The organism is Pseudoalteromonas porphyrae (assembly GCF_001298125.1).
In the GTDB taxonomy this organism is placed as follows: Bacteria; Pseudomonadota; Gammaproteobacteria; order Enterobacterales; family Alteromonadaceae; genus Pseudoalteromonas; species Pseudoalteromonas neustonica.
On the sequence record NZ_LHPH01000012.1, the window covers coordinates 1 to 57671 of the forward strand.

The 57671-nt window shown below is 39.9% G+C and carries 51 protein-coding genes and 1 tRNA gene (1 of these 52 running past the window's edge); 29 read left to right on the forward strand and 23 right to left on the reverse strand.

All coding sequences use genetic code 11. The features are described from left to right. Positions 1–448: 448 nt before the first annotated feature. Positions 449–533, reverse strand: a tRNA-Leu gene (locus tag ADS77_RS11395). A 272-nt stretch (positions 534–805) separates the two neighbouring features. On the opposite strand from ADS77_RS11395, the gene ADS77_RS11400 reads away from it, so the two are divergent. Continuing rightward, positions 806–1300 (forward strand): RDD family protein, encoded by a 495-nt coding sequence (locus ADS77_RS11400; protein WP_054203171.1) that lies wholly within the window; start codon positions 806–808, stop codon positions 1298–1300. 40 nt (positions 1301–1340) lie between these two features. On the opposite strand, the gene lptG is transcribed toward ADS77_RS11400, so the two are convergent. Further along, positions 1341–2408 carry an LPS export ABC transporter permease LptG gene (gene lptG / locus ADS77_RS11405; RefSeq protein WP_054203170.1) on the reverse strand — a complete coding sequence of 356 codons (1068 nt, stop codon included), beginning with the start codon at positions 2406–2408 and terminating at the stop codon, positions 1341–1343. Continuing rightward, a complete protein-coding gene (gene lptF / locus ADS77_RS11410) occupies positions 2405–3517 on the reverse strand; it encodes an LPS export ABC transporter permease LptF (RefSeq protein WP_054454506.1) in 1113 nt (370 codons plus the stop codon). The genes lptG and lptF overlap by 4 nt, the downstream gene beginning before the upstream one ends. A gap of 272 nt (positions 3518–3789) precedes the next feature. Between lptF and pepA the strand changes: the two genes are divergently transcribed. The 4 genes from pepA (at position 3790) to ADS77_RS11430 (ending at position 9392) form a co-directional block, all read left to right on the forward strand. Further along, complete coding sequence (pepA, locus tag ADS77_RS11415; protein ID WP_054203168.1) at positions 3790–5301, forward strand: leucyl aminopeptidase; 1512 nt, start codon at positions 3790–3792, stop codon at positions 5299–5301. A gap of 168 nt (positions 5302–5469) precedes the next feature. Continuing rightward, positions 5470–5916, forward strand: a complete 447-nt coding sequence (locus ADS77_RS11420) for a DNA polymerase III subunit chi (RefSeq protein WP_054203167.1) — start codon at positions 5470–5472, stop codon at positions 5914–5916. 59 nt (positions 5917–5975) lie between these two features. After that, positions 5976–8831 (forward strand): valine--tRNA ligase, encoded by a 2856-nt coding sequence (locus ADS77_RS11425; protein ID WP_054454509.1) that lies wholly within the window; start codon positions 5976–5978, stop codon positions 8829–8831. 117 nt (positions 8832–8948) lie between these two features. Further along, positions 8949–9392: a hypothetical protein gene (locus ADS77_RS11430; protein WP_054454511.1), complete on the forward strand. Its 444-nt coding sequence runs from the start codon at positions 8949–8951 to the stop codon at positions 9390–9392. A 120-nt stretch (positions 9393–9512) separates the two neighbouring features. On the opposite strand, the gene ADS77_RS11435 is transcribed toward ADS77_RS11430, so the two are convergent. Next, on the reverse strand, positions 9513–10775 hold the full coding sequence (locus ADS77_RS11435; protein ID WP_054203164.1) for an outer membrane protein transport protein: 1263 nt from the start codon (positions 10773–10775) through the stop codon (positions 9513–9515). A gap of 285 nt (positions 10776–11060) precedes the next feature. Between ADS77_RS11435 and ADS77_RS11440 the strand changes: the two genes are divergently transcribed. Beyond that, positions 11061–11402, forward strand: coding sequence for a hypothetical protein (locus ADS77_RS11440; RefSeq protein WP_054454513.1), 342 nt, complete (start codon positions 11061–11063; stop codon positions 11400–11402). On the opposite strand, the gene ADS77_RS11445 is transcribed toward ADS77_RS11440, so the two are convergent. The 11 genes from ADS77_RS11445 to ADS77_RS11495 form a co-directional block, all read right to left on the reverse strand. Next, positions 11362–12585, reverse strand: coding sequence for an HD-GYP domain-containing protein (locus ADS77_RS11445; protein ID WP_054454516.1), 1224 nt, complete (start codon positions 12583–12585; stop codon positions 11362–11364). The two genes, ADS77_RS11440 and ADS77_RS11445, sit on opposite strands and share 41 nt — an antisense overlap. Before the next feature lie 190 nt (positions 12586–12775). Continuing rightward, positions 12776–13111: a ribonuclease E inhibitor RraB gene (gene rraB, locus ADS77_RS11450; protein WP_054454519.1), complete on the reverse strand. Its 336-nt coding sequence runs from the start codon at positions 13109–13111 to the stop codon at positions 12776–12778. Next, entirely contained in the window at positions 13111–13824 is a 714-nt protein-coding gene (locus ADS77_RS11455) for a 1-acylglycerol-3-phosphate O-acyltransferase (RefSeq protein ID WP_054203161.1), read from the reverse strand. The genes rraB and ADS77_RS11455 overlap by 1 nt, the downstream gene beginning before the upstream one ends. A gap of 243 nt (positions 13825–14067) precedes the next feature. Continuing rightward, positions 14068–16359, reverse strand: a complete 2292-nt coding sequence (gene parC / locus ADS77_RS11460; RefSeq protein ID WP_054203160.1) for a DNA topoisomerase IV subunit A — start codon at positions 16357–16359, stop codon at positions 14068–14070. 10 nt (positions 16360–16369) lie between these two features. Then, entirely contained in the window at positions 16370–17464 is a 1095-nt protein-coding gene (locus ADS77_RS11465; RefSeq protein ID WP_054454521.1) for a PQQ-dependent sugar dehydrogenase, read from the reverse strand. Continuing rightward, positions 17457–19382, reverse strand: a complete 1926-nt coding sequence (locus ADS77_RS11470; RefSeq protein ID WP_054454524.1) for a tetratricopeptide repeat-containing diguanylate cyclase — start codon at positions 19380–19382, stop codon at positions 17457–17459. The genes ADS77_RS11465 and ADS77_RS11470 overlap by 8 nt, the downstream gene beginning before the upstream one ends. Positions 19383–19397: 15 nt before the next feature. Continuing rightward, on the reverse strand, positions 19398–21287 hold the full coding sequence (parE, locus tag ADS77_RS11475) for a DNA topoisomerase IV subunit B (protein ID WP_054203157.1): 1890 nt from the start codon (positions 21285–21287) through the stop codon (positions 19398–19400). A 5-nt stretch (positions 21288–21292) separates the two neighbouring features. Next, on the reverse strand, positions 21293–21877 hold the full coding sequence (locus tag ADS77_RS11480; RefSeq protein ID WP_054203156.1) for a YqiA/YcfP family alpha/beta fold hydrolase: 585 nt from the start codon (positions 21875–21877) through the stop codon (positions 21293–21295). Then, a complete protein-coding gene (locus tag ADS77_RS11485) occupies positions 21862–22653 on the reverse strand; it encodes a metallophosphoesterase family protein (protein WP_054454526.1) in 792 nt (263 codons plus the stop codon). Before ADS77_RS11485 ends, ADS77_RS11480 begins: the two co-directional genes overlap by 16 nt. After that, the gene (locus ADS77_RS11490; protein WP_054203154.1) at positions 22640–23098 is read right to left on the reverse strand and encodes a DUF1249 domain-containing protein; all 459 of its coding nucleotides are present in this window, start codon (positions 23096–23098) and stop codon (positions 22640–22642) included. Before ADS77_RS11490 ends, ADS77_RS11485 begins: the two co-directional genes overlap by 14 nt. A gap of 74 nt (positions 23099–23172) precedes the next feature. Then, on the reverse strand, positions 23173–23799 hold the full coding sequence (locus tag ADS77_RS11495) for an NUDIX domain-containing protein (RefSeq protein ID WP_054203153.1): 627 nt from the start codon (positions 23797–23799) through the stop codon (positions 23173–23175). A gap of 174 nt (positions 23800–23973) precedes the next feature. Here ADS77_RS11495 and tolC point away from each other — a divergent pair, with 174 nt between their 5' ends. From tolC to ADS77_RS11510, 3 genes are all read left to right on the forward strand, one after another. After that, positions 23974–25314 carry an outer membrane channel protein TolC gene (gene tolC / locus ADS77_RS11500; protein WP_054203152.1) on the forward strand — a complete coding sequence of 447 codons (1341 nt, stop codon included), beginning with the start codon at positions 23974–23976 and terminating at the stop codon, positions 25312–25314. Between the two features lie 115 nt (positions 25315–25429). After that, positions 25430–26356 (forward strand): LpxL/LpxP family Kdo(2)-lipid IV(A) lauroyl/palmitoleoyl acyltransferase, encoded by a 927-nt coding sequence (lpxL, locus tag ADS77_RS11505; protein ID WP_054454529.1) that lies wholly within the window; start codon positions 25430–25432, stop codon positions 26354–26356. A gap of 54 nt (positions 26357–26410) precedes the next feature. Beyond that, the gene (locus tag ADS77_RS11510) at positions 26411–26983 is read left to right on the forward strand and encodes a TcpQ domain-containing protein (RefSeq protein WP_054203150.1); all 573 of its coding nucleotides are present in this window, start codon (positions 26411–26413) and stop codon (positions 26981–26983) included. Here the strand turns inward: ADS77_RS11510 and glnE are convergent. Beyond that, positions 26972–29770, reverse strand: a complete 2799-nt coding sequence (gene glnE, locus ADS77_RS11515; protein WP_054454530.1) for a bifunctional [glutamate--ammonia ligase]-adenylyl-L-tyrosine phosphorylase/[glutamate--ammonia-ligase] adenylyltransferase — start codon at positions 29768–29770, stop codon at positions 26972–26974. The genes ADS77_RS11510 and glnE overlap by 12 nt on opposite strands. 73 nt (positions 29771–29843) lie before the next feature. Between glnE and ADS77_RS11520 the strand changes: the two genes are divergently transcribed. The 6 genes from ADS77_RS11520 to ruvX all read left to right on the forward strand — a co-directional run bounded on the left by ADS77_RS11520 (position 29844) and on the right by ruvX (position 34140). Next, positions 29844–30737: a hypothetical protein gene (locus ADS77_RS11520; RefSeq protein WP_054203148.1), complete on the forward strand. Its 894-nt coding sequence runs from the start codon at positions 29844–29846 to the stop codon at positions 30735–30737. A 31-nt stretch (positions 30738–30768) separates the two neighbouring features. Beyond that, the gene (locus ADS77_RS11525) at positions 30769–31242 is read left to right on the forward strand and encodes a hypothetical protein (protein ID WP_054203194.1); all 474 of its coding nucleotides are present in this window, start codon (positions 30769–30771) and stop codon (positions 31240–31242) included. 85 nt (positions 31243–31327) lie between these two features. Further along, positions 31328–32062 (forward strand): 16S rRNA (uracil(1498)-N(3))-methyltransferase, encoded by a 735-nt coding sequence (rsmE, locus tag ADS77_RS11530; protein ID WP_054203147.1) that lies wholly within the window; start codon positions 31328–31330, stop codon positions 32060–32062. Between the two features lie 55 nt (positions 32063–32117). After that, positions 32118–33071, forward strand: a complete 954-nt coding sequence (gene gshB, locus ADS77_RS11535; RefSeq protein ID WP_054203146.1) for a glutathione synthase — start codon at positions 32118–32120, stop codon at positions 33069–33071. A gap of 27 nt (positions 33072–33098) precedes the next feature. Then, positions 33099–33656, forward strand: coding sequence for a YqgE/AlgH family protein (locus tag ADS77_RS11540; RefSeq protein WP_054203145.1), 558 nt, complete (start codon positions 33099–33101; stop codon positions 33654–33656). Positions 33657–33693: 37 nt separating this feature from the next. Beyond that, positions 33694–34140: a Holliday junction resolvase RuvX gene (gene ruvX / locus ADS77_RS11545; protein ID WP_054203144.1), complete on the forward strand. Its 447-nt coding sequence runs from the start codon at positions 33694–33696 to the stop codon at positions 34138–34140. Here ruvX and ADS77_RS11550 read toward each other — a convergent pair. The 3 genes from ADS77_RS11550 to ADS77_RS11560 are packed head-to-tail and all read right to left on the reverse strand — an operon-like array spanning position 34103 to position 37256. Next, positions 34103–35062, reverse strand: coding sequence for a hypothetical protein (locus ADS77_RS11550; protein ID WP_235575768.1), 960 nt, complete (start codon positions 35060–35062; stop codon positions 34103–34105). The genes ruvX and ADS77_RS11550 overlap by 38 nt on opposite strands. A gap of 1 nt (position 35063) precedes the next feature. Beyond that, positions 35064–36194 carry a PilT/PilU family type 4a pilus ATPase gene (locus ADS77_RS11555; RefSeq protein WP_054203143.1) on the reverse strand — a complete coding sequence of 377 codons (1131 nt, stop codon included), beginning with the start codon at positions 36192–36194 and terminating at the stop codon, positions 35064–35066. A gap of 21 nt (positions 36195–36215) precedes the next feature. After that, a complete protein-coding gene (locus tag ADS77_RS11560; protein WP_054454532.1) occupies positions 36216–37256 on the reverse strand; it encodes a type IV pilus twitching motility protein PilT in 1041 nt (346 codons plus the stop codon). Positions 37257–37258: 2 nt separating this feature from the next. Between ADS77_RS11560 and ADS77_RS11565 the strand changes: the two genes are divergently transcribed. The 8 genes from ADS77_RS11565 to ADS77_RS11600 all read left to right on the forward strand — a co-directional run bounded on the left by ADS77_RS11565 (position 37259) and on the right by ADS77_RS11600 (position 44348). Continuing rightward, on the forward strand, positions 37259–37972 hold the full coding sequence (locus ADS77_RS11565) for a YggS family pyridoxal phosphate-dependent enzyme (RefSeq protein ID WP_054203141.1): 714 nt from the start codon (positions 37259–37261) through the stop codon (positions 37970–37972). Between the two features lie 15 nt (positions 37973–37987). Beyond that, a complete protein-coding gene (proC, locus tag ADS77_RS11570; RefSeq protein WP_054203140.1) occupies positions 37988–38809 on the forward strand; it encodes a pyrroline-5-carboxylate reductase in 822 nt (273 codons plus the stop codon). Between the two features lie 31 nt (positions 38810–38840). Further along, positions 38841–39374 carry a YggT family protein gene (locus ADS77_RS11575; RefSeq protein WP_054454534.1) on the forward strand — a complete coding sequence of 178 codons (534 nt, stop codon included), beginning with the start codon at positions 38841–38843 and terminating at the stop codon, positions 39372–39374. Between the two features lie 50 nt (positions 39375–39424). Then, positions 39425–39868, forward strand: coding sequence for a DUF4426 domain-containing protein (locus ADS77_RS11580; RefSeq protein ID WP_054203138.1), 444 nt, complete (start codon positions 39425–39427; stop codon positions 39866–39868). A gap of 3 nt (positions 39869–39871) precedes the next feature. Further along, positions 39872–40471 carry an RdgB/HAM1 family non-canonical purine NTP pyrophosphatase gene (rdgB, locus tag ADS77_RS11585; protein WP_054203137.1) on the forward strand — a complete coding sequence of 200 codons (600 nt, stop codon included), beginning with the start codon at positions 39872–39874 and terminating at the stop codon, positions 40469–40471. After that, complete coding sequence (gene hemW, locus ADS77_RS11590; RefSeq protein ID WP_054203136.1) at positions 40468–41604, forward strand: radical SAM family heme chaperone HemW; 1137 nt, start codon at positions 40468–40470, stop codon at positions 41602–41604. The genes rdgB and hemW overlap by 4 nt, the downstream gene beginning before the upstream one ends. Before the next feature lie 82 nt (positions 41605–41686). After that, positions 41687–43519 (forward strand): DUF885 domain-containing protein, encoded by a 1833-nt coding sequence (locus ADS77_RS11595; protein ID WP_054454535.1) that lies wholly within the window; start codon positions 41687–41689, stop codon positions 43517–43519. A 136-nt stretch (positions 43520–43655) separates the two neighbouring features. After that, on the forward strand, positions 43656–44348 hold the full coding sequence (locus ADS77_RS11600) for a hypothetical protein (RefSeq protein WP_054454536.1): 693 nt from the start codon (positions 43656–43658) through the stop codon (positions 44346–44348). Positions 44349–44629: 281 nt separating this feature from the next. Here ADS77_RS11600 and ADS77_RS11605 read toward each other — a convergent pair whose 3' ends face one another. After that, on the reverse strand, positions 44630–45346 hold the full coding sequence (locus ADS77_RS11605) for an SIMPL domain-containing protein (protein WP_054454538.1): 717 nt from the start codon (positions 45344–45346) through the stop codon (positions 44630–44632). A 143-nt stretch (positions 45347–45489) separates the two neighbouring features. On the opposite strand from ADS77_RS11605, the gene ADS77_RS11610 reads away from it, so the two are divergent. From ADS77_RS11610 to ADS77_RS11630, 5 genes are all read left to right on the forward strand, one after another. Continuing rightward, positions 45490–48156, forward strand: coding sequence for a bifunctional acetate--CoA ligase family protein/GNAT family N-acetyltransferase (locus tag ADS77_RS11610; RefSeq protein ID WP_054454540.1), 2667 nt, complete (start codon positions 45490–45492; stop codon positions 48154–48156). A gap of 10 nt (positions 48157–48166) precedes the next feature. Further along, complete coding sequence (locus ADS77_RS11615) at positions 48167–49099, forward strand: uroporphyrinogen decarboxylase family protein (RefSeq protein WP_054454543.1); 933 nt, start codon at positions 48167–48169, stop codon at positions 49097–49099. Between the two features lie 30 nt (positions 49100–49129). Then, positions 49130–50170 (forward strand): tetratricopeptide repeat protein, encoded by a 1041-nt coding sequence (locus ADS77_RS11620; protein ID WP_161803882.1) that lies wholly within the window; start codon positions 49130–49132, stop codon positions 50168–50170. Further along, positions 50167–50640 carry an adenylyltransferase/cytidyltransferase family protein gene (locus ADS77_RS11625; RefSeq protein WP_054454546.1) on the forward strand — a complete coding sequence of 158 codons (474 nt, stop codon included), beginning with the start codon at positions 50167–50169 and terminating at the stop codon, positions 50638–50640. Before ADS77_RS11620 ends, ADS77_RS11625 begins: the two co-directional genes overlap by 4 nt. A gap of 157 nt (positions 50641–50797) precedes the next feature. Further along, positions 50798–51745: an ion transporter gene (locus tag ADS77_RS11630; RefSeq protein WP_054203127.1), complete on the forward strand. Its 948-nt coding sequence runs from the start codon at positions 50798–50800 to the stop codon at positions 51743–51745. Positions 51746–51756: 11 nt separating this feature from the next. Here the strand turns inward: ADS77_RS11630 and ADS77_RS11635 are convergent, their stop codons facing one another. The 3 genes from ADS77_RS11635 to ADS77_RS11645 are packed head-to-tail and all read right to left on the reverse strand — an operon-like array spanning position 51757 to position 56903. Continuing rightward, positions 51757–56259, reverse strand: coding sequence for an EAL domain-containing protein (locus ADS77_RS11635; protein ID WP_054454548.1), 4503 nt, complete (start codon positions 56257–56259; stop codon positions 51757–51759). 15 nt (positions 56260–56274) lie between these two features. After that, positions 56275–56697, reverse strand: a complete 423-nt coding sequence (locus ADS77_RS11640; RefSeq protein ID WP_054454550.1) for a GNAT family N-acetyltransferase — start codon at positions 56695–56697, stop codon at positions 56275–56277. 2 nt (positions 56698–56699) lie between these two features. After that, on the reverse strand, positions 56700–56903 hold the full coding sequence (locus ADS77_RS11645) for a DUF3283 family protein (RefSeq protein ID WP_054203124.1): 204 nt from the start codon (positions 56901–56903) through the stop codon (positions 56700–56702). Positions 56904–57129: 226 nt separating this feature from the next. On the opposite strand from ADS77_RS11645, the gene ADS77_RS11650 reads away from it, so the two are divergent. Next, positions 57130–57671 carry the 5' portion of a transporter substrate-binding domain-containing protein gene (locus tag ADS77_RS11650; RefSeq protein WP_235575770.1) on the forward strand. It continues 76 nt past the right edge of the window, so the window shows 542 of its 618 coding nt (coding positions 1–542); its start codon is at positions 57130–57132; the stop codon falls past the right edge of the window.

Consider the following 57671-nt stretch of genomic DNA (forward strand, 5'->3'; position numbering starts at 1 on the left):
TGATTGATTTTGCAGCAGTATGTTTGGTATTTAGGCAAGGCAGAGCCTATGTCGTGTGGTTGTTCCCCATAAATAGGCGATAACGCAGTATAAATGCCAAACATGCGCTGCCCAAAGGGTTCTTCCTAGGGGCGATTGACTCTTTGTTGCTCGGTTTTTACTTAGCCCGCTAGGTTACAAACCTCGCGCCGCGATTAAATCGCCCCTAGATTGAACAAATTTCAATCCACAAAGGTCAACACGCCCTAGGCAAAAACTTTTATATCTAGTTGTTCTAAATAAAAAAATTTTAACGACATTATAGCGTGATTTAATTCGTTAAATTGTTCAAATATTTATGCAGATTGGTATAAGTCCCCACCAAAACCAAATACTCTAAACCTTATACCAATCGACTTTATTTCAGACATAAAAAAACCCCGACCAATTTGGTCAGGGCTATTAAAAGTGGTACCAGCGGCCGGACTTGAACCGGCACGCCTTTCGGCAGGGGATTTTGAATCCCCCATGTATACCAATTTCATCACGCTGGCATCATTTTTCTTTAACCTTCTAACATGAGAAGATAAAGAAAAACCACTTTAGAGCTAGGACTTATCGAGCTGTCTTCGTCTCTATGCCAAGCATTATACAAACAATAAACACTGCGGCAAGCGTTTTTTACAAAACAACGATCAACCGCTTAACAATTAAGCAACCATTAACATTCAATAAGGCTTGTAACTGTGTTGAGTGTTTGTGTGAGCCTAGTATTTATCAGCCTATTTGCTAAACTAGCGCGCATATTAACTTTGTGAGTGTATTTATGTCTGGTGAGTTTCCTCGTGCGGGGTTTTGGCGCCGCTTTGCTTCATTGATTTACGACTCTTTAGTCGTCATTTCATTATCAATGCTTACAGCGATACTCTATTTTGCGGCTATTCAGGCCTTAATTGCATTGGGTGTTATTGCAAAAACTGACGATCCTGCTGCGTTTATACAAGATTCACCGCTTTTGTATGGTATTAGAAGTGCGTTATTTATTGGCGTTAACGTGGTGTTCTTTGCTTATTTTTGGACTAAAAGTGGTCAAACAATTGGGATGCGTGCATGGCGTTTAAAAGTTCAAACACGTGATGGCGCGTTAATAAGTTGGCCACAAGCCGTTATTCGTAGTTTAAGTGCATTACTTGGGCTTGGCACGTTAGTGGTATTAATTGATTTTAAAAATAAACGTGCTCTGCAAGATTACATATCAAAAACAGACATGGTATCGCTAACTAAAGAAGAGAATAAGCGTATTTATCAATCTTTAGATTAAAACTAAGTTACTCAGGAGCTAGGATTCTAGCTCCTAGCTATCAGTTTCGCTTGTTAAGTAAATACGTCGCAAAGCCAATAAAAATAACGCTTGGTAAGGTGGCGCCAACCACCGCAGGAATTTGATACACCATTACCACGGGGCCAAATATTTCATTTGTTAAGTGAAATACAATACCCGTGACAACGCCCATAACAATTCGTGCGCCCATTGTTACTGTTCTAAGCGGACCAAATATAAATGACAGTGCAACTAATAACATCACCGCAATAGAAACCGGCTGCATGATTTTACGCCATAACGCTAATTCATATGTGCTGGTGTCTTGCTCATTTTGCTCTAAATAACTCAAATAAGACCACAAACCAGTAAACGATAACGACTCAGGTTTTACTGATACTACACCGAGTTTTTCAGCGGTTAATTGTGATTCGTAAAACTCTTCTTTTAGCTGTAGTGTCGTTATTTGCTGCTCGCCAAGCTGCACTTTATTTACATCACGCAGTAGCCAACCATCTTTGCGCCCTACGGCCTGATTAGCTTTTGTTATTTGGGTTAATTGCAATGATTTATCAAAGTGATACATGTTCACGCCATGTAATACGCCATTTTGATCAACATCTTCTATATTAATAAAATTATTGCCATCTTTGGCCCAGACGCCTTGCTGCGCATTAAATACATCTCCACCATAAATCGCTTGGTTACGCATTTCTTTAGCTTTAAGTTGTGCAGCCGGTGCGCCCCACTCACCCAATGCCATCATGCACAGTGCCATAAATATTGCCGTTTTCATCACCGAGACAATAATCTGCAAGCGTGACATACCAGCTGCTTGCATAACCACCAGCTCACTATTCGATGCCAGTGCACCTAAGCCAGTTAAACCACCTATTAATGCGGCCATAGGGAAAAATACCACTAAGTCACCAGGCATGCTGTATAAGGTATATAACAATGCATTGGAAATATCGTAACTACCGCGCCCTACAGACTTAAGCTGCTCAATGAATTTGATGAGCGTGCTAATACCAACCAGTACCATTAAAGCAAAGCCCGTGGTTTGCAAAATGCTACGGCCTAAGTACCAATCAAGCATTTTCATCATGCGCCTAACTCCCGCTTAGTAACAATTGCTTTGAGCCAAGCACCTAAAGGCCGCCCTTTTATAATCAAAAAGCCACCGATAAATAATGCGGTAAAGTGGATCCACCACAGGCCAATTGATGGCGGTATTTTGCCATCCTCTACTGCAAATTTAGCCGCATTAAGTAAAATAAAATACCCTAAATACAAACTGATTGCTGGCACTAACTTAGCAAACTTTCCTTGGCGAGGGTTTACTACACTTAAAGGAACTGCAAGTAAGGTTAATAACGGAATAGAAAGCGGGATAGCCATGCGCCATTGCCATTGTGCTATTGCTTCTGTGGTATTCATAGCCATCAAATCAATAGTTGGTATGGCTTCTAGTTTGCGGCGTTGGTGTTCGATCTCTTGCCCGCGTATTTGTACGCTATAGCCATCGAATTCAGTTAGGTTGAGAGCCGGCGTTTTTCCATCGGTTTCGTAACGTTTACCATCACTGAGCACCAATTGTTGCTCCCCATTTTCTTGTTCAACTACCACACCGCGCTCTGCATACACTAAACGCGCTAAATTATCTTTTTTACTGTCTGGTAGTTGCGCTACAAATACTTTATTTAATTCTTTGCCACCGTTATCAATGTTGTGAATGAATACAACCGCTTTTTCATTACCCGTTTGCTGAAAACGCCCAGCCCGCAGTGCCGATAAACCCGCATCTGCTTTAGCTTGCTCTTTCAGTTGATATTCTTGCTCACTCGCCCATGGCGCGACATACAATGTGAGTCCCCCCGCTAATAACGCTAAGACAAAGCTTGAAATTAGCGTAACGCGCACCACATACCATTCGCTTACACCGCACGCTTTAAGTACAGTCATTTCGCTGTCGGCATAAATACGGCTATACGCGAGAATAATCCCTAAAAAGATACTCAAAGGTAAGATTAAAGATGCAAGTTGCGGTAGTTTTAATGCAATCATCGACAACACTAACTTGGCAGGAATTCCACCTTCAGAGGCGTCACTTAAAATACCTACAAACTTTTGCGATAAAAAGATAGTCATTAAGGTTAGGAATACGGCGACCTGTGACTTTAAAACTTCAGTGGTCAAATAACGGAAAATTAGCAATGCTCGCCCCTGTTAAACATCGTGTTTCACTTCAATAGTAAGAAAATGTGAGTAAACTTAGCGTTTTACTTCGTTATTATATGTCATCAACATTAAATATCATACCTAGCAGCTCGATATATTGTTGCTTTAGTGGTATTGATAGCGACAAAAGTATAAAGTTCAAATACACATAATGAGTCAGGCTTTATAAGCTAGTATTAAACCAATAACTAGATTTTTATTTTATTGCCCTTATTAAAGGGAGCTATGACTCAAAATTAGGAGTGACAATGGAATTTAGCGTAAAAAGTGGTAGTCCTGAAAAGCAACGTAGCGCATGTATTGTAGTTGGCGTTTATGAGCCACGTCGCTTATCCCCCATTGGTGAGCAACTCGATAAAATCAGCGATGGTTATATCTCTAATTTATTACGTCGTGGTGACCTTGAAGGTAAACCGGGACAAGTATTGTTATTACATCATGTACCTAACGTACTAAGTGAGCGCATACTACTAGTAGGCTGTGGTAAAGAGCGTGAACTTGATGATAAACAATATAAACAAATTATTTCTAAAACCATTAATACCCTTAACGAAACAGGGTCGATGGAAGCCGTTTGCTTTTTAACAGAGCAACACGTTAAAAGTCGTGATACTTATTGGAAAGTCCGCCAAGCCGTAGAAACAACGCAAGATTGCCTGTATACGTTTAATCAATTAAAAAGTAAAAAAAGCGACCCTCGTCGCCCACTGCGTAAAATTGTATTTAATGTACCAACCCGTCGTGAGCTCACAATTGGCGAAAGCGCAATTGAACATGGTTTAGCGATTGCAGCAGGTAGTAAGCTTTGTAAAGATGTAGCAAACATGCCACCAAATATCTGTAACCCAGCTTATTTAGGTGAACAAGCACAAGAACTTGCGACTAACTTTGACAATATCACTGTTGATATTATCGGTGAAGAAAAAATGGCTGAGCTAGGTATGAACTCTTACTTAGCCGTTGGCCGTGGTAGCGATAACGAATCGGTCATGTCGATTATTAATTACCAAGGGGGCGCAAAAGAACAAGCCCCTATCGTACTGGTAGGTAAAGGCTTAACCTTTGACTCTGGTGGTATTTCGCTTAAACCAGGCGAAGGCATGGATGAAATGAAATACGACATGGGTGGCGCTGCTGGTGTTATTGGTGCAATGCGCGCATTAGCACAAATGCAGTTACCGATTAACGTTATTGGTGTTTTAGCTGGCTGTGAAAATATGCCAAGTTCAAATGCTTATCGCCCGGGTGATATTTTAACAACTATGTCAGGGCAAACGGTTGAAGTACTTAATACCGATGCTGAAGGGCGTTTAGTGTTATGTGACGCACTGACGTATGTTGAACGCTTTGAACCTGAAACGGTAATTGATGTTGCGACCTTAACCGGTGCCTGTATTGTTGCACTTGGGGCACATGCAACGGGTTTGCTATCAAACCATAACCCGCTTGCTCATGACTTACTTAAAGCATCTGAGCAAAGTGGCGACCGTGCTTGGCAACTACCGCTGTGGGATGACTATCAAGATCAACTTGAAAGCCCATTTGCTGACTTTACCAATTTGGGCGGACGCGCAGCCGGCACAATTACTGCGGCGTGTTTCTTATCTAAATTTACTAAAAAGTATAACTGGGCGCATTTAGATGTAGCCGGTACAGCATGGCGCAGCGGTAAAAATAAAGGGGCGACAGGCCGTCCGGTCCCTATGCTAACGCAATACTTATTAAATCGTGCTGGTGTAAGCGAAGCCGCACAAGATTAATGAGTTAGTTTAATACCAGCATTAAAAAAGGCGCTTTTTAGCGCCTTTTTTATTAAGACCTAACGCAGTGTATTAATTGAAGCAAACCCCGTTCTATGGCAAAATCCCTGCTCTGATTTATGTGTACTAACTCGTATAACATGCAATGCAATGGGAAGTCCCGATACTATGAACATGAACGCCCAGTTTTTCGTTCTAAAGCAACAAGATGAATCGCAAGCGAAGGCTGATGATCACTTTAGCTTAGCTGCTGATATTGCAGCTGAACAGTATCGTCTTGGCCAGCGTGTTTTTATTTTTGTAGATAACGCCGATACTGCCCACGCCATTGATGAAACGATTTGGTCATTTGACCCCGACAGTTTTGTGCCACATAACCTTCAAGGTGAAGGCCCAAAAGGTGGTGCGCCAGTTGAAATAGGCACAACCCCACCGGTTGGAAATCGTAAAGTTTTAATAAACTTGGCTGCACACCTTCCGGATTTTATTCGGCGGTTTAACCAAGTTTTTGATTTTGTACCCGTAGAATCTGTAGCTAAACAAGCCGCCCGTGAGCGCTTTAAAAAGCTACGCCAACTCGGTGCAAACATCACCACGCAAGATATAAATCGCTAAGATGCCCAAGGTAAAATAGCAAACCAACTCATTTAAGTACTTATTTAAGGTTCTGTGTAATGGATAAAACCTACAATCCGCAAGATATTGAACAGTCACTCTATCAAGACTGGGAAGAAAAAGGCTACTTTAAGCCATCAGGCAAAGGTGACGCATATTCAATTATGATCCCACCGCCAAATGTCACCGGTAGCTTACACATGGGCCACGCATTCCAAGACACTATAATGGACACCTTAACACGCTATAAGCGCATGCAAGGTAACAACACATTATGGCAAGTAGGTACTGACCACGCCGGTATTGCTACACAAATGCTGGTTGAGCGAAAGCTTGCTGCCGAAGAAGGTAAAACACGCCACGATTTAGGTCGCGAAGCCTTCATCGATAAAATTTGGCAATGGAAAGAGCAATCTGGCGGTACGATCACTAAACAGCTTCGTCGTCTTGGCGCATCGGTTGATTGGGATCGCGAGCGCTTTACAATGGACGATGGTTTATCAGACGCGGTTAAAGAAGTTTTCGTACGTCTTCACAAAGAAAATTTAATCTATCGTGGTAAGCGCCTAGTAAACTGGGATCCAAAGCTTCATACGGCAATTTCTGATCTTGAAGTTGAAAACAAAGACAAAAAAGGCCACATGTGGAACTTACGTTACCCATTGGCTGATGGCGTAAAAACACCAGACGGTAAAGACTACATTGTTGTAGCAACAACACGTCCAGAAACCATGCTAGGTGACTCAGGTGTTGCGGTAAACCCTGATGACGAACGCTACCAAGATTTGATCGGCAAAGATATTTTATTACCGATTGTAAATCGCCGTATTAAAATTGTGGCTGACGAACATGCCGATAAAGACAAAGGCACGGGTTGTGTAAAAATCACACCAGCTCATGACTTTAACGATAATGAAGTAGGTAAGCGTCATCAAATGCCGATGATTAATATCTTCGACAAAGATGCAGCAATTTTAAGCCAAGGTGAAACTTACACCTTTGACGGTAAAGAGCTTGAATTTGATGCACCAATTCCTGAGCGCTTACATGGGCTTGATCGTTTCGATGCGCGTAAAGCGATTGTGGCTGAATTTGAAGAACTTGGTCTTCTTGAAAAAATTGAAGATCACGCTTTAACTGTACCTTATGGCGACCGCTCTGGCGTGGTGATTGAGCCATTGCTTACCGATCAATGGTATGTACGTGTTGCACCACTGGCAGAACCTGCAAAAGACGCGGTTAAAAATGGCGACATTAAATTTGTACCACAGCAATATGAGAACATGTATTTCTCATGGATGAACGACGTACAAGATTGGTGTATTTCACGTCAACTTTGGTGGGGCCACCGTATTCCAGCTTGGTATGATAACGAAGGCAATGTATTTGTTGGCCGTGATGAAGCAGAAGTTCGCCGTGAAAATAACATCGCGGATGGCGTTGCACTTCGCCAAGACGACGACGTACTTGATACCTGGTTCTCATCTGCACTGTGGACATTCTCAACCCAAGGCTGGCCTGAAAATACCGATGACTTAAAAACCTTCCATCCGTCTGACGTGTTGGTTACTGGTTTTGACATCATCTTTTTCTGGGTTGCTCGCATGATCATGATGACGATGCACTTTGTTAAAGATGAAAATGGCAAACCACAAGTCCCCTTTAAGACGGTGTATGTAACTGGCCTTATTCGCGATGAAAATGGCGATAAAATGTCAAAATCAAAAGGTAACGTACTAGATCCAATCGATATGATTGACGGCATCGACCTTGAGAGTTTAGTGACTAAACGTACCAGTAACTTGATGCAAGAAAAGGTCGCTGCAAAAATAGAAAAAAACACCCGTAAAACGTTCGATAATGGCATTGAAGCACATGGTACTGATGCCCTGCGCTTTACATTAGCGGCAATGGCTTCAACTGGTCGTGATATCAACTGGGATATGAACCGCCTTGAAGGTTACCGCAACTTCTGTAATAAGTTATGGAACGCCAGCCGTTATGTACTTATGAATACAGAAGAGCAAGACTGTGGTTTTGCAAACGACGCAGCGAAAGAATACTCACTCGCTGATCGTTGGATCTTAGGTCAATTTGAGTCAACGATTAAAACGTATACTGAGCACTTAGATAACTACCGTTTTGACTTAGCGGCTAATACGCTTTATGAGTTCACTTGGAACCAATTCTGCGATTGGTATTTAGAACTGACTAAACCGGTATTGTTTAAAGGTAACGAGGCGCAACAACGTGGCACGCGCCATACGCTTATTACCGTGCTTGAAAGCTTGCTACGTTTGATGCACCCAATGATGCCATACATCACTGAAACTATCTGGCAACGTGTTGCACCATTAGCGGGTCTTGAAACAGCTAATACCAGCATAATGGTACAAGCCTTCCCATTATTTAATGACGCAAACGTTGACGCTAAAGCAATGGATGATTTGGAGTGGGTTAAACAATTCATTCTAGCCATTCGTAACATTCGTGGTGAAATGGATATCAGCCCAAGTAAGCCGTTATCAATATTACTAGCTAATGCATCGAATGATGATGTACGTCGTATTGAAGACAATAAATCATTTTTAGCATCACTTGCTAAAATTGAAGAGTTTACTTTGCTTGATAACAAAGACACAGCCCCTGCGTGTGCAACTTCATATGTTGGCAACCTTGAGATCATGATCCCAATGGCCGGCCTAATCGATGTTGAAGCCGAACTTGCACGTATTGCTAAGCAACTTGAAAAAGCTGAAAAAGGCCTAGCCCAAGTGCAAAATAAACTAGCTAACGAAAAGTTTGTTAACAACGCACCAGAAGCTGTTTTAGCTAAAGAAAACGAGAAGCTTGCTGAGTTCTCTGATGCAAAAGCAAAACTGTTGGAGCAAAAAGCTAAAATTGAAAGTTTATAAAACTTCAATTAGCTACTTGAAAACGCGAGCTTTTTAGCTCGCGTTTTTGTTTCTATTTTAAGTCCAGCCATCTATACTGCCTGATAAATAATTATAAATCACAGGAACCATCCCAAAATGAAAAAAATCTCTCTCGCTTTAGCCCTACTAGCTATAACCTCAATGTCACAATCAGCACTTGCACAAGGTAAGTTTTCCACTGGAGTCGGGCTCTATGAGTTTGGTGGTCATACCGGTGTTAAATATAGATACTCAATTGATGACACACATAAGTTATCTGCTTCAGCAGGTCTTATAGGTTACTCGTTAGGCTATGAATACACGCTCTCTGAGCATGTTACTGCCGGGCTTGCATTAGGCCAGCAAGTTGTTGTTGCTGAAGATGGTTATCTAGTTGCCAAGTTTAATTATTACTTTCAAGGTGTTGATAGTGCTAGCTGGGTAATAGGTTTAAGCGCAGGCGTAAAAGAAGATGACGGTGATTGCTTTGTTTTTTGTGAAAAAAAAGACACAGATAAAATAGAAGGAACAATGGGCATACACTTAGGTTATCAATTTTAAAAAGGCAGCTAAAACTGCCCTTTCATTTATTTTAACTAAATAGTTAACCGAGCTTCGGATAATACATCCACCTCCAGCTGGAGCTTGGTAAGTACCTTAACCTAAGTTCGGTTATTTAAGTTAAAACGTGTAGTTATACTGCGCACCAAATAAATATGCGTGGCCATTTGATTCAAATGACCATTGCTGAGCAATATTGTCATTCTCAGTAAATTTTTGTGTTTTGCCGCGTAAGATACTCATACCAATATCTAAGTTTGATTGCTCACTCATCGTGTAATTCACACCAAACGAGTACCAAAAACGATCCGTATCTGGGATTGAAATAGACATATGATTTTTATCGGCTGGTGATTCATCGTAGGCTATACCTGCGCGTAATAATACTGACTTGTTAAACTGGTAATCACCACCAATTGAGTAACGCATCGCATTTGAGAAGTTTTCATCTTTAGAAAAACCTGGCTGATCACGACCTTCAACATCTGCTTCTAATTTGTCAAAGCTACTCCAACCTGTCCACATAACGCTATAATGTAAACCTGTTTTATCATCTAATTGATGAGAACCTGAAAACTCTGCAATCGCAGGAAGCGTTATTGCTACGCTGCCTGGAAGACTAGCCCCACTCGTGCCACCCATTGTTGGCGGCAACTCACTTGAAAACTCACCATCAAAGGTGATATCGGTTTCACTGCGATAGTTAAAACCAAAACGGCTATTTTCATCTAACTGATACATAGCACCAACATTCCAACCAAAGCCAGCATCATCACCTTCTAAGTGAGTTGCCTCAGTCTCTGCAGGTAAACCAAATGGGTTAGCACCAAAGTTTCGGACAATTTTCGCATCAGCATAAATGTAGTTTAAGCCAAGACCAACACTAAATTGATCATTGATCTTATATGAACCACTTACATTCATGTTTACAGTCACGATCTCAGTTTCACCCGCAAGCTGACCCGCAGGGTAATTCTCATCAAACTCAGTCGCTAAACCAAAGTTTGAGAATGCGCCAAAACCAACCGCGAACTTATCATTAATTGGCATTAAAAAATAACCAGCAGGCACAAACGCACTAGGAGCAATACTACTATCATTCAGTGCATTTGGATTTACAGCAGCATTACTTGACCCTGTACCCTCTAGGCTTACATCTGGAACGACTGCAATACCAGCTATACTCAGCTGCTTTTCTTTAAATACTGACATTAAGGCAGGGTTACGTGCAATTACAGACGCATCTTCAGCTATAGCCGCTTCACCTGCATATGCCCGACCAAGGCCTGACGCACTATGTTCTGCAAGTTGAAAAGCTGCCGCAAAGCTATCAGCCGACATTACAGCAAGTGATGCCGCGATAAGTGTTTTTGTAAGTTTCATTATGTGTCCTTAACCAAGCACGACGCTTGGGTTCTCATGTATGTTGTTATTATGAGTAATTACTCTATTCAAAACTTTTATACACTACATCAATTTTTTACGAAAAACTGTAACAAAGCGTTAAAAACACACATTTAAGCGAATATTTAACAGCTAAGTAACAACTTTTTAAAACACATCGGATGAGAGCAAGGTAAAACCATTTGCAATTAATTATCATTTAGATTGACTTGATAATTAAGCGCATTTAGACTGGCAAACATATCAAGTGAGGGGATGATCGCTATGGAGATTGGATTAATTATTGCTGCATTAGCATTTTGTGGTGCTAGCGTTTACTGTTTTTGCAAAGCTAACTTCTGCGCCTGCACTAAAGCGGGTGAATGTGATAATCCAGTAAACCACTATTGGCTAGGAGCAATATTAACGGCGATGGTCGCATTACTTTGCTGCTGTGCTGCACTGCATTCAGAAAACGGTACATTATTATGGTTATTGCTGATGTGTAGTTGCTTTAGCGGTGCATTACTATCAGCCAAGCAATCAGCCAAAAGACGTTGTGATAAATCCATCACTAAAAAAGGTGTTAAACCACCAGATGCTCTTTTAACAAACGAGCCAAGTTAAGTTGATAATCTAGCGGTTTGATACTCGCGAGTATCTTTAGCTCTTGCTCTGACGTATTTAAATCAATGTCTTTTGATGTGACATGGTGATTATGCTTAGCGTTATAAAATACTTTTACTTTCGGTTGAATTGGATTCTTATGGTTTCCTTCTGTGACCAAAGCAAGGCGTTCATTGGTTAATTTAACGATAGTACCGACTGGATAGACACCTAAACACTTGATAAATCGCTGTACTAACTCATTATCAAACAACAATTTATTACTTAACAAATGACGTAATGCATTTATTGGCTCATCACCAATTTGGTGCGGCCGATCGGATGTCATTGCATCGTATACATCCACAATTGCCATGATCCTAGCAGGTCGACTAAGTTTCTCTCCTTCTATACCACGCGGATAGCCGCTACCATCCAAACGCTCATGATGATTTACTATCATATCTAGCATCAATGGAGTAATACCCTTCTCCCCCTTAACAAGCCCTAAGCTTTGCGCTACATGCTTTTTAATTGCCTGCATTTCAAGCTTATTAACATCTTCGGACTTTGAGAATATCCCTTGTGGTAGCTTTGCTTGACCTAAGTCATGCAGTAAAGCCCCCATAGCCAGCTCATGTACTACTGATTCTTTGTACCCTAGGTATTTTGCAAACACAGTGACAAAAATGGCGCAATTAATCATGTGCTGCCAGTTATACATATGCTTATCTTTAATGCGCGTTAAAATTGTCATCGCATTGTGATTACGAAATACTGACGCAACAATGTCTTTTGCTATGTCATCAAGCAGCGAAATATTCATTTTTAAACCCGACGTTATATCGCCGTATAACCCTTGTAGTTTACGATTATGCTGCTCATAACTCGTGCTAGCTTTTGCAAACTCTTGCTCTAGTGTAATTATCTTTTTTATTTTGTCTGTTTGAGTTTTGGAGGTGGGCTTTGTAACGGGTGTTGCTTTTGGCTTTTCTTGATATTTACTCGGAACCCCGACATTACTTTGCGTAAAATCAATGAGTAACTCCTGTACTCCTTCCGATACCAAACGTTTAATAATCGATTTATCGCGAACTAAACCCCGGGTTTTAATTTTAATGCTATCAATACCCTCAAATTGCTTGCTAACACTGTCAACAAACATACCAGGAACAAGCTCTGAGATAGGGAGGGTAATGAGCATAGAATAATTAATTTATTTCGATAAATGATGATTTTAATTATCAACTATTCAATACAAATGTCTATAACAAAGATAAAGAATACGAAATAGGTATGAATAAAATGATGGGCTGGTGAACTAAGAATCGTTATTAACTAAACAATGGCAAATTGTCCTAGGTCCTAGTGGCTAGGACCTAGTGATTTACACATTACTCTTGAAAGTAAGTGCCCCAACCATCGTACTCAACGTCGGTATCTAAAGCTAATTTAGCTAGTTTATCAACGTCTTCCATAATAACTTCAACGTCTAGCTCTGCTTCAACAACAATATCAAAGCTCCAAATTTTGCTGCCGTCTTCAAGCTCAAGTTCCGCAGGCTCTTCAACGTCATAGCCAAGTTTAAATGCGGCTAATGCTGCTTGCTCAAGCTTTACAAAATCTTCGCATACAAAGTGATGCTCAACTTCATAAAGGATCTCTGGATCTGATCCGTCTTCTAGTAACGAAGTTACAATGTCTTCACTAATTTCACGCCAATTTTCCATTACTTTTCTCTCACTTGAGCATCTAATTCAGTTATTCTAGCAGCCATTATAGAGTGAATACGTGTTGCGTGTTCACGTGCCCCAATAGTTTTATCGAGGTGCACCGGCGCTAGCATGTCTATATAGATTGTACCATTGTCCCAACGATTTAGCTTAATGGTTTTATCAGTTGTACTCATACAGACAGGCACAATCGGCACTTCGGCGTTTAATGCAGTATGAAATGCACCTGTTTTAAATGGTAATAAGCCACGCCCATAGCTACGCGTTCCTTCAGGAAACATCCATACAGATAGACGTTGCTGCTTTATTTTGTCAGCTGATTTAGAGATAGTACCGGCAGCCTTTGAGCGATTACTTCTATCGATTAAAATATTGCCAGAAAGCCAATAAAGCTGCCCAAAAAACGGGATCCACTTCAGGCTTTTTTTACCTAAACTTACACAGCTTTTTGGTACCGCCGCGGGTAACGTAAAGATATCATAGTTATTTTGGTGATTAGCCACATACACCGCCGGTCCGCTATTTAATAGGTCTGGGTGGCGAGTGATCACTAAATTCACCCCAAGCATTCTGGCCATCGAACCAAACCAACCAGAAATAATGTGTACATTATTACTATGAAATGGCTTTACAAGGCACAATAACAAACCTAAAACACAGCTAAAAACAATAAATAAAGCCATGATTATTATACGAAAAAAAGCTAACAAAGAGACTCTCCTCAAAAATTCAGAGCACATTATATCGTTATTTTAGTCGCTAAACGAGAGTTAAGCGCACACTTGTAAGCTTAAATTAATTTTCATATTTCATTTCAACGAACTAGCGAGCCAATCGGTTTCAATTTTAATGCCCTCACTTAATAAAACTTTAGCCTGTATCCTAAATTATTCCAATCACCTCAAGCAAAAACGGCCTGCAAATGCAGGCCGTTTTATTAAGTAGTTACGCGATTATTCATCGCTCGTATCTACATCTATCTCTTCAACAGGGTTAAGCTCAACAACGGCTTCATCAACACGCTGTAATCCACGAGGTAATTTATTACCCCTGCGTCCACGTTCGCCATGATAATGCTCTAAATCGCTCGGCTTAAGCGTCAATTTACGCTTACCAGCATGTAAAGTAACACTTGTGCCATTTGGCACCACCGCAAGCACTTTTACAAACTCTTCACGTGCTTGAACCTTGGCACTTGGGATGGAGATAATCTTGTTACCTTTACCTTTACCTAGTTTTGGTAAGTCACGTAATGGGAATAACAACATACGCCCTTCATTTGATATCGCCATGCAGTAATCGCTGGCTACATCATTAACGCGAATCGGCTCAAGCAACTGCCCGCCTTTTGGTACACTCACTAACGCTTTACCATTTTTGTTCTTACTGACTAAGTCAGCAAAATCGGTGATAAATCCATAGCCAGCATCAGAGGCCATAAGCAGTACTTGCTTATCCTCCCCCATAACCACATGTTCAAACGTTGCGCCGGCTGATAAATTAAAGCGCCCTGTCATAGGCTCACCTTGGCTTCGTGCTGATGGTAAGCTATGTGCGTCAGTTGCAAAGGCTCGTCCGGCAGAATCTAAAAAGACTGATGGTTGGTTACTCTTACCCCGTGCTGAGGCTTTGTATTCATCACCTGCACGATAACTGAGCCCTGCTACATCCAGATCATGACCTTTACCAACACGTGCCCAGCCTTTTTCAGACAATACAACGGTTACCGACTCTGATGGTATTAAATCTTTTTCACTTAATGCTTTCGCTTCTAAACGCTCGACTACTGGTGAACGACGATCATCACCATACAACTCAGCCGCTTCTTGAATTTCTTTTTTCAGCAATGTCGACATACGACGATCAGAACCAAGCGTTAGCTCTAGCTTATCACGTTCTTTAGCGAGCTCATCTTGCTCACCGCGAATTTTAAACTCTTCTAATTTAGCTAAATGGCGAAGTTTTAATTCTAATATTGCCTCAGCCTGTATATCTGAAATACCAAAGCGTTCCATTAATACTGGCTTTGGTTTATCTTCAGCACGTATGATTTCAATTACTTCATCAATATTTAAAAAGGCAGCTAATAAACCTTCTAAAATATGTAGTCGCGCTAACACTTTATCCAAACGATACTGTAAACGTCTACGCACTGTTTCGCGGCGAAACACTAACCACTCAGTCAAAATGGTACGCAAGTCTTTGACTTGCGGACGACCATCAAGGCCAAGCATATTTAAGTTTACGCGGTAGTTTTTTTCCAGATCGGTTGTGGCGAATAAGTGAGCCATTAATGGTTCTGCTTTAATGCGATTTGAGCGAGGAATAATCACAATACGCGTTGGATTTTCGTGATCAGATTCGTCACGTAAATCAGCTACCATAGGCAGTTTTTTAGCATTCATTTGCGCTGCGATTTGCTCTAAAACTTTACCGCCTGAGCATTGATGCGGAAGCGCGGTGATAACAATATCGCCATGCTCTTCGGTATACACCGCACGCATTTTAATCGAGCCGCGACCTGTTTGATAAATTTTTTGAATATCAGCTTTGGGGGTGATTATTTCCGCTTCAGTTGGGTAATCCGGTGCGTGAACTAACTCTAGTATTTCGTTAAGTTCTGCTTTTGGTTTATCTAGTAATAAACAACATGCACTGGCGACTTCACGCACATTGTGCGGCGGGATATCCGTCGCCATACCAACTGCAATACCTGTAATGCCATTGAGTAAAATATGCGGTAAACGCGCTGGCAATACTTGTGGCTCATCCATGGTGCCATCAAAGTTTGGCGTCCAATCGACGGTGCCTTGACCAAGCTCTTTAAGTAATACTTCTGCAAATTTAGATAATCGTGCTTCTGTGTAACGCATCGCGGCAAAAGACTTAGGGTCATCTGCTGCACCCCAGTTGCCTTGCCCATCCACTAGTGGATAACGATAAGAGAACGGCTGCGCCATTAACACCATGGCTTCGTAACAAGCACTATCACCATGTGGATGGTATTTACCTAGCACATCACCGACTGTACGCGCTGATTTTTTATACTTAGCCGCAGACGAAAGACCAAGTTCGCTCATCGCATAAATAATACGACGCTGTACTGGTTTTAAGCCATCACCAATATGTGGCAACGCTCTATCCATGATCACATACATGGAATAATTCAAATAGGCGTCTTCGGTAAAACGTCCCATTGTTTGTTGTTCAATTCCTTGCATTAGCAAGGTATCTGTATCACTCATCAAAGCCTACCTAATTTTTTTTATAGCTTACACGGTAGATCACATTGGCATAATCATCGGAGATCAATAAGCTGCCATCGGCAAGTTCTGCAAAAGCAACCGGACGACCCAATGTTTCTTCGTTTTTCATAAAGCCCGTAATAAACGGCGTGTATTTTACCACACGTCCTTGCTCAATGGTGGCAAGCGCCACTTTATATCCAGATTTTTTACTTCGGTTCCACGATCCATGCTCAGCCACGAAAAGCTGTTGCTTATAATCAGCAGGAAATTGCTTGCCTTTATAAAAGTGAATCCCTAAAGGAGCTACATGCGCCCCCAATGCCAATGCTGGCGGGCTATAGTCAGTAATACTCTTATCTCTGCCAAATTCAGGATCTAAGATGGCACCAGCATGTACGTAAGGAAAACCAAAATGCTCCCCTTCGTTTGTTAACCGATTTAGCTCATCAGGTGGTATGTCATCGCCCATCATATCTCGGCCATTATCACTAAACCACAATGCTTGTGTACTGGGATGAAAATCAAACCCTACAGAATTACGAACACCTTGCGCTAATGTTGTCATTTGTTTGGTGTTGATATCTAAAGAAAATATACGCCCATAACGTTCATCTTCAGCACACACATTACAAGGGACTCCCACAGGTATTATTAACTCACCCGATGGCGAAAACCGTAAAAACTTCCAGCCATGATGGCGCTCAGTTGGTAATGCGTCGTACACTACATCGTATTTAGGTGCTTTAAGTTGTGTGTCAACATTCTTAAAGCGAATAATACGGTGCACTTCTGCTACATATAAATCATTATCTTTAATTGCTAAACCTGATGGCATTGTTAAGCCACTGGCCACCAGTATTTGTTTATCAGCAACACCATCGCTATTGTGATCAATCAGCGCATACACATTGCCAGCTTTACGTGAGCCAACATACACGATGCCTTTTTTGGAGACTGCTAGCTGACGTGCATTTTCGACGTCGCGGGCAAAAATATTAATTTTAAAGCCGTCAGCAACACTTAGCTCTTTTAGCATATTTTTTGCTGCTAATGGTGTACTTAACATACTCAATGCGAGTAATGATGTTAGTAATTTATTCATTGATTTCTACCCTGTTTCGGCCATGCTCTTTTGCAGTATATAAGGCTTTGTCTGCTTTTTTCAGTAAATCTTTAAATGAAGTTAATTCAGAACTTTTTTGTGCAACGCCAAAACTTGCCGTTATTTTAATGATCTGACCATCACTAATTATATGCTCTTTCTCTATATCACTTTTAATGCGGAAAGCTATTTCAGTGGCTTCAACTGATGTTGTATTATTCAATACAACTAGAAATTCTTCACCGCCTATACGCCCTAAAAAATCACTTTCTCGAATAGCTCGCTGCGATATTTGAGTTACAGCCTTTAAAACTAGGTCGCCTGCCGGGTGACCATAGTTATCATTAATTTTCTTAAAGTGATCTAAATCAAAACAGATAAGTGTAAATTTTTGATTATCTAATTTAAGCTGTAACCACTGTAATTCAGCTAAATCCATAATCTTACGTCTATTAGCTACACCGGTTAAAAAATCAGTGTTTGCAAGCAAGCTAAATTTTCGTCGTAAACGATACTGTCGCCACGTAAATATTAATAACACCAAAAAGAGTAATAGCACACTTAACATAGCTGTTTTTTGAAGTGTTTGTTGTTGCTTTATTTCTTGTAAAGCAAACTCATTTAATTCTTTGTTTTTTTCAAGAAGTTGCTTTTCAAGCTCGACCTTTTTTATATCAAATTGCACTTTATGACGTGATCGAGATAATTCTCGTACTTGATTATAGTATTGTGCACTGAGCTCTATATGAGCTTGCTGATAAGAAACTGCTTGTTGGTAATTACCTTGCTGTATCGCTAATTGTGCTTGCAGTGCAACTAATTTCAACTCTAATGTCACACTATTTTCAACAGGGATATTTGCAAGTAGCTGTCGCGCCTTTTCAAGTGTACTACTTGCGTTAGTTAAGTTATTTTTTTTGAGTTCAATCTCGGCTTGAATATACAGATGCTTAATAATATTGTGCACATCTTCAAGTTCATGAAAATATACATTGCTCAAATTTAGGTAATCGATTGCTTTGTCTAAATTATCAAGTTGTAAGTTAGCTTCTGCAATAATGATGTAAGCGTAATAGTCAAAGCTAGGATTTGCCACTTCATAGTTTATTTTTAGCATTTTATTTGCATTATCAATGGCATCTTGACTACGTGATAACTTTAAATAAATTTTTGCTAAATGAAAATATGACACCATGATATCAAACGATAGGTCATTTTTTAAAAAGTAAGCGAGCGCTTTATTTTGCAGCTCAATGGCTTTTTCAAAATCAAACAAGAACTCATATGATTTTGCCATAGTTGACTCTATATAAGCTAACTTCAGTTGATTGCCACCACGACTGATTAGTTCATACGCTTTATAAAAATAGTCAATCGCGCGAATTTCGTCATGATTGTAAACATAATAACTTGCTAACGAGCTGTACACATTACCTTTCAAATCATCATCGCCAAATAGCTCAGCTTTATTCTTTGCCTCTAATAATGCGGTTAACGCATTTTTAGGATCGCCTATAGAATTATAAATATTCGCTTGTACAAGTAAGTAATCTATGTGGGTAAAATTATCTAATAAGTCTAAATGAACGGAAACTTGCTTTTCGAGCTCAATTGCGGGTGTCATTTCACCATTTAACAGATAGTTTTCTGCTAGATATATTTGTAATTTTGAACGTTGTAACGCCGTTACATTATTTTCATGTTTAGATAATAGTTGCGTAAGATAGGTAATTGCTTGAGTTGGGTCTTGAATACTTTTTTTCTCTGCAGTGGCTAATTGCGTGGTTAACCACTGTTCATCAAAGGTAGTTTTTGCACTTACGGTATTTAAAAACAAATACCCACATACAACAAAGCTCACTATTAAACTTTGCAAAACAGCTAATATAGCGTTTTTCCTTTGCTGTATGTGCATCATAAATCTTCCTGATTTTTATACTTGGGCACGATTACCGTGATCTTCTAACCATTGGCGACGATCTGATGAGCGCTTTTTAGCCAGTAGCATGTCCATCATTTCTAAGGTCGCTTGCTCATCTTCAAGCGTTAATTGCACTAATCGGCGGGTATTCGGATCCATGGTCGTTTCACGTAATTGCAAAGGGTTCATTTCACCCAATCCTTTGAAGCGTTGTACGTTAACTTTACCACGTTTTTTCTCGGCTTCTATGCGCGCTAAAATACCTGATTTTTCATCTTCATCAAGCGCGTAGTAAACGTCTTTGCCTATATCAATTCTAAACAAGGGTGGCATAGCAACGTACACATGGCCTTCTTTTACCAATGTCGTAAAATGACGTACGAATAGCGCACATAATAAAGTTGCGATGTGCAAACCATCCGAATCGGCATCCGCTAGAATACAAATTTTATTATAGCGTAAAGTTGATAAATCACTTGAGTCTGGATCAATGCCCAGTGCGACAGAAATATCATGCACTTCTTGTGATGCTAAAATTTGTCCTGACTCAACTTCCCACGTATTTAAAATCTTACCTCGTAGCGGCATAATAGCCTGAAACTCACGATCACGTGCTTGTTTAGCCGAGCCGCCAGCAGAGTCACCTTCCACTAAAAACAATTCAGTTCGGTCATTATCTGCAGCGCTACAATCAGTTAATTTCCCTGGTAATGCGGGGCCTGCGGTAACACGTTTACGTACTACTTTTTTAGCTGCTCGTAGGCGTTTTTGGGCATTAGAAATACACAGCTCTGACAACAGCTCTGCTGTATCCGTGTGTTCATTCAGCCATAAACTAAACGAGTCTTTAACTACGCCAGATACAAACGCTGAACATGAACGCGATGAGAGCTTCTCTTTAGTTTGACCTGCAAATTGTGGATCTTGCATCTTTACTGATAAAACGTAACTACAGCGTTCCCAAATGTCATCAGGTGTCAGCTTTACTCCGCGCGGTAGTAAGTTTCTGAATTCGCAGAACTCACGCATGGCTTCAAGTAAACCTTGGCGCAGACCATTAACATGCGTACCACCTTGAGCTGTTGGTATTAGGTTTACGTAACTTTCAGCAATTGATTCGCCACCATCCGGCAGCCAAACTACAGCCCAGTCTGCTCCTTCGGTTGAACTTGAAAATACACCTGTGAATGGGTCTTTAGGTAAAACGTCATAGCCTTTTACTGCTTCATTTAAGTAATCTTTTAAGCCAGTTTCGTAATACCACTCTTGGGTTTCTTTAGTTTGTTTATTAACAAATTTAATACGCAAACCTGGGCAAAGTACGGCTTTGGCTTTTAATAGGTGATGCAATTTAGTCAGTGAAAAGTTAGCCGAGTCAAAATAGCTAGCATCTGGCCAAAATCGGACTGTGGTTCCCGTATTACGTTTACCAACAGTACCAATAATATTTAAGTCTTCAACTTTATCGCCATGTTCAAATGCCATCATGTACTGCTGCGCATCACGTCGAACAACAACTTCTACGCGAGTAGAGAGTGCATTTACTACCGAAATACCTACACCATGTAAACCACCCGAAAACTGGTAATTTTTATTTGAAAACTTACCACCCGCATGCAGTTTAGTGAAAATCAACTCAACCCCAGGAATACCTTCTTCTGGGTGAATATCAATTGGCATACCACGACCATCATCACTGACTTCTAAAGAATTATCTTCATGCAGAATGACGTCAATTTTTGTGGCGTGTCCGGCCATTGCTTCATCGACACTGTTATCAATTACTTCCTGCCCTAAATGGTTAGGACGAGTAGTATCGGTATACATGCCCGGACGGCGTTTTACTGGTTCTAAGCCATTTAAAACTTCAATGGCTTCGGCGTTATAATTTTGCTGACTCATAGTTTTTATCTTTTATATGCTTGGCTATTTTTCGTGATTTTAAGAAAATCGACAATGCTCGCAAAGGTGCTCTCAAAGTTAACAAAACTGTGATCGCCTCCAAACTCTATATGCTGCTTGCATTGTGAATAATATTTAACTGCCTGTTGAAACGCCAATACTTCATCGCCTGTCTGCTGTAATAAGTACAGTAGCGATGGCTGTTGTAAATCTGAAATAGACAGTGACTTTAGCGCACTAATATGACTTTTATTTAGTTCGTAGTGGGTATCCTGATATGGATTATAATTTGACCCTAAGAATGAACTCAACAATAAAAAAGGCGTAACTGCAGGATTGATCACTACAGCTGGCAGCTGATATTTTTGCGATAAATAAGTGGCATAAAAACCACCTAAAGAGCTACCTAACAACACTGTATTTGGCGTTAGTAGTTGCTCGATTTGAATAATTGCGTGAAACGGTTCATGACTCAACCGCGGTACGCAGTATTCAACACCATAGTGTGCCATATACTCACCAAAGCGCACAGCTTTAAATGACTTTTCACTGCTATTAAAACCGTGAATATAAATTACTCGTTGAGCCATATCAACTCCGATTTCACACACAGTGGTTCAGCTGTATTTAGCCTTTCAAGTGTTATTAAACGGTAGCTAGCACCCATATTTTGCTGCTGCCAATCAATACTATGCTTAGTAAATTGCACCGAGCTGGCTGGTGTAGATAAAATATCAACACTTCTAAATTTAAACTGATAATCGTTATGTACATGACCATGAAACAAATGGTTAACTAGGCCACTGTTATGCAATACATTGAGTAATTGAGGGCCATTTTCTAGCATGTGTTTATCTAAATAACCATTTATAGGCAATGGATTATGATGACAAAAAACCACTGCAGGCTGTTGCGATGCTGCCAATACCTCTGAGAGTTCATTGATATGTTGCTCACTCACCCAACCTGCAGGCGTTGGCCCTTTAGAGTTAACCAACAAAATATCGAAGCCACTAGCAATAAGGCGTTTAGCACTTTTTATTTGGCCACCAGAAATACGCTGCATTAAACTTATTTCATCATGATTACCTGGCACCCAAAATACGGGGCATGTTAAAGGGGAATCAGCGATTAACTGGGCAAATAATAAATAGGATTCAAAGCTGTGGTCTTGCGTTAAGTCGCCACCAAAAATTACAGCATCTAGAGGCTGCTGCGCCATATGTGTCAGCGCGCTAGAAAAATGCTTTGCGGTATTCACGGCAAAATACTCACCGTCAATATCACAAAATAAATGGCAGTCGGTGATATGGGCTAAACGTAACTGGGGAGTATTAAACTTTGCAACCTCATCAAACCAAGCCATTATCTACATCCCAGTTGAGAACTGCGCGGCCACTTTCAACACACGCAACTAACCAATCATACAAAAATGCATTAAGTTGGTACTTTTCATCTTTTTGGTGCATTTGTGGATTAGGGTAACCATAAGATGGCTTTATTCTTTGATGGTAATCATGGTGAACTATTTCTGCGACCTTCGCATCATGATACAAGCGCACGGTTAAAAAGAGTGGATTAAACCCCTTTAGCATCCCTGTTAATTGCCTGATTGAAATATCCATTGTGTACTTTGCGCAACCATCCACTTTAATCGTAAATTGATTATTGCCCAACTGAACGTCCCGAGCACTCCCGACTTCCCTATCACTAGGTAATAGTTTTAAAGCGCGTAAGTAATTGTGCTCACATAACGTAAGGTATTTAGGTAGATTTTGAATATATCGTTGTTTCACTGCAAATGCTGTCAAGTTGCCGCCATTAAATTAGAAATTAAACGTAATCAATTTTAAATGTACTTTAGATTATTCAACACTATGAACTGTTATTTTACGCATTCAGCTATTATACGCTCGCGATTTAGTGCAAGCCATTGTAATGAAATAACCGTAGCAGCATTATCTATCTCACCGCTTTTTAAACGCGCCATCGCATCTGTAAAACTCACTATGTGGGTTTTAATGTCCTCACCTTCGGTCTCAAGTCCATAAATCCCACTGTTAAGCTGGCTCAAATCGGTTTTAGCTAAATATAGATACAAACGTTCAGTGGAACCTCCGGGACTTGAAAGGTAGGACAACATAAACTCTAATTCAGTAAGCTCTAACCCTGCCTCTTCAAACGCTTCACGCTTAGCGACATTCTCGTAATCAGTGCTGCCATCCGTCATTCCTGCTATACACTCTAACAACCAAGGCGATGGCTTACTTTTAATTGCACCGATTCGAATTTGTTCTATTAATAAAATACTATCTAAAGCAATATCATAAGGTAGCACAGCCACGGCGTCGCCACGCTCTAGTATTTCACGACGAATCGTGTCCGATTGACCACCGGCAAAGAGAGCATGTTCAAACTGATACAAGTTAATATTAAAAAAACCTTTATACAGTGACTCTATTGGTGCGACTTTAACATCGTGTTTGCTAAATTTTGCAAGTTGCTTGCCCATATTCTACTTTCCTTAAATTAGTAAGCACAACAAAATAAATCATTATACTGTGCATACAAATAATTATATTCTGTTACATTTGATCACGGTGTTTTATGCAATTTTTTTTTTGTTATTTGCTAAAACAGGTTACCATGCTTTTAGTATGCAAATTGTCTAAGGACTGAACGAATAATGAAAAAGAACATTCTTGCTGCGCTGATCGGTTTATCATGCGCATTAACTGCTACAGCATCAAATGCTGAAAATTTAATTCAAGTTTACGAGATTGCCACGGTTAACGATCCAACTGTATTAAAGGCAAAAGCCCAAGCGGACGCGCAATCTTATAACAGTGACCGTGCTATGAGCGCTTTATTACCTCAAATCGGCTTTAGCATGGGTTATAGCAAAAGCGATAGTACTTCTTATGATGGTTCTGACTTGACTGGCTATGAAAAATTAAAAGGTGATTCAGACTCATTCACCCGAGGCTTAAGCTTAAACCAAACGCTGTTCGATTTAGGTGCTTGGAACTCTTTAGGCATTGCAGATAAGCAAGCATTACAAGCAAATGCACAATACGATTTTGCTCAGCAAGACCTGATTGTCCGTGTTGCTGATGGCTACTTTAATGTATTAAGTGCTATTGATAACCTAGAGTTCGTAAAATCTGAAAAGCGTGCAATTGAACGTCAACTTGAGCAAACAAAACAACGCTACGCTGTTGGTTTAACAGCTATTACTGAAGTTCATGAAGCCCAAGCACAATTTGATAATTCAGTTGCTCGTGAAATTGTTGCTCAAAACGGTGTTGAAACAGCCCGAGAATTACTACGTGAAATCACAGGTAAATACCACGCTAAACTTGATACTTTGAACACTGAAACTTTTTCGACGGTTACCCCAAGCAAGAAATCGGTTGATTTTATTGAAGTCGCAAAAGAAAACAACTTGAACCTTCAAGTTGCAAAAGTAACCGTTGATATTGCAAAGGATCAAATTGATTTAGCGCAAGCTGGTCATTATCCAACGCTGACTTTAAAAGCCAGCTATGGTGATACGCTTAGTGATTCAAACCGTAACCATATGAAACCACGTGGCGATAGCACAACTGTTGGTTTGAACTTTAACGTTCCGATTTACTCAGGCGGTGCTACATTGGCGGCAACTGAGCAAGCCCGTGCTTTTTATGTATCAGCGAGCCAAGATTTAGAATCTAGCTTACGCGGCGTAACTCGTTCAGTAATCACATCCTATAACCAAGTGGTTTCTGATATTGCGACGTTTAAAGCCCTTGAACAAGCCGTTGTATCAGCAGAAAGTGCATTAAAAGCCACTGAAGCTGGTTTTGAAGTAGGCACGCGTACCATTGTTGATGTATTAAACAGTACGCAAAACCTGTTCAACGCTAAACGTAATCTTGCTGATGTACGCTATCGTTATGTCGTATCAACACTGCGCTTAAAACAAGCCGCTGGTACGTTAACAAGCAACGATTTACAAGCGATCAACAAAGGTTTAAAAGCAATCTAATCCCTTCGTTTAGGTAATGATTGATAAATACTTCAAAAGCCAGCAACTTGCTGGCTTTTTTGTATTTTTACATTCATACAGTTAAACTAGCTTCTTTTCGATTTGAGATACTTTCGTGGTCAACACATCTGCATTTAAATTATCTTTTTTAAGCCCGCGTTATTGGCTGACTTGGATTGGCGTGTTTTTTTTATACGCTATATCTTGGTTACCTTTTAAATTTCAGCTTTGGTTAGGGAAACAACTTGGCCGTTTAGTATATCGGACGATGAAAAGACGCCGCCATATTGCAGAGGTCAATATTAAGCTATGTTTTCCTGACATGCCCGATACAGAGCAACAAGCTCTGGTTAAAAAGAATATGGAAAACACTGGCATTGCAACACTTGAAACAGGCATGGCGTGGTGGTGGCCAAATTGGCGTATTAAGCGTGTTTATGGCTCAGTAAAAGGCCTTGAACATTTTGACCAAATTCAACAATCCGGGAAAGGTGTATTATTACTGGTACCACACATTTTGCATCTTGAAATGGCGAGTCGTGTAATGGGAATTCATCATCAAGGCGTTGGCTTTTATCGCCCTCACAATAATCCGTTGATGGAATTTTTTATGACCCGTGGCCGATTACGTTCAAACGAATATTTAATCGGCAAACGTGATGTGAAAGGTCTTTTAAAAGCACTCAAAAACAAAAAGGTTTGTTACTATTTACCCGATCAAGACTATGGTCGAAATCGCTGTGAGTTCGCTCCTTTTTTTGCAGTCTCAGAAGCCGCCACTACCACGGGTACACTCCTATTTGCTGCAAGCAAAAATTGTGAAACAGTCAGTTTAATCAGTCGTCGTGATAAACATGGTAAATATCACTTAGAAGTACTTCCTGCTTTAGATAATTTTCCCAGTAGTGATGATAAAACAGATGTAACGCGTGTTAACCAACGCATTGAACAAGCTGTAAATGCCGCTCCAGAACAATATATGTGGTTACACCGACGATTTAAAACACGCCCAGATATTAACGCGCCCTCTTATTACAAGTGACAATTTCTCGTTAATATGCTTTTATAAACAAATATCAATACAAGGGTATTAGCCATGTGGTTTTGGGTTAAGCATTTATCATTAGCTGTTATTTTAATAGCTGCAGCTATCTATTTTTTATTTGGTCATGGTCCAGTTGTCGATATAAAAGAGACACAAAATGCTGCAGCTCAAGGTTTATCACGCTTTTATGCATCTTTACGTAATCAGGTAAATAAAAGTAATGAACGTGACAAATACGTACTTACTTTGCCAACGCCTGAAATGGGGATTGATGAAGTATTAACTGATCGTGCAAAAGTGGTTGATCCCTCTTCACCTAGCTGGTCAGGAGCTGTAACTGCACGTCGCTTTGAAAACGGCTCAACATTAAGAAAAGTGCTTTCTGACTATGCTCGCAGCGAAGATATCGTGCTGTATTGGTATTTAAGCAAAGATTATGTTGTTAAAGATCATTTTCGTGTTGATAGTAATTTCAACTCGACGTTATATCAGGTTGGTCGCGCCATTAACGATGATTTTGAAAACGAAGTGTATACTTTTTTTTGTTATAGACAGCGAGCAGCGGTGATCACCGAACTGCCCTCTGAATATGTACGTCAAAACTGTAGGCGCCTAAAGAGCTAGTTGAAATATCTGCTGCCACGTACGAGTAACAAACGAAATATGTGTGGCAAACTCATCTCTTGTGACACATCGCCCTCGTTGATCTAAGCTTAATACGTGATAGCACGAACGATAGTCAATATAGGCTGCAATAAGCCCTTCTTTTGTGTCATTGCTAATACACCCAAGGCGTGCGGCATCCGTTAAAATTCTTACATTGTCCGAATAAGTAGTCAGTTGTTCAAATGTATGGGCATTACTGAGCACCAAATATTGAGTGATAAACTCAATATCAGCCATCCCCCCAGCATCTTGCTTTAAATCAAACAGCTCACTATCACCTTTAGCCAAATGCGTGCGCATCTTTTCTCGCATGTTGATTACATCATCTTTTAGCTTTTGTGGTTCTCTTTGATCGCATAAAATACCTAATCTAATCTGTGCAAAACGTTGTTGTAACTCACTTTGCCCTAAAATCATGCGAGAACGCACCAAGGCCTGATGCTCCCACGTCCACGCTTGAGTTTGCTGGTAATGATTAAAACTCTCTAGATTGATTGCCATTAACCCTGAAGCACCCTCAGGGCGCAATCGGGTATCTAGTTCATATAAAATCCCCGATGCTGTACGTGTATTAAATAAGTGTAATAAGCGCTGTGCTAGTTTTAAATAAAATTGACGAGAATCGATAGCTTTGGTTCCGCTTGTTTGATCTGTCCCGTCATGATTATGCACAAAGACTAAATCCAAGTCTGAATCATAGCCCACTTCAAAACCACCCGTTTTACCATACGCGATTACCGCAAAGCCTTTATTTTCGTCATCTGTATTTGGTGGTATACCAAAGCGTTGTGCCATTTGATGCCATGCAATATTTACTGCTTGCTCAACAATCGCTTCTGCAAGTGCTGTTAAATGATCGCTGACTTTCATCACATCTAAGACACCCGTTGCATCAGCTGCAGCAATTCGTAATTGGTGAGTTTGTTTGAATTGTCGCAATGCTTCCATCTGTAATTCTAAATCAGCACTGTCTATACGTAAAAAGTACTGTCGAATTTCATCCTTGTAAGCAGATAAAGGCGTTGGCTTATACAACACTGCTGGGTCAATTAACTCATCAAGCAAAATTGGATAACGTGAAATATGCTCGCCAATCCATTTACTATGACAGCATAGTAAAACGAGTTGTTTTAGTGCACCTGGATTTTCATACAACAGCTCTAAATAAGCGGTTCGAGAAATCACCTTATTTAATACTTGGCAAATCATACCAAATACAGCGCCACTGGCTTTTTCGTTAGTAAGCTGCTTAAGTAAAAGTGGCATTAATTTATCTAAAATATCACGCCCACGCGTACCTATCTTTGTTTTGGTTAATCGTGATTTAAAATCATCAAGCGCACTTTGCCAATCTTCATTAGGTTCGCTAAGCACACTAATATCTGTATGTTCCCACGCGCTAACAAACGCCCCTTCACAAGGATCAACAGGCTCACTCTCATAACCAATGACATATTCAAATTCACTGTGAATGCCCGCCATTATTTTTTCAATAAAGACTAAGCAATGGCTAAAATCAACTTGATTAAGTAGATAATTTAAACGCGATTGATTAAGCTCGTCATCGGGTAGTGTTTGCGTTTGTTGATCACTGAATATCTGCAAGTACTGCTCAATACGCCTAAGTATTAAATAGTTACGCTCTAATAATTTAGCCTCAGCTTCGCCGATAACTTTTATTTGATTCAGTTGCTTTAGTGCTTTTAACAATGATTGGGTTTGTAAATTTGCATCACGACCACCACGCACCATTTGTAGTGCCTGCACTACAAATTCAACCTCGCGTATACCACCCGCTCCTAATTTAATATTATTAGTTAATCGTTTGCGGCGTACCTCTTGCGCTATCATTTGCTTCATTTTTCTTAGTGATTCAATCACTGAAAAATCAATATAACGACGATACACGAACGGCTTGAGTAGTTGATAAAACTCATCGCTATAACGAGTTTGAGGGCCAATCAAGCGACCTTTTAGCATCGCATAGCGCTCCCATTCACGCCCTTGTTCTTGGTAGTAGTCTTCTATGGCATTAAAACTCATTACCAAAGGACCACTTTCACCAAACGGGCGTAAGCGCATATCCACTCTAAATACTTGCCCATCTAACGTTGTTTGATTAAGTGCTGCAATCAGTTTTTGTGCAACTTTATTATAAAAAACCTGCGCCTCTAAAGAACGTCGCCCACCTTGGGTTTTAACACTGCGTGGATAAGAGAATATTAAGTCAATATCTGATGAATAATTAAGCTCTTGTCCACCTAGTTTACCCATTCCCAAGACCATCATGGCCAGCGGTTGCTGCTGTTCATCTAAGGGTTTACCATTGACTTGAGATACTTGCGTAAACGCCCAATTATTAGCACTATTGATGAGTTCATCGGCTAACTTAGAAATATAACCTATACTATCGGCAATCTCATTTTTATAACATAAATCTAAGCAGGCTACTTTTAACCAATAGCGCTCACGGTAATGGCGTAATATTCGATGACACTGCGCCTCATCAACGTCGCTTAGTATTAAATCTTGAAATGGATTTGGTGCATCACGCAACGCCATTTCTGCGTCGTTAATTAACATATCACTTAACGCTGGTTGTGACTGTAGAGCACGCCAGGCAAAGTCACTCAATCCCAGTAAGTTAATAATTAACTCATTCGGTGCCTGTTCTGGATATAGCTCAAAAAAGCGCTCGCTACCGAGGGTGCAAAGTGGTGTTGGGAGTTGCTTGCCAAGTGTCATCAAATACTCTCTTTTATCTAAGCCATAACCGTACTAAAATGAATCACATAATAATAACCAACTAAGGTTTTACATGTCATATTTGTCTTTATCTAACACTAGTTTACTCGCGATTGCTATTAGTTTTATCGTTATTTGTTTAACCGTTATTTTCCTGCGCATCGTAAGTCAGCTCAAAGCGAAACAAGCGCTCAAAGAAGAGCTTGCCCAACATGACAACTTTGCAATGGGGATCAGCTTTGCATCTGAAATTACGGTCGTAATTACAACCATTGCTTTTTTATTCGATGAAATTAGCCTCAGTGCAGCACAATCCAACCCATTAAAAGTTGTCTTTTTAGTCGTATTATTATTTGCGTTTATTAAATTAGGGCACTTAATTCACCGAAAATGGATTCTCCATAGATTTAATGAAGAAGCAGCCATATTAAAACAAAACGTCTGCGCTGCTTTGGTTGATTCAGGTATGTTATTGGCTAATTGTATTATCACATTAGGCTTATACAGTTGGTCACATACTCAAGGGTATAGCAGTTTACTTATTGTGTTTGTTAGCTTCTTTTTATTACAGGGCATTTTTGCGTTAGATAGCAAAATACGTGAATATCGTTTTGCTCACGCAAATCAAGGCGCATCGCTGCAAAGTAACTTTAATTTAGAAAACACATCAATTGGGATTCGTTATGCGGGTAAATCTATTGGTCTTGCTTTAGCCGTCTATGCAGGTTTAGCAAGTGCAACGTTTCATAGCGGTAAAATGGTAGAGAATTTATTCACATTAGCTTTACATTGCGGCACTATGTGGTTATTACTGTATCTACTAACTAGTATCATTAAATTTATTTCATTGCCAAATATTGATACGGCACTTGAAATTGATCATCAAGATAACATTGGAATTGCTTGTATTGAATTTGCTGTTTTCAGCGCTATAGGCTATTTACTAATAAGTATGTTTTCAATTTAGCCATGAAAAGTTCCAAAATATGTGGGGCCCTATGCCGTTTGAAGTAAAGAATTATCTACTGATAGATAACGATAGTGAATTCAGTCGGCAATTTACTGAGTCTTATTTTGCCAAACCAAACGCAAAGGTCCCAAGCACATTAGTTATCGCAGGTGCTAATACTCGTCACTTAGTAAAGCTGATGTTTGATGAACTAATCAAAGACTATTGCTATTGCGATTTTAATAATGAAATTAGCGTATCAGAACTTGCCAGTTATCTGCATGAGCATCACGATATTGCAGGGGTGTTATTTAACCAAACTGACTATTTGCTCGCCGATGAAAAGCAACGCTTTATATTTAACTCGTTACACTCAATTCGTTTTTTAGTCTCAGAAAAAGAAGGAGGTTACCACTTTGAGCCCGTCACTGACGAAGCACAAAACAACCACCTTTCTTGCCAAACTGAAATAGCGGAAACCCCTCAAGATTTAGCCAAATTATACGAAAAGCTAAATAACTAATTACAGTCACGCCGCAATAAATATTTGCACCTAAGAGGTGACTTACATACCATAACGCCATTAACCCATTCTGTTAAAGGTCATCATGCGAGTTCCTCATATTTATCAAGCAAGCGACATAGTTATTTCAACTCCTCTTACTTTAGACGACGATGCCGCAGGCCACATTGGTCGAGTATTACGCATGAAAGTAGGTGAGCGTATATCGCTGTTTAATGGCTTAGGTGGTGAATACCTTTGTGAGCTTATTGAAGTGGGTAAAAAAACAGTGGTTGCAATGCCGCTAGAGTTTCATGACAAAGATGTAGAGTCACCATTGAGCATACATTTAGGCCAAGGAATTTCTCGAGGCGATAAAATGGACTTTACCATTCAAAAATCTGTAGAGTTAGGGATCACTGAAATCACCCCTATTTTTAGCCAGCGCTGTGGTGTTAAATTAAGCCCTGAACGACTAGCAAAAAAACACTTACAATGGCAAAAAATAGCCATTGCTGCTGCAGAGCAATCTGGCCGTAACCGTATTACCACTATCCACCCACCTATTGATATTAGCGATTGGCTTGTGCAAAGTAGCAACGAAATAAAACTTACTTTACACCCTCGCGCAGAGCACAGCATTAAAACAATTACAGTGCCTAGTAGCGGCGTACGCTTTTTAGTAGGCCCTGAAGGTGGCTTTACTGATGATGAAATAGCCCAAACCAAACAACAAGAATTTGTTGATATTCGGATTGGTCCTCGCGTATTACGAACAGAAACTGCCGCTTTAACGGTCTTAAGTGCATTACAGCTACAATTTGGCGATTTAGCTAATTGAAATTAGTAGAACTACCCTCATATCAATAGCAACATATTCAGTAAGGCAAGCGAACATGGCAATTAAGTTAGGTATAATTTCAGATCCGATCAGCGGATTTAACATCAAAAAAGACACCGGATTTGCAATGATGATGCAAGCCCAAAGCCGTGGTTATGACATTTATTACATGGAAATGAACGATCTTTCATTACGTAAAGGCAAAGCCTATGCAACCGCAGCTAAAGCAACCGTATTTGATGATGAAAACCATTGGTATGAGCTTGAAGAAAAGGCCACTATTGCCCTAGCTGATTTAGATGTTATTTTAATGCGTAAAGATCCACCATTTGATACTGAATACATTTACGCAACTTATATCTTAGAACGTGCTGAACTTGAAGGTACACTTATTATTAATAAGCCACAAAGCCTACGTGATGCAAACGAAAAGTTATTCACCGCCTGGTTTAGTGAGCATACCCCTGACACTTTAGTTACACGTTGCAAGCACCAAATTCGTGCATTTTTGACTGAGCATAAAGACATTATTCTAAAGCCTTTAGATGGTATGGGTGGCGCATCTATTTTCCGCGTGACTGAAAATGATGCCAACATTGGCGTAATTTGCGAAACACTTACAGAACACGGTAGCCGCTTTGCAATGGCGCAAAATTATATCCCTGAAATTAAGCAAGGTGATAAACGTGTACTTGTAGTCGATGGTGAAGTTATTCCATATTGCCTTGCTCGTATCCCACAAAATGGTGAAACACGTGGTAACTTAGCTGTTGGTGGCCGCGGCGAAGCTCGCCCAATTAGTGACTCAGATCGCAAAATTGCCGAAGCAGTTGCGCCAACATTAAAAGCGAAAGGACTTATTTTTGTTGGTTTAGATATTATTGGCGATAAGTTAACTGAAATAAACGTTACTGCTCCTACGTGCGTAAAAGAAATTGAAGCAGCCTATGATATTTCAATCACAGGGCGCTTATTTGATGCGATAGAGAGAAAACTGAGCCATACTTAATTTTCAACATATTAAAGGGGTATCGTTATGCAATCATTAGAAAATCATTTTTTAATCGCTATGCCATCAATGCAAGACCCTTTTTTTAAACGTGCTGTTGCGTACATTTGTGAGCACAATGAAGACGGGGCGATGGGGCTGGTGATCAACCAGCCTATTAATATAACGGTTGGGGACTTACTCGATAAAATTGAAATTGATAACGATAAGTCTACACACGCTGCAAGCGTTGCTGTTTTTGCTGGCGGACCTGTAAAAACCGATCGTGGTTTTGTATTGCACTCACCCACACCAGGGTATGCTGCAAGCCAAGAGCTCAGCAGCGATATAATGATCACAACATCAAAAGACGTGCTCGCAAGCCTGACAACTCCTGACGCACCAGAGCAGTTTATTATTACGTTAGGTTACTCCGGCTGGGAACAAGGACAACTTGAAAAAGAATTGCTTGAGAACTCATGGCTAATTATAAAAGCTGACCCTGATATTATTTTTAATACTCCCATAGAACAACGCTGGGAAAAAGCTGTTGCAACGCTCGGCTTTGATATTAGCCAACTAAGCTCTGAAGCAGGCCACGCATAACAAGCCCTTATTTGGGCTTTAATTTCATAGAGACAACATGAGTAAAAAACAACTCAAACCCAAAGGCGAACGTACCGTTATGGGTTTTGATTTTGGCACCACCAGCATTGGTGTTGCTATCGGCCAAGAACTAACCGGTACTGCAACGAGCCTGACAGCAATTAAAGCCAAAGATGGTATTCCAAATTGGGACTTTATTAAAAAGCATGTAGATGAGTGGCAACCTGATTTACTTGTCGTTGGTTTACCGTTAAATATGGACGGAACCAATCAAGAAGTCACTTTTAAAGCCAAAAAGTTCGCTAACCGTTTGCATAACCATTATGGACTACCTGTAGAGACTCAGGATGAGCGTTTAACGACCGCTGATGCAAAAGCACGCCTATTTGAACAAGGCGGCTACCGCAGCTTAGGTAAAGGTAACGTGGATAATATGTCTGCGGTTATTATTTTAGAGAGCTACTTTGAGCAGGCTTATGGCTAACGGGTAAATTTATAATAAGCTTATCAGTCAAATCTGGAATAAAACCAGCTTGACGATAAGCTTTTTCAATTAGCCCTTGTTTACGTAATAATTGCAAGCCTTGTTGAAGTGATTTATAAGCCCGCTTGCCATCAGGATGAAGTTTTGAAACTACATAATGGCGACTATCATCTAGTAACATCAGCACCTTGGGGACGGCTTTTAAATTAATATTTTCAAGTATGTAGTGATTATTTATTTCAGGCATTAGTGGCATTAGCATAAAATCAATCCATTGCATTGACACCATTCTAACTTGGCTTAACCATTCATCTTCACGCGTTAAACTTTTTAAAGGCAAAGCGGATAAAGTATCCCAATCAGTACGCCAACGCGGTGTTGATACACTTGTTAATTGACTAAAATCAGATAGGTGTTTTATTTCAAATACTTTACGATTACTTGGTGATGTAAACACCCCCGAAAAATACTCCCCTTTGCGTATCACTGGATCGCTAATAAACACTTTATCACTCAGAGCATTAGCGTCCTGACTCCAGTAACTATCAAAACTAAGTAATAATTCACCTTGCTCCAATAATTTAGTGTTTCTAAAGTTGACTTTGCCAATTTGATAACTAAATTGTTTATTAAATCCACCAAGTAACAGAGCTTGTTGAGCAAGAATCATATCAACAACGTCTCGACGAATAAATTGCCCACTAAAGTCATTGATATCTTGGACTTTTCGACCATTTAAAAAGCGCATGTAATCATGATAGACATCATCGCGAATATAAATTACAACGTTATTATCCGTAGTTTTAAAGTTCTTTATTGCCTCAGAAATCGCTACATCATCGCGCAATGCACTAACACTAAATGGCATACTCAATAAAAATATAAGTGCCGTAAAGAATAACCATTTAATGTTATTGATCATACTATGAACCTTTTTGATCTAACCCGTCGATTGTCACACCTTGTAGAAAACCAGCTCCTTGCTGTTCGTTATTTCTAAGTTTAATCATCAAGCGTAAATCATTTGGTGAATCGGCGTGATGCAAGGCATCAGCGTAATTGATACGCTGTTGCTTATAAAGTTCAAACAAGGCTTGGTCAAAGGTTTGCATGCCCATATCCTTGGCTTTTGCCATCGCCTCTTTAATACCGCCTATATCACCTTTTTTAATTAACTCGCCGATGATTGGCGTATTTAATAAGATTTCAATTGCAGCTACACGCGAGTTACCATCAGCTGTTGGCACTAGCTGCTGAGCAATAATGGCGCGTAAATTTAACGACAGATCATATTTTAACTTATCGTGTTTTTCTTTAGGCACTAAGTGCATAATACGGTCAATTGCTTGGTTAGCATTGTTTGCGTGCAATGTAGCAACACACAAATGACCTGTTTCAGCAAAGCTTAATGCGTATTCCATTGTTTCTTGCGAACGTATTTCACCAATTAAAATAACGTCAGGTGCTTGGCGTAAAGAGCTTTTTAAAGCTGATTCAAAGCTTTCTGTATCAAGACCCACTTCTCGCTGAGTGATAATGCTTTTACGATGCTCATGCACAAATTCAATCGGATCTTCTATTGTAAGAATGTGCCCACGTTGATTACGATTACGATAACCAAGTAATGCAGCGAGTGAGGTAGACTTACCCGTGCCTGTGCCACCTACAAACAACACTAAGCCACGTTTAGCCATTATCACATCAGTAAGTGTTGAAGGTAGCCCTAAATCAGCTACGTCAGGGATTTGAGTAACGATTCGGCGAATAACCATACCAGCGCGATCCCGCTGCCAAAAAGCAGATACCCTGAAGCGACCTTCTTCTGTCGCGATTGCAAAATTACATTCTTTCGAGCTATGAAATTCTGCTTTTTGCTTGTCACTCATCGCTGATTCAACGAACGCAAGCGATTCTTCGTCAGATATTTTTTCATCGCCTAACGCAATGAGTTCACCATTAATTTTAGCACTGACAGGAAGCTGGCTTGAAACAAATAAATCGGATCCTTGTTTATCGATCATCAGCTGCAAAAAGTAATTAAGAGAATGTGTCATTATAGTTCCTTATCGCTTTGCCTAACTGCCAAAGTTTGTTTTATCTTGTGCTTTAACACGCGCTTCAGTATTAGTAACAACACCATGATTAACTAAATTAATTAAACACTGATCCATGGTTTGCATTCCGTGCGATGCACCTGTTTGAATTGATGAATACATCTGCGCAATCTTGTCTTCTCTAATTAAATTACGAATGGCTGGAACACCTATCATAATCTCGTGCGCAGCAACACGCCCCCCTCCAACTTTTTTAAGCAGTGTTTGCGAGATTACCGCACGCAATGATTCCGAAAGCATCGAACGTACCATGTCTTTTTCATCACCAGGAAATACATCGATAATACGGTCAATGGTTTTTGGCGCTGATGTGGTATGCAACGTACCAAACACTAAATGGCCAGTTTCTGCTGCGGTCATTGCCAAGCGAATTGTTTCCAAGTCTCGAAGCTCACCAACCAAAATTACATCAGGGTCTTCACGCAGCGCACTACGTAGAGCTGCCGAAAAGCTATGCGTATCGCGGTGAACTTCACGCTGATTTATTAAGCATAACTTATTATCATGCACAAATTCGATCGGATCTTCGATCGTAAGAATATGGTGATGCTTATTACGATTAATATAATCAACCATCGCCGCTAATGTGGTTGATTTACCCGACCCCGTAGGACCAGTTACCAACACTAAGCCACGTGGGTTATCCGAAATAGTTTTAAAAATATCTGGCGCGCCTAAGTCATCAAGCGTTAATACTTCACTTGGAATAGTACGAAACACAGCAGCAGGGCCACGATTAGAATTAAATGCGTTAACACGAAAACGAGCAAGATTCGGGACTTCAAAAGAAAAATCCACTTCGAGGTTTTGCTCATAGTCCTTGCGTTGATTATCGTTCATAATGTCGTAAACTAGGCTGTTTACATCTTTGTCTTCCAGTGCTGGTATATTAATACGTCGCACATCACCATCGACACGGATCATTGGCGCAACCCCTGATGATAAGTGTAAATCCGATGCTTTATGCTGCACACTAAAGGCCAACAATTCGGTAATATCCATTTATGACTCCACAACTAACTGATAATTATATGGTTACAATAGCAGAACGACTTAAATCCGCCTATGCTAGAATTGCCATAGCGACAAAAAAATATCATCGTAATGAGCATGATGTCTGCTTACTAGCAGTATCCAAAACAAAACCTGCTGATTTCATTCTAGCGGCTTATCAACAAGGTCACCGAGAGTTTGGTGAGTCCTATGTTCAAGAAGCTGTCGATAAAATAACCCAATTAGCAAATTATAGCGATATTGTTTGGCACTTCATCGGTCCTATTCAATCAAATAAAACGGCCGCTGTTGCCGAAAACTTTGACTGGGTGCAAAGTGTTGATCGTGAAAAAATAGCCAAACGTTTAAATGATCAAAGGCCGATAAATAAGGCCCCTCTTAAAGTATTAATTCAAGTAAATATAAGCTTGGAAGACTCCAAATCAGGTTGCCACCCAGATGATCTAGCCGCATTAGCGCAGTTCGTTAACGACAGCCCCAATTTAGTTCTGCGTGGGCTAATGGCAATCCCAGCAAAAACTGACGACCCACAGCAACAAATACAATATTTTGAGCAATTACGTGCTTGCTTTGATAGACTTAAGGCCCAATATCCTCATATAGACACCTTGTCGATGGGGATGAGTGGCGATGTAGAAGCTGCAATAGCTGCAGGCTCAACCATGGTACGCATCGGCACGGATATTTTTGGCCAACGAAGCTAAGGTGATAACTAAGATATGTCAGATAAAACAATCGCATTCATAGGCACAGGTAACATGAGCTATGCCATCATTGGTGGCATGGTAAAAAAAGGATTTGCTGCCTCCAATATTATTGCAACAAATCGTAACCAAGAAAAACTCGCTAAGGTAGCAGCGGATTTCGGGGTGAACACTACCTCAGATAATAACGCAGCGCTTCGTGATGCCGACGTGATTGTCCTATCTGTTAAACCACAAATGATGGGGGATTTATGCAAATCATTCCAAGATTCAGGTGTAGACTTAAGCGATAAGCTATTTATTTCTGTTGCCGCAGGCTTAACAGTTAAACGCTTACGTGAAATGTTAGGTCAGGACGTTAAAATGATCCGCTGTATGCCTAATACACCGTCATTGCTTGGTCGTGGTGTGTCTGGCTTATTTGGCGACGGTGAAACGGCCGATGAGCATGCTTTTGTACAACAAGTATTTGAATGTACAGGTATTGCGGTTTGGGTTGAAAAAGAGTCTCAAATTAACGATATCATTGCGGTTACCGGTTCATCACCAGCGTACTTTTTCTTATTTATGGAAGCCATAGAAGAAAAAGCCAAAGCACTTGGCTTTAGCGATGAAGATGCACGCCGCTTAGTGCAGCAAACCGCGCTAGGGGCTGCTGAAATGGCAGTATCACAACCTGATATCAGTATTTCTCAGCTGCGCGCTAACGTCACATCTAAAGGTGGTACCACACATGCTGCTGTTGAACATTTAAAAGCACAAGGTTTAACAGGTACCGTCGCTGATGCCATGGATGCTTGTATTGCCCGCGCAGAGCAAATGGAACAAGAACTTTAAAATTTCTCAGTTTTATATTTAAGGTAATATTATGAATGCCATGCAATTTTTAATCGGAATTGTTTTTGATCTATTTTTAATGGTCGTGTTGCTGCGCTTTTGGCTGCAAACGGCTAAAGCTGATTTTTATAACCCTTTGAGCCAATTCGTTGTCAAAGCAACCTCTTTTGCTGTTAATCCTCTACGTAAGATTATTCCTGGTTTTGGAGGGTTAGATTTAGCCTCTCTATTATTGGCATTCATCGTTGCAGTCGCAAAGGTTTCAACATTGCTATTGATCATTTATGGCGGTTGGTCTGCACAGACGGTATTTATTACTGCATTAGTAACGGTTGTCAAAGAAGGCTTAAACTTAATGTTTTGGGTGTTAATTATTCGCGCTCTATTAAGCTGGGTAAGCCAAGGTTATAACCCTATTGAAGCGGTATTCCATCAACTAACAGAACCTATGCTTAAGCCAATCCGTAGGGTACTGCCGCCTTTAGGTGGTTTTGACCTATCAATTGTAGTGCTTATTATCAGCCTACAATTCATACAAATTCTATTTATGGATTTCATTGGCTAATAACCTCATTTCCCAGAGGCCATTGTGGCCTCTTTTTTTAAGAGTCATTTATGAAAAAACTAGCCAGTATTTTATTCTTCGCACTTGCGGGAATTACCTTTAGTGCTCACAGCGAACAAATACAAGGTGCTCAATATAAAGACCTTGGCCCTTGGCAAGTACACTACATTGCATTCCCATCCACGTTTATTCAACCACAAATTGCAAAAGCGTATGATCTCGAACGCAGTAACTACAAAGGCATTGTTAATATCTCAATTTTAAAAAACAATGCAGATAAAACAGCGCAAATTGCGACTCTTAGTGGCACAGCTAAAAATTTACTTGGCAATAAACAAACCCTCACATTTAAAGAAGTGATTGAAGGTGAGTCTGTTTACTACCTTGCACAAGTGAAATTTACCAACGAAGAAATTTTGCGTTTTGATATTGAAATTAAACAAAGCAATCAATTTCAAAAGCTGCAGTTTCAACAAAAATTCTATGTAGATTAAATCATGACAAAAACCTTAGTTTTAGCCACAGGTAACCCTGGAAAGGTTAAAGAATTAGCACAAATGCTAAGCCCACTAGAAATAAACGTTGTGCCGCAAAGTGACTTTCACGTCAGTGATGTTGCAGAGACTGGCACTACCTTCGTTGAAAACGCGATAATTAAAGCGCGTCATGCGGCTAAAGAAACTGGCCTGCCCGCTATTGCTGATGATTCAGGGCTGGAAGTTGATGGCCTAAACGGCGCTCCTGGCGTGTATTCCGCTCGCTTCGCGGGTGTCGGTGCCAGCGATCAAGATAATATCAACAAACTTTTAAAAGAGCTTGGCGATAACCCTATTCGTACTGCACGCTTTTGGTGTGTTTTAGTATTAATGCGCCACGCTGATGACCCAACGCCACTCATTTGCAGTGCAAGCTGGGAAGGTCAAATTACATTAACGCAAGATGGCCAAGGTGGCTTTGGCTACGACCCTGTGTTTTATGTACCAGCGCTTCATTGCACCAGCGCTCAATTGACTAAAGAGCAAAAAAACGCGGTAAGTCATCGTGGTCAAGCGCTCCAAAATTTACTTATCGAGCTTAAGCTCAAAGGCGGCCTGTGAATTTGCCACCACTAAGCTTATATGTGCACGTGCCTTGGTGCGTGCAAAAGTGCCCATACTGTGATTTTAATAGCCATGGTCAAAAAGGCGAAATCCCCGAAAAAGAGTATGTACAGCATTTAATTGATGATTTAAAAGCTGATTTACACTTGGTACAAGGGCGTAAAATTCACTCCATATTTATTGGCGGCGGCACACCTAGCTTATTAACAGGTGAGGCATACGTTAACTTATTGCAGGCCGTTGATTCTTTAATAGGCTTGAGTGATAACTGCGAAATAACCCTCGAAGCCAATCCGGGTACAGTTGAAACTGGCCGCTTTAAAGAATATGTAGCCGCTGGCATTAATCGTATTTCGATTGGCGTGCAAAGCATGCAAAATGATAAGTTAAAAGCACTCGGTCGTATTCACGGTGCTGACGAAGCTATCTATGCAGCAACACAAGCACACGAAGCGGGATTAAACAGTTTTAACCTTGATTTAATGCATGGCTTACCGGGGCAATCACTTGACGATGCACTCGATGATTTGAAAAAAATCATTGCGCTTAACCCGCCGCATATCTCTTGGTATCAGTTAACCATTGAAGCAAATACAGCATTTGCATCAAAGCCGCCAACTTTACCGCCTGATGACACTTTATGGGATATTCAAGAGCAAGGCCAAGCGCTACTCAGTGCGGCAGGTTATCAACAATATGAAATATCAGGCTATGCCAAAGCCGGCTTTCAATGCCAACATAACTTGAATTATTGGCGTTTTGGCGACTATTTAGGAATTGGCTGCGGCGCACATGGTAAAATTACTGATGCAACCTCCGGCCTTATTACACGAACCATGAAGGTAAAACATCCGCGTGGTTATATGGATTTATCTAAACCTTATTTATTTAAGCAATGGCCGGTTGAACAAGACGACTTACCATTTGAGTTTTTTATGAATCGTTTTAGGCTTTTTGAAGCCTGCCCAAAAAATGATTTACATGCGCTTACAAAGTTATCACTACAAAGCCAGTCTGATGCCTTGAATCAAGCAATAAATAAAGGCCTACTGGTGGATATGGACACACATTGGCAGGTAAGCCAAAAAGGTCATCGTTTTTTAAATGACCTGCTAGAATTGTTTGTGTAATTACTTGTTCAAATTTAATGAACAATTACACACTAATAATAACGAACAACCTTTAATGGTTTCTAACAACAAAAGGGAAAACATGCGTAAACTTACCTTTATCGCCGCTGCAGTGAGTATTGCACTGCTAGGTGGTTGCCAGCAAACACCTGAGCAACAAAGTACACCAAGCGTACAAGCACAGCCTGTACAAAGCGAAATAGAAAAAGCCAATGCGTTTTTCGAAGATACCTTTAACCGCGATGTAATGAGCAGCCCGGTTTACCAAACTTATATGGGTATCAAACAAGATTACGACAAATGGGATGATGGCAGCGAAGAACGTGCCCTAAAAGACCTACAACAAACCAAAGACGATCTTGTCGCGTTAAACGCAATTAATCGTGATTTGTTAGATGACAGCACCAAAGTTAGCTATGATCTTAAAAAACAAGATCTTGAAAATAACATTGCTGATTTTAAATGGCGCTACCATAACTACCCAGTAAACCAAATGTTTGGTGTTCACTCGATGATCCCAGCATTTATGATCAACCAACACCAAATTGGTGATGTGTCTGATGCAAAAGCGTATATATCTCGCTTAAATGGCGTAACAACGGTTATCGATCAGTTAATTAAAGATTTAGAAACACGTGCTAGCAAAGGCATTATTGCACCTAAGTTTGTGTTTCCACACGTGATTGATTCAAGCAAAAACATCATTCTCGGTGCGCCATTTGAAAAAGGCGAAGATTCAACATTACTTGCTGACTTTAAACGTAAAGTAACGGCATTGGAAATTGATCAAGCACAGAAAGACAGCCTAATCAATGACGCTGAAAAAGCGCTTAAGTCGGCTATAAAACCGTCTTACTCTAAGCTAATTAATTATTTAGCGCAGCTTGAAAAGCGTGCTGACGATCGCGATGGTGCGTGGAAATTTCCTGATGGTGAAGCGTTCTACAACAACGCATTAGCACGTACAACAACGACCGACTTAACAGCAAAAGAAATCCACACTATTGGTCTTGCTGAAGTGTCTCGCATTCATGATGAAATGCGCGAAATTAAAGATAAAGTGGGCTTCAAAGGTGATTTAAAAGCGTTTATGCAGTTTATGAAAACTGACAAGCAATTTTATTATCCAAATACAGCTGAAGGTAAGCAGCGTTATCTTGATGAAGCAACAGCAATGATCGATAACATGAAGACGCGTTTAGACGAGCTTTTCATTGTTAAGCCAAAAGCTGATTTAAAAGTAAAAGCAGTAGAAGCATTCCGTGAAAAAGCAGCTGGTAAAGCGTTTTACCAACAACCAGCACCAGATGGCTCACGCCCTGGTATTTACTACGCAAACCTTTATGACATGGAAGCGATGCCAACGTACCAAATGGAAGCATTAGCCTACCATGAGGGTATTCCAGGTCATCACATGCAAATAGCAATTTCGCAAGAACTTGAAGGTGTCCCTAAATTCCGTAAATTCGGTGGCTACACAGCGTACATTGAAGGCTGGGGTTTATACTCTGAATTAGTACCAAAAGAAATGGGCCTGTATGAAGACCCATATTCAGATTTCGGCCGTCTTGCTATGGAACTATGGCGTGCATGTCGATTAGTTGTAGATACCGGTATCCACGAAATGAAGTGGACTCGCCAACAAGGTATCGACTATTACGTGAATAACACACCAAACGCGACCTCAGATGGCGTAAAAATGGTTGAACGTCACGTTGTAATGCCTTCACAAGCAACAGCCTACAAAGTAGGTATGCTTAAGATTTTAGAGCTACGTGAAGCTGCGAAAGTGAAACTTGGTGACAAGTTTGATATTCGTGAATTCCATGACGTTGTACTAAAAAATGGTGCAGTACCATTAAACGTACTAGAAACATTTGTTGACCAATGGGTTGCAAGTAAATCAGCTGCTTAACAACACCTATATAAGTATATTAAAGGCCGCAATTGCGGCCTTTTTGTTGTTCATAAACCTAAATTTTAGCTCGTTAACAGCTTGACCAGTAAGTGATTTCAGCTAGGATAGAATAAACGATAATGAGGGACTACCAATGGACACATGCATAAAGCAGCTCACCCAACAGTTACAGCACCACCAACTCCAAGCCGTTGTCGATGACTTCCCAACACTATCGTCACAGCAACAAAGCATGCAACTGGTACATTTATACCAAAGTGCACAACGGATGGATGTTAAGTACAGCTATTTGCAAAATGTAGCGACCCGAATACTTACAGAGCATCCATTTCCTAAAGATTTAATTAGTGAATTTAAAAGCACTGATTTATTAAGTTTTTTCACCCCAGGGCTTAAATTTAACAGTGGATTTGCCTTGCAGAATGACCTTAACAATAATGTGATACACACCTTATTTAGCCACTGTGATGCCAATAAACTTCCCTTTAATTATGTTCGATCATTAATGCTATTTGAAAGTAACGAAAGCCTCTTACAAGCTCTTACCCAGGCAAATAGTGCCGGACTAACACCTGTTGCATGTTACATTACGTGTAATATTGAGCAAACTAGTTTGCCAAAACACGAATTCTCCGCACTGCTCGCGCTGATGGAAGCGCAGTTTAAGCAACATGAAAATATCAATACGGCTGCATTTTTAAATGCGCTGATCAACCTAAAAAACACTCTTTCGAGCCACACACTTAATGAATACACGGTATTGTTAGCAAGCGCTTACCTGCGTTGTAAGACAGAAAAAATTGAAAGCTACTTACAACAACATTAATAAAAATGAGCGAGCGTGAACACCTAATGTTAATTCAAATAACGCCTTCAAATGTTCACATTGCCATTTTATATTAGGCCGTGTTGATCTTTGCGGATTGAAATTTATTCAATCTAGGAGAACCCTTTGGACAGCGCATGTTTGGAATTTATACTGCGTTATCGCCTATTTATGGGGAATAACCACACATCACAGGCGCTGCTTTGCCTAAATAAAAAACATACGGCTGCAAAATCAATCACGAAAGATCAACGCGCCCTAACCGCCACACGCGCGGTAAATCAGTCAGATAAATAATATTCAACACTTGTTACAACGCGGATCTTTTTAAGTTGTGGTGTGTTTGAATCTCGATCCGAAATACTAAACTGACCTTGGCGTGCTGTTTTAATTTTACCTAACTTTGATTGCGAATCTTTGGCAAATTTAATCGCAACTTCACGCGCTTTTTCAGTCGCCTCTTGCACCATGGCAGGTTTAACATCGTTTAACCCCGTAAATAAATATTCAATACGTGTGTCATAACTATCTTGCACAATGGCAATCCCTTGCTTAGCCAATTGCCCTACTTTCGCTAAAGCATTTTTAACTTTATCTGGCTGTGATGAATAAACGGTTACACTCGCGCGTGCTATATATCTAAATTGCTGGTTTTCAGCGCCATATTCTCTTGCTTGTTTATCTACAATTGATTGCGCGCCTCGACTAATTTCGTCATCATCAAAGCCATGTAGCTTTAAAAAAGCAATAACGGCATCATTTTTTTGCTCAATGCGCGCTACTAACTTTTCAAGGTCGTTGTCAGCATCACTAAATTGCAATGGCCAAATTACCGTATCCGCTGCCACTTCTATTTCTGCAAGCCCTTTCACTGTGACAGTACGCTCCATATTTTTTACATCAATTGCAGCACTTTTTAAGATCAAGCCCAAACCTAATAACCCAACGGCTAATACTGCAGCAGCCACAGTCAAACTGTTGCTTTGTGATTTATTCATTTATAACTCCTTGATATAGATCTAGCTAAGACTCATTGCCACTCGAAACTTCGTGATAAACAGGTTACATTAATGAGTATAGATTGGGATATTAGAGTGTAAGTATCTAAACTTAACTCGTCCTGTACAGCAAAGGAAAAGCAATGAGTGTAAAGCGCATTAGTCAGTTTTTTAATCCAACCTCCGTAGCCGTTATTGGTGCTTCAAACAATCAAACCCGTGCTGGGTTTGTTGTAATGCGAAATTTATTACAAGGTGGCTTTAAAGGGCCGATAATGCCCGTTAGCCCGTCACACTCTGCAGTGCATGGTGTGCTTGCTTATCCATCCATAACTGACTTACCAAAAATACCTGACCTTGCGGTTATTTGTACCAACAAGAACACTTTAATAAATATTATTAATGAGTTAGGTGAGCTAGGATGTAAAAATGCCATTGTTATTGCTGCGGGCTTAAATAAAGAACAAAAAGAGTCTCTGCAACAAGCGGCACTTACCGCTGGCGTTTCTTTACTTGGCCCTAATTGCCTCGGTTTGCTTATTCCTCACTTGGGGCTTAACGCGAGTTTCTCACACACAGTAGCAAGCCCAGGTAAACTGGCGTTTATTTCTCAATCAGCCGCTGTATGCTCAACTATTTTAGATTGGGCTAAGCATAAAGAAATTGGATTTTCATATTTTGTATCCGTAGGTGACTGCCTTGATATTGATTTTGCAGAGCTGCTGGATTTTTTAGGACGGGACGCCAAAACCAAAGCTATTTTACTTTATATTGATAACATTGAGAATATCCGCAGCTTTATTTCCGCTGCGCGGGCTGCGGCATTTAGCAAACCCGTTATAGCGATTAAAACGGGAAAAACAGCCGCAGGTGCACTCGCGGCTGAAATACACACCGGCGGACAACAAAGTTCTGATGCCGTGTATGATGCACTATTTCAACGTGCCGGCATGTTAAGAGTTAATGATTTAACCGAGTTATTTGCAGCAACACAAACTCTCGCCATGCACCCTAAATTATTAAAAGTTGAACAGCTGACCATTTTAACTAATGGCGGCGGCCCTGGTGTAATGGCTGTTGATAGCCTATTACAAAGCTCAGGAAAGCTCACACAACTGAGCGAGGAGACACGCGCCGCGCTTAATAAAGTCATTCCACAATCAGATATGACTTCAAATCCAGTTGATATTTTTGGTGACTCAGCCCCCGCACGCTATCAACAAGCATTAGAAATATTACTACACGCTAAAGAAGTGAAAAACCTATTAATCATTCATACACCATCGGCACTGGCACCCAGTGAAGACTATGCGCATATTATTGCGCAGACTCTTAACAAACTCCCGCCAATGGCGCGCCCTTATGTGATCACCAACTTTATGGGTGAAGATGCTGCTTATGCTGCTAGGCGTTTATGTAGTAACAATAGCATTCCAACCTATCGTACCCCAGAGGGCGCTGTCAGAGCCTTTATGCATTTAGTGAGCTATCGTCGTAACCAAAAGCATTTAACGCAAACGCCTGAGTCAAATACGGACGATGCGAAAATAAATAAGCAAGCAGCTAAAGAAACCGTCAATGAGTTTTTAGAAGAGCAGCAAAGCTATTTATCAACTCATCAGGCAAGTCAAATATTGACTCATTATGGCGTTGAATGTATTCAAACTGAAGTGGCTTACACCCCCACAGAAGCCAAAGAGCAAGCAATTGAATTAGGTTTTCCTGTCGCCCTTAAATTAATTAGTCCAAGCATTCCCTCTAAATCAGAAGTCGGTGGTGTGGTGCTGAATTTAAATGATGCTCAAGAGGTAGAGCAAACCGCATTTGCGATGTTATTAAGAATACGAAACACCTACCCCGATGCAATTATTGAAGGTTTCTCGTTACAAAAAATGGCACCGAGAGCTGGCGCGAATGAACTGCGAATTGCCGTAAAAACTGAACCTAACTTTGGTCCTGTTATACTTCTTGGTGAAGCAGGCACAGGCTTAGAATTTGCTCAAGCAGCGGTCGCCCTGCCACCATTAAATATGAACTTAGCAAAATATTTAATTGCTGCGGCACATGATAAAGGTGTGCTTAAAGATCGCATTCTGCCAGAGAAGGTTGACAAATATCGCTTATGCGCACTTTTAACGCGTATTTCTCAGTTAGTTATTGATCAACCTGACATCACTTCTGTTGAGTTAAACCCTATTTTAGCCAGTAACGGGCAATTTTTAGTCCTTGATGCAACCATGACTTTGAATCGTTATAAAATACAGTCGCACCGTAAACGACTCTCTATCCGCCCTTACCCTATTGAACTAGTTGAACATGTCACATTAAAAAATAGTAGCACCGCCATATTACGACCTATCAAACCTGAAGATGAGCAAGCCCATCAGGCATTTGATCAATCATTAAGTAAAGAAGATCGTTATAAACGCTTTTTTGGAGAACTGCCACAATTTAATCATGACCAACTCGCTAAAATGACGCAGATTGATTATGACCGTGAAATGGCCTTTATCGTCACTCAAGAGCAATCGGGCGAACACCTTACTTTAGGTGTATCTCGTGTTTTAATGGATCCTGATAAAGTTCATGCTGAGTTTGCGATTGTAGTGCGATCTAATTGCCAAGGACTCGGATTAGGAGGAATGCTTATGCGTGCTGCGATTGGTTATTGCCAAAGCCAAGGGGTGCAATTTATTGAAGGGATCACGCTGCCTGAAAATACCGGCATGATCGAGCTTGCTCGTAAACTTGGTTTTAAGATAACCCGTGATTTTGAAGAAGGCAGTATAAACATGGTACTGACACTATAAGGCGCTTTAGTTGAAAGTAACGACTTGGAGGCACTGGCCAAATATCGACTTAGATGCTGACTTACTCGCTGAGTCAGTTATTGCCTATCAAGATATTCATGATCATTGCTTTATTAAACTAAGCTGTAATAGTAATAGTGTATGCAGTGCATTTGGCATTAAACGACACTTTCAACATAACCCTTTGGGGTCAGTTGAAAAAAACAGCTATGTTTATAATTTATCAGCTTTATTAAATGATGAAAAAAGCCCTAAAAAATTAAACGATTGCCCGCAGTTACTCATAAATATTGAAGCACACAAACGTGTTAGCGAACACCCTAGCAGTACCAATAAAGCATGTTTTGCAACGGTTTACTCTCCGCTTTATCACTTAAATTCAATGTTGGGGGGAACATTAACAGCAGCCCAATTAGAGCACGCATCTTATAAAAAAATGTTATCTTTATTAACAGATATTACAGCGCAATATATTGACGCTTTACTGTTAATCAAAAATGTTAGAATTTACTACTGCAGCTTTCATTCGAGCGCTGCATTTTGCAATTATGAGCAATTTAAAACTCTCGTAGCCCCATATGATGAACAATGTATAACGCAATTAACCCACCAGCACCACCTTATTCATTATCATTGCAGTGCACCTATTTATTTTGATTTCCTTGATAGTAAGAAGTTCTCATTACTATCAATTGATGATTGTGATGATGTTATAGCTATAAAGGCTTTACTGACTCGCTTTCCTGATATTACATTTGTAGGGCTATTGGATAAATTATTATTACCTCGCCCACTTAAAGCAAAAGAAATTGAACGAATTTTTTCATCTTGCAGCCGCCATTTGGATTTTAATAGAGTCATTATCGCCCCAAGCTGCACTCTACCTTTAAGCATTAAAAACAATACATTATTAAAAACATGTTCTATTGTAAAAGGACTGTGAATTAAGTTTATGCCTACGGAAGATAAACAATTGAGCACTATACATGCCGAGTTAATAAAGGCCGTTGAGTTATACCAACAAAACCAATATCAATTAGCGCGGGGGCAGTTTGAGTATGTACTGAGCCAAGATAACTCATGTTTGATTGCACATCGTTATTTGGCCGAAATCGCACTGATAGAAGGCACAGCAAAAAATCACATAGAATCATTGATAGCTTCCTTAGCGGCACACCCAACATCAAGCGAGACTAGCCATACGCTAGGCATGTGCTACCAACAAGCACGCGAGCTGCCCCAAGCAGTTGAGCAATATCGCCATGCACTAGAGGTGCTGTTAAACACGCCACCTAATCATAGTTATAAACCAAAACCAAACGTTGAATTCGATACCGAAATACATGAAAGCTTACTATGGCAAACCCTTGCTCTTTTTCGTCAAGCAAATATTAAATCCTTTGCCACCGCCGGTAGCCTACTAGGCATAATACGCGAAGGCGCAATCCTGCCTTTTGATAAAGACATTGATATTGGGGTTGATTGGGGACAAATGGAGCAAGCCATTACACTTTTAAAAAGCCAAGGTTGGCATGAGCATATGCGATCCTATGATTTAATTAACCCTCGCTGCTTTGCCCACCCCGATGGAGTGACCATGGATCTTTGTGGCTTTGGCGTTGATACCGTCAGTCAGCGTACTATTTGCGGGCTTTGGATGAGTGATATTCCCTTTGAGTGGAATAGAATTACAGAGTATCCAACTATAAATTTAGTCGAAAAAATAACTCCCCATGGCAATGTATGGCATCTAGCCCAACCTGAACTAACGTTAAATGCACTTTATGGAGATTGGCAAACACCCGACCCACTCTTTGATACAATTTTATGTGCAAAAAACATTCGATCATTTTCGTTATTAACCCAGTGCTTTGTGTATTCAAGACTTTATAAATTATGCCTAATGAGCGAATGGGGAAAATTAGAGCACACATTAAACCAACTTTCTTTTTTTGATAAACACGACATATTAATAAATAAACTCACCGATAAAGCCAAAAGTATGCAGACATGACCCTAAACTCAGAAAATAAAAGTAACCATAATACACGCTGCTTAGCCCTGGGTGTGTTTGACTTATTTCATATTGGTCATTTAAATTACTTAAAGTTTGCTAAAGCCCAAGGCAGTGAACTATTTGTTGCTGTTGCGCCAGATGACTTGTGCTTTGAAAATAAAAAAACATTTCCCATCATCAGCCAGCATGAAAGAATGACCATAGTAAGCGCATTGGCGATCGTGGATCATGTGGCCTTAGTACCAAGTCCAATTATAAAGACCCAGAGCGCTTGTAGGTGGATAAAAGCATGGGGAATTAATAAAGTAGTTGTTGGTGGGCAATGGCAAAACAGTGAGCGCTGGAATGAAGCTGCGAATGCATTACAAGCGCATAATATTGACGTTATGTTTGCACCACAAACCCCTGATATTTCGAGTACTGATATTAAGCAAAAAATAATCACATACTGCTCAGAGGTTTTATAATGTGTATACCCAAACCACCTCAAGATGCGAGGTTCTGTTGGAATTAAAAGGGGCTGCCATTATTACAACGTATCATTATTACAACGTATAGTCGTATATTTTTTGCATATAATAACTAAAACTGAAACAACAATATTTTTGAACACACGGATTTAATTTGAATAATTTACGTAAACGCACAGCTCTATTTTTCGAAGGCAACGGTGAATACCGTAAAGTGGGTCATTACATTGATGTATTTCTAATATCATTGATCATGATAAATGTGGTTGCGATTGTGCTTGAGTCTGTAATCAGTCTAGCGCAGCAATATAAACATGAGTTTTTATTACTAGAACTGATCTCTGTGAGTATTTTTAGCATTGAGTATTTATTAAGAGTGTGGTCGTGTGTTGAGCGTATCGAATACACGAGTATGAAATGCAGTAATTTAAAGCGCCGTATTAAATATGTATTTTCACCATTGGCATTAATTGATCTTATAGCGATTCTACCCACCTTATTAATGTTTTTTATTACTTTCGATTTACGCTTCTTGCGGGTATTTAGACTATTACGTGTTTTTAAGCTCACTCGTTACTCAAGAGCAATGCAGCTGCTTTTACAATCATTTCGTGATGAAAGCAGCTCACTTATGGCTGCATTTTTTATTATGGCGGTGGTGCTCATTTTAGCTTCATGTGGGATTTACTTAATTGAACATGATATTCAACCTGATAAATTTGGCTCTATTCCCGCTGCTATGTGGTGGGCAATGGCTACTCTGACAACCGTTGGCTATGGCGATGTGGTGCCCGTTACTCCACTAGGGCGTTTTTTTGGTGGTCTAATCACATTGCTAAGCATGGGCATGGTAGCAATACCTACTGGCTTATTAGCGTCAAGCTTTTCTGAACAACTACGAAAACGTAGGATCATGTTTAGCGATGCAGTACATGAGCGCCTACATGACGGTCAAATTGATGACGACCAAGCAGAGTACCTAGAAAATCTACGCTGTAAATTAGGTTTAAGTAAACAAGAAGCAAATAAAGCAATTAAAGTTCAACTTAGCTCTCGCTCAAAACACTTATACTGTCGCCATTGTGGTGAGCGCCAAGATTAAAGTACGTTATTTTAACCCAGTAGCGCTCGCCAATCATGCTCTAATAACATCGCAACTTCATCGCCAGGGACTGGCTTGCTAAATAAATAACCTTGGAATAAATTACATCCAAGCTTTCGTAAAAAAGCTAATTGCTCTGGTGTTTCAACCCCTTCAGCAACACATTCTTTTCCTAAACTTTTAGCCAGTGCAAGCGTTGACTCTATGATTGCTTCGTCATCACTATCCACCCCTATATCATTAACAAAGCTACGATCGATTTTTAGTACATCAATTGGAAAGCGCTTTAAATAAGTTAATGAGGCATAGCCAGTACCAAAGTCATCCATATATAACTTACAGCCTAACTGCTTAAGCTTAAGCATGCTTTCTTGTGCATACGATGAATCATGCATTAACACAGATTCAGTGATCTCAAATACAACGGATTGAGGTTGTACACCTGCGGTGATCAAGGCTTGACGAATTTCGCTCACCAAGTTTTTATACTCAAAATCCAACGCAGATAAATTAATAGATATATATAGCTGCGGTGAAATTCGTCGCCATTGCTTTAGTTCAATTAAAGCCCGCGCAAGAGTTTGTAACATAATTTTAGTGATTAACCCTATCCCTTCAGCGGCTAAAGCAAACTCTTGAGTCTTATATTCATCATTCTCAGGCCAACGAAGCAATACTTCAAATCCCTCAACCTGCTGGGTATGTGCATTTACAATAGCTTGGTAGTGATTACAAAATTCATGTTCTTGATATGCTTTGGTCAACTGAGACTCTAAATGTAAGGCTTTTTGAACATGAACATTCATTTCTTGCTTGTAGAATTGGTAACATCCTTCTACGCTTTTTTTAGCGTGGTAAAGAGCGATGTCAGCCGCTTTAATTAAGCTTTTATCACTGCTGGCATCATCTGGGTAAATAGCAACTCCAATACTAAGGCTAACATTAAGTGCTTGTTCGTTAGCGACAATATTTTCACTCACGCACTGCATCAGTTTAGCGCAAACTAACAATACCTCTTCTACTTGATTGATATCTTCAACTAGCAGCATAAATTCATCACCACTAAAGCGTGCAATACTGTCTTGAGGACGTATTGTGGCTTTTAATCGTAAGGCTACTGATTTTATAATTTCATCGGCTACGCCATGCCCTAATGAGTCATTAAAGTACTTAAAACGTTTAATATTTATATTTAGTAATGCAACTTTGCAATCATGAGATTTAGCCTGTTCAAGCGCATGCTCAACACGGTCGTTAAATAATGTGCGATTAGGCAAACCTGTTAAAGCATCATAATTAGCCAACAAAAACAATTCATTTTCAGCTAATTTCTGCGCATTAATATCTGTCAAAATAATTACATAGCTTTCTAAACGCTGATCACTTCCTGCAACAGCGCTTATTTTTATGAGTACTTGGCGTGCTTCACCACTTGCTAAATATACTGTTTCTTCTGCAGAATAATGCTCACCAACCAATTGTTTTTTCATGATACGTAAGTAATTCACGCGCACAGTTCGTGCTAGCCCTAAGTTAAGCGAACGACTAGAACGGTACTCTGACGGAAAGTTAAATGCATTTTGCAGTGCTTTATTCGTTGCTAAAATTCGTAAGTTTTTATCTAAAATAAACACCCAATCTCGTGTTTGCTCAAATGCAGCACCAAATAGTCGCGCGTGCTCCTCAAAAACTAATTCGCGTGTCATATTTGTATAAGTGCCCGCAACCTTTATTGGTGTACTGCCTTGCCAAGCAACGACTTTGCCAAAATCTTTATACCAACGCCAATCGCCATTTTTGTGGCGTAAACGGTAAGTGCAATTAAAATAGCCTTTATCCGTAGAAAGAAATTCTAGCCACTCTAACCGAAATGTTTGTTTATCCTGCGGATGTATTTTTGCTAAATAATCGTCTAAATTAACAGCGTCCATATCATAATCGAGTTCATTTTTAAGCCGTGGTTGATAGATAATAGGGCTCGTAGACTGCCAATCCCAAACACCAGAATGACTTCCCTCCAACGCTAGTTTTAAGCGCGCTTCACTCTCTTGGCTTTCTCTATGTGCAGCAAGTAATAATTGTTGTATACGATTACGGCGCATATTCCAAGCACCGGCTAAAGCAAACAAAATTATCGCGTAAAAAACCATAAAGTGAGGCGCTCGCCACAGTGGATACTTCACAATAATATCTAATACTGCGGGCGTAGTATAATCTCCAGTTAAAGGGTCTTTAGCCCAGATTTTTAGTTGATACTCACCAGGATTAAGTTTTGGAAAAAGTACACGATTATTATTTCGTGTATATGATTTTTGACCATCAGAAAGCTGATACTCATAAACAATACGCTCTTGGTAATTAAACGCCATGGCTGAAAAAGCGACTTCAAGACCGATATCATCATGATTTAAAATAACCTGATTAATTGGCTGTTTTAGATCTTCAGATAGCTCTCGCGACATTAGATCGATATTAGTAATATTGACCTTATCAATTAACCCATGCTGTGGATAATTTTCATTCGGGTAGAAGTAAGTAAAGCCTTTTAATGTTCCATAAACAATTTCACCGCTTTTTAGACGTGTAAATGCACCACTGTTAAATTCAGTTGAAACGAGTCCTTCTGATGTTGTGAACTGCTGAAAATGTTGATTCTGTGGATTCAATCGCCAAATACCTTTGTGGCTACTCATCCAAATCATTCCCGCCTCATCCAACACCATGTCATAGAGCAAGGTACCTAATTTATTTTTATCAAGATCTATCGTATAAAGCAGCTTATAGTTACTGGCATCTAATCCAATAAGGCCGTAATTTGAAAATGAAATCCACAATATATTATTGTTATCAACAATATATGACATCACATTGATAGCAACATTTTCATGCTGTTTTGGCACTGAGTAAATTTTTGATAACGCAAAGGTTTGCGGGTCAACGTGGTATAAAATACCTGCATTATAAAATAAAGGCGCGTCTGGTTTTGTTGGTAATGGTGGTAAAAATCCATAAACTAAGAAAGGTTCAAAACTATTAAAATCACCTTCTAATGGCGTAATAATCTGACTATCTAAATTGAAGGTAAACATACCATGATCTGAGTGCACGTAAAAAAGATCACCATTGGGCATTAGTGTTGTTCCGTGAACCCAACCATCAATTAAATGTTGTTTACTAGGTTGCGCACTTTTTGCTGGTGTTACTTCATATGTTTTTGGGTCAAAGCTAAATACCCCTCGATTACTGTGTAGCCACAACTTACCTTTATAAGGCATAACCTTGTAAATGCTAAACTCTGTTGTAAACAAATCAACCTGATAGTCCTTCAAAAACACCTGCCCTTGCAAGGTTTCTAAATCGACCGCAGTTAAACCATTATTTGTTGCTAACCATACTTTATTTTCAAACTCAGCAACTCCCCAAATAGAGGGGTGTGATAAGCCATCTCCTTTCAAAATATTGCTGTTAACATTCTTAAAATGGTAATGATCTGATGGCAAATAAAATGCACCATCACTTTTTGTTGCCACCCACATAGCACCATTACTATCTTTAACTATATCGATAATACTTGCGTCAGAAAGTGAGTAATCGCTATCATTTATTCTCTGGCTTTTAAATAACTCACCGCTCGCTAAGTCATACTTAAATAAGCCTTTGTCTGTACCTAGCTCTACTGATGAATTCTCATTAATAATTTTCCATATATTTAAATCAGCCAGTAGTGTTTTATTTTTAAAAGGGATATCCGGACGTTCAAACATGGTTGGTAAATCACTAATATCTACTTCATATAGACCGCGAACAGCCCCAACCAATAAACGGCCACTCTCGCCTAACGCAAAGGACTTAACATAGTTTTGATATACATGATCGGGGTCACCGCTTAGGTGCTCTAGTGGGCGGTATTCACCACTTAGAATATGATACACATACGCACCAATACTCGTGGCGATAAAAATATAATCTTGGTAATGGAGTAACTCTCGGATGACAGTGCTACGAGTGCGCTCTGGTAGTTCAAAAATCGTTTCTATTTGTCCACTCGCAATATCTAACCTAGCAAAATCCCACCCTCGCCCCATCCACAGTGATTTATCATCAACCGCAATCATGCTAAAAATAGATTGACTAAGTATCTCTTGTGCAGTGATGGGTTTTGATAAAAACTGTTGATAACTGTCGGTACTCGGATCATAGCGAAACAAACCAGCTAGAATGGATGAAATCCAAATATAACCATTTGAATCTTGATAAATACTATCAATGACAGCTTCATCCAATTCCCCATTAGGACCTGCAATGTGCAGCACTTGATAACCATCATAACGATTGAGCCCACCTTCGGTTGCCAGCCAAAGGTATCCATTGTTATCAATCAACATGTTACTGACGTAACTTTGTGATAGCCCTTCACTTGGTGATAATCGTTTTACTTGTGCAACAGCTAAGTGACTAATAGCGATATTGATGGCTAAGAAAAAAAAAGTCATAACCTTAAACCATTTGCTCATTCATAACCCCAAGTTTTATTTTAAATAATTACTCGACCTAATGCTCATTGCTACTATTTTTCGTTGCTGGTAAAAACAAAATAGTGTCGCTAAAGGTTCTGGTAATGTTAACACAAAGTTAAACCCAATTGACCGATAAAAATCAATTAAACTTTGGTATGCAAATGTATAAACTTCTTGCTGTTGACTTTTTATGATCTGGCTAAGTAACTGTCTTGCAATCCCTTTACCACGCCAAGGTGGCGCAACTAATAAGGTAGATAAAAATAAGTGATCACCGCGATTTTGAATTCTACATGCTGCGATTATGTCAAAGTCAGCATAGGCAACCCACACAGCATCTTGTTTGTTTGCTCGTCCTCGCGCGCCATTTGAATCATAAAATTTATTTACTAAAGGCGTTTTTACAGGATCTAAACATTCAAACCTAAGTGCCATGGTTAACTCAGCATAACTGCTAAATATTGCTCAAATTGTTGCTTAAGAAATACTTGGTCAGCAACAGGGCGGCTATGTATGGTGTTATATATTTGTTCGCGAGTGCTTTTTCCACGTTTTATTTGATACGCCCAAAACGATGCTTCATAGTCTAATTGAATTTGATATTTTTGCTCTCTAGGGAGTAAACATAAGTTAAATGACATCAATTACCCGTTATTATTACAAACCATATAAGTGAGCTTAGTATATCAAATAATAATTTAAAACGAGCAAAAAGTAGTAGCTAACCTTGCTCTTTGAGGGATTTAAACGTAAATTAGTGGCGTTTTTTCGTCCTCACCTGGAGACATGTTGATTAAATATATCTTGCAGATTTTCATATTCATTCTATTACTTTCCCCTTGCCGTAGTATGGCTGAAACTAAATATATGACTTTCAATCGACCCGCCGATACACAGCAAGCACGCTATGTTATTGAGTTAATGACGATGGCATATAAAGAGCTTGGCTACGAACTGCATATTATAGACTTCAACCATCAGAGCTCGCTTGCAGCTGCAAATAACGGTACGCTCGATGGTCAACTAGGTCGAGTTGCAAGTATCAATAAAAAATATAAAAACTTACGATTAGTCAATGTCCCATTATTTGAATTTGATTTGATTTTATTGAAAAATTGTCAACAATGTAACTTTGATCAAATAGCTAATATCGCGATTCAATCTGGTTACCCTGCAGCGCAAAACTACCTTGACCAACACCCATATATTGGCGATGTTATACGTGTAAAAAGTGTCACTGCGCAGCTTAACTTACTTACCCAAAAGAAAGTTCAAGGGGCTATTTTACTCGATTTCCTATTAGATACTGCCCACCCAAGTTTTGATGCAAATCAGTTCCACAAAGAAGTATTAATCCCAATTAAAAGCTTTCATTTTTTACATTCACGTCATCAAGCATTAATTCCAAA

Coding starts and splice junctions, on each gene's coding strand:
- ADS77_RS11430 (WP_054454511.1), top strand. CDS start 8,949: ATGAAAAAAATCTCTCTCGCTTTAGCCCTACTAGCTATAACCTCAATG.
- ADS77_RS11400 (WP_054203171.1), top strand. CDS start 806: ATGTCTGGTGAGTTTCCTCGTGCGGGGTTTTGGCGCCGCTTTGCTTCA.
- ADS77_RS11610 (WP_054454540.1), top strand. CDS start 45,490: ATGAGTGTAAAGCGCATTAGTCAGTTTTTTAATCCAACCTCCGTAGCC.
- parE (WP_054203157.1), bottom strand. CDS start 21,287: ATGAGTCAGCAAAATTATAACGCCGAAGCCATTGAAGTTTTAAATGGC.
- ADS77_RS11520 (WP_054203148.1), top strand. CDS start 29,844: ATGTCATATTTGTCTTTATCTAACACTAGTTTACTCGCGATTGCTATT.
- ADS77_RS11445 (WP_054454516.1), bottom strand. CDS start 12,585: ATGCTCATTACCCTCCCTATCTCAGAGCTTGTTCCTGGTATGTTTGTT.
- ADS77_RS11465 (WP_054454521.1), bottom strand. CDS start 17,464: ATGAATAAATTACTAACATCATTACTCGCATTGAGTATGTTAAGTACA.
- tolC (WP_054203152.1), top strand. CDS start 23,974: ATGAAAAAGAACATTCTTGCTGCGCTGATCGGTTTATCATGCGCATTA.
- ADS77_RS11420 (WP_054203167.1), top strand. CDS start 5,470: ATGAACATGAACGCCCAGTTTTTCGTTCTAAAGCAACAAGATGAATCG.
- ADS77_RS11555 (WP_054203143.1), bottom strand. CDS start 36,194: ATGACACATTCTCTTAATTACTTTTTGCAGCTGATGATCGATAAACAA.
- ADS77_RS11540 (WP_054203145.1), top strand. CDS start 33,099: ATGCAATCATTAGAAAATCATTTTTTAATCGCTATGCCATCAATGCAA.
- lptG (WP_054203170.1), bottom strand. CDS start 2,408: ATGATGAAAATGCTTGATTGGTACTTAGGCCGTAGCATTTTGCAAACC.
- ADS77_RS11595 (WP_054454535.1), top strand. CDS start 41,687: ATGCGTAAACTTACCTTTATCGCCGCTGCAGTGAGTATTGCACTGCTA.
- rsmE (WP_054203147.1), top strand. CDS start 31,328: ATGCGAGTTCCTCATATTTATCAAGCAAGCGACATAGTTATTTCAACT.
- ADS77_RS11525 (WP_054203194.1), top strand. CDS start 30,769: ATGCCGTTTGAAGTAAAGAATTATCTACTGATAGATAACGATAGTGAA.
- pepA (WP_054203168.1), top strand. CDS start 3,790: ATGGAATTTAGCGTAAAAAGTGGTAGTCCTGAAAAGCAACGTAGCGCA.
- ADS77_RS11550 (WP_235575768.1), bottom strand. CDS start 35,062: ATGATCAATAACATTAAATGGTTATTCTTTACGGCACTTATATTTTTA.
- ADS77_RS11440 (WP_054454513.1), top strand. CDS start 11,061: ATGGAGATTGGATTAATTATTGCTGCATTAGCATTTTGTGGTGCTAGC.
- ADS77_RS11495 (WP_054203153.1), bottom strand. CDS start 23,799: ATGGGCAAGCAACTTGCAAAATTTAGCAAACACGATGTTAAAGTCGCA.
- ADS77_RS11565 (WP_054203141.1), top strand. CDS start 37,259: ATGACTCCACAACTAACTGATAATTATATGGTTACAATAGCAGAACGA.
- ADS77_RS11560 (WP_054454532.1), bottom strand. CDS start 37,256: ATGGATATTACCGAATTGTTGGCCTTTAGTGTGCAGCATAAAGCATCG.
- gshB (WP_054203146.1), top strand. CDS start 32,118: ATGGCAATTAAGTTAGGTATAATTTCAGATCCGATCAGCGGATTTAAC.
- ADS77_RS11580 (WP_054203138.1), top strand. CDS start 39,425: ATGAAAAAACTAGCCAGTATTTTATTCTTCGCACTTGCGGGAATTACC.
- ADS77_RS11485 (WP_054454526.1), bottom strand. CDS start 22,653: ATGGCTTGGTTTGATGAGGTTGCAAAGTTTAATACTCCCCAGTTACGT.
- ADS77_RS11480 (WP_054203156.1), bottom strand. CDS start 21,877: ATGGCTCAACGAGTAATTTATATTCACGGTTTTAATAGCAGTGAAAAG.
- ADS77_RS11470 (WP_054454524.1), bottom strand. CDS start 19,382: ATGATGCACATACAGCAAAGGAAAAACGCTATATTAGCTGTTTTGCAA.
- proC (WP_054203140.1), top strand. CDS start 37,988: ATGTCAGATAAAACAATCGCATTCATAGGCACAGGTAACATGAGCTAT.
- rraB (WP_054454519.1), bottom strand. CDS start 13,111: ATGGAAAATTGGCGTGAAATTAGTGAAGACATTGTAACTTCGTTACTA.
- ADS77_RS11600 (WP_054454536.1), top strand. CDS start 43,656: ATGGACACATGCATAAAGCAGCTCACCCAACAGTTACAGCACCACCAA.
- ADS77_RS11640 (WP_054454550.1), bottom strand. CDS start 56,697: ATGGCACTTAGGTTTGAATGTTTAGATCCTGTAAAAACGCCTTTAGTA.
- ADS77_RS11435 (WP_054203164.1), bottom strand. CDS start 10,775: ATGAAACTTACAAAAACACTTATCGCGGCATCACTTGCTGTAATGTCG.
- ADS77_RS11605 (WP_054454538.1), bottom strand. CDS start 45,346: ATGAATAAATCACAAAGCAACAGTTTGACTGTGGCTGCTGCAGTATTA.
- ADS77_RS11625 (WP_054454546.1), top strand. CDS start 50,167: ATGACCCTAAACTCAGAAAATAAAAGTAACCATAATACACGCTGCTTA.
- ADS77_RS11645 (WP_054203124.1), bottom strand. CDS start 56,903: ATGTCATTTAACTTATGTTTACTCCCTAGAGAGCAAAAATATCAAATT.
- ADS77_RS11635 (WP_054454548.1), bottom strand. CDS start 56,259: ATGAGCAAATGGTTTAAGGTTATGACTTTTTTTTTCTTAGCCATCAAT.
- ADS77_RS11575 (WP_054454534.1), top strand. CDS start 38,841: ATGAATGCCATGCAATTTTTAATCGGAATTGTTTTTGATCTATTTTTA.
- ADS77_RS11425 (WP_054454509.1), top strand. CDS start 5,976: ATGGATAAAACCTACAATCCGCAAGATATTGAACAGTCACTCTATCAA.
- ADS77_RS11510 (WP_054203150.1), top strand. CDS start 26,411: ATGTGGTTTTGGGTTAAGCATTTATCATTAGCTGTTATTTTAATAGCT.
- rdgB (WP_054203137.1), top strand. CDS start 39,872: ATGACAAAAACCTTAGTTTTAGCCACAGGTAACCCTGGAAAGGTTAAA.
- ruvX (WP_054203144.1), top strand. CDS start 33,694: ATGAGTAAAAAACAACTCAAACCCAAAGGCGAACGTACCGTTATGGGT.
- parC (WP_054203160.1), bottom strand. CDS start 16,359: ATGAGTGATACAGATACCTTGCTAATGCAAGGAATTGAACAACAAACA.
- glnE (WP_054454530.1), bottom strand. CDS start 29,770: ATGACACTTGGCAAGCAACTCCCAACACCACTTTGCACCCTCGGTAGC.